Here is a 41,358-nt window from a genome sequence, read left to right as displayed (position 1 = left end):
TGCGCTTCGGTCCCGACCACGTGGTCGGCCGTGGCCAGGATGGCGAGCCCCGGCCGGACCGCCGCGCGTTCCAGCGGCAAGCCCAGCCCGGGCTCGCCGGCGGACCGGTACACGGTCAGCACCGCCCGCCCCATCGCCTCGTTCTGCCCCGCCGCGACGCGGGCCGCGACGGCCCGGCCCATCCCCCGCTCCACCAGCACCGCTGTCCGCGCTTCCACCGTGCCGCCGAAGCGCGCCGCGACGTCGGCCTCGCCGGCGCCGGGCGTCCGCCAGCGGCGGGCGAGTTCGTGCCACTCGTAGCCCGGGTCGTACATCCCCAGCGCGTCGCTGACCCAGCTGCGGACGAGGTCCGGGCGGCTCAGCACGACGTTGACGACGTGCCCGCCGCCGAGGTCGTGGCCCACCAGGTCCACCGGCTCGCCGAGCGCTTCCAGTTCGCCGATCAGCCAGTCGCGGTAGTCGGCGCGGGTGGCACCGAACCCGGCGGGCATCGGTGCGCCGAAACCGGGCGGCGACAGGCAGACCAGATCCGAACGCGACGGCGCGAGCTCCGCCAGCAGCAGATCCCACACCGCCGCCGTCTCCGGGTTGCCGTGGACGAACACCGCGGGCATCAGACCGCCACCGGCGTCGTCGGCTGCAGGACCGCCTCCACCAGTGCCTCGGTGCGCAGGTGGGTGATCGCCTGGTACTCGGGGTCGCGCACCATGGCGGCGAAGGCCCGCCGGTCCGGATAGCGGACCAGCACCACCATGTCCCACGCTTGCCCGTCCTCGGCGACGAGCGCCGGCCCGCCGGTGCCGAGGTACTCGACCTTCAGGCCGTAGCGGGGGTTGAGTTCGCGGCGCAGGGCTTCGGCGTAGCGCTGATAGCTTTCGCGGCCGCCGTCCGGGCGGAACCGCAGCAGGTTGAGCATCACGACCGGGCCGCCCGGGTCGTCGGCGAGCAGGGCGTCGAGGGCGTGTTCTTCGACTTCGATCATCAGTACCTCCTGGGACCCCACTGTACACATACTTGTTGAACAACACGCAAGTTGATTTGCTACGCTCTGCCCATGCCTCCCGCCCGCCGCACCCAGCAGGAACGCCGCGACCAGGCCGAAGCCGCCCTGCTGACCGCCGCCGCCGAACTCGTCGTCGAACAGGGCGTCCGCTCACTGACACTCGCCCGCGTCGGAGAGCGCGCCGGCTACAGCCGCGGCATCGTGACCCACCACTTCGGCGGGAAGCAGGCACTGGTCGAACGGCTGGCGCGGGCCACGCAAACCGGGTTCGTCCCGGGCTTGGAGGACCTGCCACCCGGTCTCGACCGCCTCCTGCGGCTGATCGACGGCTACCTCGGCGAGCTCGGCCGGATCGGCGTGTTCAACCAGGCTTTCCTGCTGCTGTGGGCGGAAGCCGCCACCCAGCCGGACCTGGCCCCGATCTTCCGCGAGCGGGACACCGCCTTCCGCGCGGACCTGCGAGAAGACATCGAGGCCGGCATCGCGGACGGCACCATCGACGCGGATGCGAGCGCGGACGAGGTCGCGACCGCGGTCGTCGGGCAGCTACGCGGGATCGCACTGCAGCGACTGCTCGATCCGGAAAGCGTCGACACCGAGGCGTTGCGCCGAAGCGTCACCGGCCAGTGGCGCCGCGCCCTGACTCCGTAGGCCCGGCACCCTCCACTGCCGCGGGCAAACCAGATGACCTCGTTCCGGCCGGGCGCTAGTCTCCAGTGGACAGTGAAACAGGGGGAAATCGTGTCCAGCCACTTCGAGGCAATCGGAATCCGCGTCACCAGCAAGGAGGACTTCAGGGAGCGGGTGGTCTCCTTGATCGGCGCGGGCACAGCGCGGCAGATCACCGCGAAGACGAGCGAGCAGGTTTGGACCGATCCCTCCGGCGCCCGGCTGGTCGCCCAGATCCGCACCGGCAAGATCGAGTTCCTCCTGCCGAGCCTGGCCGGGGCGACGCCCCCGGTACCGGTGCGCGACGTCCGCCTCGTCGACGACGAGACCGCGATGCTCGACCTCCTCGACGGCGTCGACGGGGAGCTGGTCTGCCCCATCGCGGTGGAACTGGAGGACCGGGCGGTCCTCGCCCACTTCGGCGGGCGGCTCGAGAGCGGCTCCCTGGTGCTGGCGGCTCTGGCCGAAGACGTCACCGTGCACGCCGACGCCGAGGCGTACTTCGCCTCCCAAGACGACGACAAGCCGAAGTTCGCCGCCGACCACTTCATCCCGTCCGGAACGTTCGCGCTCGCAGAGCCCTCCTCCGGCTGGACGCCCTCCGCCCACGCGCTGTTCGCCGGCGAAGTCATCGAGGTCGAGACGCCCGTGAACACCGCGACCGGCACGGCGTTCCACCGGATCCGGGTCCGCACCATCGCCGCGATCGAACTCGGGGTCGCGATCGCGACAACCGACCTCGAGCGGCCACCCGCACGCGGCAACATCGTGGCCGGAACCTTCTTCCTGACCGGAAGACTGGGACTGCGGCCGACCGGCCCCGCGGAAAACCCGAAGCGACGGCGCTGGTTCCGACGATAGTCGCCGCTGTCGCGATCACCCGTCGAAACGGAAGTACACCGTGCGGTGGTAGTCGCCGGTGGCGGCGTTCGGGCGGCTCTCCGGGCCCAGCGGCGGAAAGCCCGAAACGGCGTCTTGCCGCGGCTGCGGCGCGCTGAAAAGCTGCCGGCAGCCGAACGGGAGAGGGTTGCCATGCGCGGGCTTCGGAGCTGGTGGGTCCGGTGGCGGGGGTGGTGGCTGCTGGTCGCGGCGGCCACGGTGGCGGCGGTGCTGGCCGCGCTCGGCAAGGCCTGCCCCGGGACGCTGGCCGCGGCCGCCGTCGCGGCGAGCGGGGTGGTCGCCGCCGTGCTCTCCGACCGCGGAAAGGGGGTCTGCGAGGTCGCGGTGGCCGAAGACGAGGGGTCCTGCGGTCGAGGAGACACTAAACCGTTCCGGCCGGTCGAGCGTGAACCCCTCACCCGAACACGCACCCCGGAGGAACGACCATCAGCACCGATTTCCAGGCCGACCCGGACGCGATCCGGAAGCTCGGCGCGCTCGCCGGGCGGGCGGGCTCCGCGGCCGGCCTCTACGCGGCGGCGGCCACCGACGGCCCGAACGAGCTGGGCGAAGGGCTGCTGGTCAACCTCCTCGCCCAGCCGCTCGACCAGTGGCAGGCGCTCTGCCTCGCCAACGACCGCAAGGCCGAGTCGCTGGCCGACGCCTTCGACACCGCGCTCGTCGCCGTGGCCAAGCTGTACCGCGAGACCGACCACGAGGCCGCGGCGAAGGCCGACCGGTCCTACCCGGACGCGCACTCCGAGCGGATCGCCGCCGACGACGTCGTCTCCCCGGAAACCGCCGCGGCCTTCACCGACTTCGACAACGCGTCCCTCAACCCCCGGACCCTCGAGCCGTACCCGGGGTCGCTCAACCCGGCCGAGGACGCGTTCGGCGGCTGGAACATCGAGCTGCAGCGCATCGCGGACAAGATCGCGGGCGGGGCCTCGATCTCCGGGCCGGTGCGCGGGCTGCTGACGAAGATCGTCGGAACCGACCTGCTGACGCTGGTCGAGAAGCTGGTGGCCGGCGACTGGGACCTGCTGCTGCGCCAAGGCATGGTGTTCGAGGACACCGGGCTCGCGTTCGGCAAGATCAAGCAGAACATCGACCGCGGCCGGCTCGGCATCCAGGACCGCTGGACCGGGCACGCCGGCGAAGCCGCGCGCGCGTGGCTCACCGACTATTCGTACGCGTGCGCCGCGCACGCCAAGTTCTGCACGGCCGCCGGCTGGAAGATCAAGAACTTCGCCCGCGCGGCCTACGACGCCATGCAGGCCCTCGACATCGCCCTCGAGTCCCTGCTGGATTCGGCGCTCAGCAAGGTGCTGAAGATCGGGAAGGCCCTGGAGCTGGCCCTGCTCGGCATCGTCGGCCTCGGCGACGGCGAGTCCGTGCGGCAAGCCATCGCCGGAATCCTGGCCGAGGCCAGCCCGCTGCGCGCCGCCATCGACACGCTCACCACGCTGGCGCACACGGTCGCGTCGGTGTCCGAGCTGGTGGCGGGCAACGGCGAAATCGCCGCCCAGGCCTGGCCCGGCGAACCCTACAAGCACCCGGGGACCTGACGTGGAAACCTCACCGTGGCGCACCGAGCAGGGCCGGCGCGCGAGGCACAACCAGCTGGTCCTGCTGGCTCGCGGCGACGGCGACCTGGCCGACTTCGCCCGCGACGTCCTGGCCGGCCGGGCGAAGCCGGAGGACCTGCTCTACCGGTCCTACCTGAGCGAAACGACCCTCCGCACGGCACACGCGGAGATCGACGCGTGGAACGCCCTCCCCGAAGCCGAACGACAGGCAGCCGTCGACGGGGCCGAAGGCCGCACCCGGGCGGAGATCGCCGCACTCGCGGCGCTCGACCTGTCGCAACCGGCCCCGGACGTCGACGACGATGACGATGATCACGACTTCGGCGCGGAGTTCCTGAACTCGTTGCGGTGAAAGAAGCTCACCGCAACGACAGCCACAGGTCTGGCGATCGGCTGTGTCCTCATCGGACGCTTGGCCGAGGACAGGGGAACTCAAGCCATGGTCAGCAGCATCAGCCCCATGCCCAGCGCCATCACCCCGTTCGCTCCCCCACCCAGCGACCGCAACGCCGGCCGCGAGGCTCGCGCGTCGTCGATCGCCCGGGCCAGGAACCCCAGCCCCGCCACGACGAACACGACGACGAGCACCAGCGCGACGACCGTGACATCGAGCGGGGCGGCGCTCCCCGCCGCCGGCGCGGACATCGACATGCCGGCCATCCCCGGCATCTCCACGGTGCCGCCGGGGCCCGCCACGGCGCCCATCGCCCGGGGCATCACGAAGGAACCAGACGGCGGCCAGCGCGAAGAACACGGTCTGCGGCCACCGGGCGACGCTCGTCGTCGCCGGCCACGCCATCGCGACCATCGCCGCGCACATCACCACGTGCAGCACATCGCCTGCCCGGTCGCGAGCGCTCCCCGCCCGCAGGCAGCGGTAGGCACAGAACGCGCCGGTCAGGAAGAACAGCGCGGTGACGATCCAGCGCAGACCTTCGGCGGTGATCATGCCGGCACCTTTCGCCGACGCAGCTCGAGCAGCCCGTCCAGGATGAGGAAACCCAAGAGCGACAGGCCGAACAGCGGCAGGTAATAGCCGACCACGGCCACGACAACCAGCGCGCGCGCCAGCACGCGGCCCGGGACGCGCCGCCACGTACCGCGTGCCGGCGGCCGGCCGAACTTCGCCTCGCCCCGGGTCGGGCGCCGCAGCCACCACATCCGGTAGCCCCAGCCGATCACGCAGATCAGCGCGACCGCGAGCACCGTCAGCACGATCTGGTTCCAGACACCGAACAGGAAGCCCATGTGGGCGTCGATCCCCCACGTGCTCAGCTTGGCCGCGAGGTGGTAGTCCGCGAACTCCAGCGTGTCGGTGACGGTCCCGGTCGCCGGGTCGACGGCCATCGAATCCGCCCGCACGGGCCAGCTGCGACCGACCTGCGCGACGACGTAGGCCTTGCCGGGGCCGGCCGGCGGCCGGATCTCCACCGGATCGGCCAGCCCCGCCCGGACCGTCGCCTCGCGCACGGCATCGAACCCGACATCACGACCGGCCGATGGCGGAGCGGCGGCCGACACCGACGGGGCGTTGTCGAGCTGCCTGGTCGTGTCCAACAGCCTGCGCCTCACCCGCTTCCGCGGCACCACCGCCCGGGAGGCCCTCGCGGACAAGCCGTGATGGTCGGCATCGTCCTGGCGGCGGAGATCCTCGATCGGTTTGTCGCACCCTGGGCTGTCACAAACCGGGAGCCCGTCCGGTCCTTGCTGGCGAACGACGTCCCGGAGCGGCCGGGACGCGGGAGGAGAGGCACCCCATGAAGATCGTCGTGATCGGCGGCAGCGGGCTGATCGGCTCGAAGCTCGTCCGGAAGCTGGCCGCACACGGCCACGAAGCGGTCCCCGCGTCACCCGATTCGGGTGTGAACACGCTGACCGGCGAAGGACTCCCCGAAGTGCTGGAAGGCGCCCAGGTCCTGGTCGACGTCTCGAACTCGCCCTCCTTCGCCGACGACGCCGTGCTGGACTTCTTCCGCACCTCCACCGGGAACCTGCTCGCCGCCGAGGAGAAGGCCGGGGTGGGGCACCACGTGGCGTTGTCGGTCGTCGGCACCGAGCGGCTCGCCGAAAGCGGTTACTTCCGCGCGAAGATCGTGCAGGAGAAGCTCATCAAGGAGTCCGGGCGGCCGTACTCGATCGTGCACGCCACGCAGTTCTTCGAGTTCGTGGGCAGCATCGCCCAGGCGGCGACCGAGGGGAACACCGTGCGCCTGTCGGACGCCCGCATCCAGCCCATGGCCGCCGAAGACGTGGCCACCGCGGTCGGCCGGGTCGCCGCCGGCACACCGCTGAACGGCACCGTCGAGGTCGCCGGTCCGCAGCAGTTCGGGCTCGACGAGCTGATCCGCACCGGGCTGGCCTTCCGCGGTGACCCCCGCGAGGTCGTCACCGACCCGGACGCGCGCTACTTCGGTGCCCTGCTGGACAAGGACATGCTCCTGCCCGGCCCCGGCGCGCAGCTGGCAGCCACCCGGTTCGCCGACTGGCTCCCGCTCAACCCGCCGCCGGCGAAGTGACCACGACCGAGCAGCAGATCGCCACATCGGTCCTCAGTCGGCGAGCGGTTCATGGCCCGGTACGACCCCGACCCGACTGGAACTGTCCACTCGCGACAGAGTGGCGCCGGCGGCCTACACCGAGATCAACGAGGCCGGGGGACGCGCCTCGCGCGCCGTCTCGGTCGCCGGCGCCGAGACCGCCGGGTCCCGGATCACCACGCTGTGGACCGTGCTCAACCCGGCCAAGCTGACCGCCCTGGCACCGGGGTTGACCGGGCCCGCACCGAGAACCGCGCGGGCCCGGTCTTCCTCACCGCGCCAGCCACTCCCGGTAGGTGGTCTTCGCGATGACAGCGCCGTCCCCGGCGATGAGGGCGTCGCCGGACGCGGCCGCGAAGAGGCCGGCCTGGTCGTCGGTCACGACGGGACGCCGGTCCCCCTGGGCGGCCAGGGTGATCCGGCCCAGCTCGTCGAGGGGGAACACCTCCGGCCCGGCGACGTTCCGCGTCCCCCGCAGCGGAGCACCCATGCTGACGTCGGCGACCGCCTGGGCGACGTCGTCCGCGGCAATGGGCTGGATGCGCGTCGCGGGCAGCCGGACGGTGTGCTCGTCGGAGGTCCAGGACATCGTCGCGGCCATGAACTCGAAGAACTGCGTGGCGCGGACGATCGAGTACGGCACCGGCCCCGCCTTGAGGATGTCCTCCTGCAGCACCTTCGCGCGGTAGTAGACCAGGTCCGGCACCAGGTCGGCGCCCACGATCGACAGGATGACCGCGTGGCCGACCCCGGCCGCGGCCGCCGCCTCCAGCAGGTTGTCCATGGTCGTCCGGAAGAACGCGGGCGAGGCGTCGTCGAACGTCGGCGAGTTCGTCAGGTTGACGACGACGTCGGCGCCGGCCAGTGCCTCGGCCAGGCCCTTCCCGTTGAGCAGGTCGAGCCCGGTGGACGGCGAGTGCGGGACCGCTTCGTGCCCGTTCGCGGTCAGGATCTTGACCACGCGGGAACCGATGAGCCCGGTCCCGCCGATGACGGCGATCTTCACTTCCGCGACCATCCCTTCGCGCGCAGCTCGTCCTCGCTCACGAGGTCGACCATCGGCTTGCCCGGTTCGCAGAGCATGGTGACGGTGAACCGCACCGGGATGTCCTCGCGGTTGTTGCCGTCCTGGTAGTGGATGACGTCGCCGCCCGGCTCCCAGAACGCCTCGCCGGCGCGGACGACCCGCGGCGGCTCGCCTTCCAGCTCGAAGACCATCTCGCCCGCCAGCACGTAGCCGAAGGCCGGTCCGGGGTGGCGGTGCGGCGGGGTGCCGGGGTCGCCCGGCGGGTACTCGATGACGATCGTCATCGCGTGCGCCCCCTCCGGGACGAAAGGCGGTTTCGCCTCCTGGAGCACGGTCAATGACATGGGAAGACCTCCTAGACGGACGGGTACACCCGCTAGGACCGGACAGCCGCGCGATCTGTGACTCGCGGGCCGTCACGCGCCGCGGGACGGCGTCGCCGGGGTGCCTTTGCCGCCGGCCGGCAGGAGGCGCAGTTCGCTGGGACTCAGGGCCTCCAGGGGTGCCGGCACCGACGGGGCGGGCACCCGGCCGCGCACCGCGTCGAGGATGGTCGCCGCATGCCTGGTTTCCCACGGCAGGGCTTCCGGGAGTCGCCACGCGCCGGTCATCGCGAACGGGAGCACCAGCCCAGGCTCGGCGAGGTCGAGCGCCCGTTCGAGGGCGACCGCGGGGGCGTGCTCGGCGGCGACGACGATCGAGCGCGGTGGTGTCACGGGAGCTCCCGCAGCGCGGCGACCGGGCACGAGGTGACGGCCACCCGCGCGGCGGCGAGCTGCTCCGGCGGGATGTCAGTGCCTTCGAAGTGGTGGACGAGTTCGGCGTCGTCGTCCAGTTCGAAGATCGCGGGTGCCTGTTCGGCGCACATGCCGTGGCCTTCGCAGCGGTCGTAGTCGGCGGAGATCTGCACCGCGTGTCCCCTTTCAGGCCGGGATGAGTTCGATCGGGAGCCGCCCGAGGCGGTGGATGATGTTGTTGCGCGCCCACTCCGGTGGTCCGGTGGGCTCGATCTTGTCGACACGGGCGACGAGGGCGCGCAGCATCGCCTGGGTCTCCAGGCGGGCGAGGCCCTGCCCGGCGCAGCCGTGCGTGCCGTGGCCGAAGCCGAGCTGGCGGGCGGCTTCCCGGCGGATGTCGAACGTGTCGGGGTCGTCCCACGCCAACGCGTCACGATTGGCGGAGGCGTAGATGACGAGGACACGGGAACCCGCGGGCAGCGCGGCGCCGGCCACCTCGGCGCCGCGCGCGACCTTGCGGCTGAAGGCGCGCAGCGGGGACTCGAACCGGACGACTTCGTTGACCGCGTTGGGGATCAGGCCCGGGTCGTCCTTGAGGAGCTGCCACTGGCCGGGGTGAGTGGCGAACAGGTGCAGGGCGCTCGCGATCGCGCTGAGCGTGGTGTCCAGGGACGGTGCCAGGTAGTCGATCATCAGCGCCGGGCACTCGGCGTGGGCGAGCTCGCCCGCGTCGGCCGCGCGCAGCAGATCGTCGCCCATGCTGCCGGGCAGGACCTTCCGCCGCTTCGCGACGGTGTGCGCGAACCGCGCCATTCCCAGGCCGGCCGGTACCGCCTGCACCGCCTGGCCGTTCAGCGGACCCAGGATGTCGAAGGTGGCCGCGCCCCACCGCAGCAGGTTCTCCCGCCCCTCCGCGGGCCACCCGACGAGATCGGGGACCACCGCGGCGGGCAGTGCCGCCGCGACCTCGACGCCGTCGACGGTGCGCCGGGCGAGTGCGGCGTCGACGATCTCGGCCGCCTGGCGTTCCACCACGTCCCGCATCGCGCGCAGCGCCCGGGGGGTGAGCCGGTGGGCGACCAGGGCCCGGCGGCGGGCGTGGTCTTCGCCGTCGCTGTTGAGGGTCGTGCCCCGGGAGAGCCGGTTGGCGATCGCGTTGAGTGCCACGCCGTCGCCGGAGACGAACGTCTTGTCGTCCAGCAGCACGGCCTTGCATTCGGCGTAGCGGGGCAGCGCGTAGACCTTGTGTTCGGGCAGCCACACCACCGGACCGAGTTCCCGCAGGTTCGCGTAGTGCGGGTACGGGTCCAGGATCGCCTGCGGCGAATAGATGTCCGGCCGGTACACCGGCACTTGGTGGGATCGGGGCATCATTGCTCCTTGTCAGGGGTACCGGCACCGGGAGAGGCTGTTGCTCGCGCTCAGCACCGTGCCGTCCGGGCGGACGACGGCCGCGCCGGTACGCAGCCAGCGGTGCAGTTCGCCGGAACGCCGGGTGGTGACGAGGACCGCGCCGGATTCCCGGATGGCGGCTCGCTCGCTCTCCGACGGCGTACTCGTGGTGACGACGGCGAAGCGGCCGCCGGCGACGTCGTCGAACCGGGTTCCGTCGTCGAGGAGGGCGTTGGGGCACAGCCGTCCCGCCAAGGACCGCCGGAAGCGGGGCCGCACGACCAGGTCCGAGCGGTGCAGTGCCGGCGTCGCGCTGTCGAGGACGCGGCCGTTCAGGCGCGGCGCGACCACCCGGCGGATGAGGTCGCCGAACCGGCCGCCTTCGGTCATGGCCTTGCCGATCAGCACGGCTCGCCGGATCATCGCGCGGGCGTGCGGCTTGCGTTCCGCCTCGTAGGTGTCGAGCGCGCTGGCGGGCAGGGTCCCGTCGAGGACGCCGGCGAGCTTCCAGGCCAGGTTGGCCGCGTCGCGCAGCCCGGCGCCCATGCCCTGGCCGATGAACGGCGGGGTGAGGTGGGCGGCGTCGCCGAGCAGGAACACCCGGCGGTCGCGCCACCGGTCCGCGATCCGCGCGCGGAAGGTGTACTCGGCGACGCGGACGATCTCCAGGTCACCGGCCGGGATGTCGTGAGTCCACGGCGCGATCAGCGGGTGCAGCCGGTCGAGGTCCCCGAAGCCGTCGCCGGTCTCCCCGGGCAGCAGCCGGAATTCCCAGCGGTAGCGGGTCTTCCCGATCCGCATGTAGGTCGCGGCGCGGCCCGGGTCGCAGACCTGGTGCACACCCTCCCACTGGCCGAGGTCGGCGGTGGTGGCGACGTCCACCACGAGCCAGCGCTGCTCGAACTTCAGGTCGGCCATCGTCGCGCCGATCGCCGTCCGGGTGAGGCTGTTGGCGCCGTCGCAGCCGAGGACGTAGTCCGCGTGGATCGTCTCGCACGCACCGGTGCCGCGGTCGGTCGTCTCGACCCGCACGCCGGTCCCGTCCTGGCGGATACCGGTGACCTCGGTGGTGCCGCGCAGCGTGACGGTGCCGATCGTCTCCAGGTGGGTCCGCAGCAGGTGCTCCAGGTCGGGTTGGTCGAACATGGTCGCCTCCGGGTAGCCGTGCCGGCCGCCGCCCGGGGACCGGCGGAACTCGGCCAGCACCCGCAGGTCCGGGTCGAGCAGCCGCAGCCCGTGGCAGGGCCGGGAGAGGGCGGCGAACTCCCCGGCCAGCCCCAGCCGCCCGAGAATGCGGTGCACCTCGTCGTCCAGGTGCACCGCGCGGGGCTGCGGGTAGACCGAGTCCCACCGCTCGATCACCAGGCACTCGACGCCGTACCGGCCGAGCAGCGCCGCGGCGGTGAGTCCGGTGGGGCCCGCCCCGACGATGACGACGGGCACCTTCACAGCGACACTCCGAGGACCACGAGATAGCCCCCGACGAGCGCCGCGCAGACCAGCGCCGGGACGAGGTCGGAGCCACTGTCCCGGTTGCGCACGTGTGTGACAACGGCGCCGGCGAGCAGGAGGAGCAAGCCGACAGCGGCCAGGGCGCCGAGCACCGGTACGGCCGACCCGAGCAGGAGCCCGGCGGCTCCGGCGATCTCCAGCGCACCGATGCCGCGGTAGGCCGTGACGGAGAACCCGGCGTGCGCGGCGCGTTCCCGCATGGGCGCGAGCGCGAACAGCTTGGCCGCGCCGAAGAGGAAGAAGACGGCCGCCACGAGAACGGACAGGACGATCATGACTTTCCTTCGGATGTCAGGCGGGCCGGGACGGCGTAGCGGGCCAGAGTGGCTGTCACCTCTGCTTCGTCCACTTCGGACGGAAGGGTGACGGCGGCGACCACGGTGCCGTCCTCGATCGCCGCGTCGACGATCACCCCGTCGAACGCCGCCAGCGCCTCGGCGATCGCCCGGCGGGTGGCGTCGGCACGCAGGGCGAGCTTGTAGGGCTTGCCGACGTCGGTCACGGGCAGCGCGTCGAGCACGGTGACGGCCTTCGGCACGGCGGCGCGCTCGGGCACGCGGTCGGCGGCCCAGGCCAGCAGGTCGGCCTCGGTCGCCGTGGCGCCGGGCGTGAGGGTCACGTAGGCGACGGGCACCTCGCCGGCGTGCTCGTCCGGACGGCCGACCGCACCGGCCGCGCTCACGTCCGGGTGGGTCAGCAGGGCGTCCTCGATCAGCGCCGGGTCGATGTTGTGGCCGCCGCGGATGATGAGGTCCTTGGCCCGGCCGGCCAGGTGCACGAACCCGTCGACGTCCAGCCGAGCGAGGTCACCGGTGTTCAGCCAGCCGTCACGGAGTTTGCCGAGCCCGTCCAGGACGTACCCGTTTTCGTCACGCCCGACGACGTAGCCGGGAAAGACGGTGGGGCCGCTGATGGCCAGCACCCCGGTCTCCCCGCACGGCAGCTCCTCCCCCGTTTCCGGGTGCACGACCTTCATCCGCTGGTACGGCAGGCGCTGGCCGACGGTGCCGGGGCGCGGGACGTCGGGGAAGCTGCGTGCGCTGGCGCAGGTGGCTTCGGTCAGCCCGTAGCCCTCGACCAGCGTGACGCCGGTGTGGGCCTGGAAGCCGTCCCGCACCGCCGCGGGCAGCGGCGAAGCGCCGACCATGGCGAAGCGCAGGCTGGCGATGTCCGCGTCGACCGGGCACTGCGCGAGCACCGCGTACACGGTCGGGACCGCGCTCATCGCGGCGATCCGGTGGTGCTCGACGATTTTCCAGAACTGCCCGTACAGGGCGGGTTCCCGGTAGCCGAGCGGCCCCGCCCACACCGCGTGCTGGCCCTTGAACAGCGGCGCGAGCAGCGTGACCACCAGCGCGTTGACGTGGAACAGCGGCAGCGCCGCGAAGACGACCGCGCCGGGGTCGAGCAGCGAGTTCGCCGCGATCATCCACGCGTCGGCGACCTCGTTGGCGTGCGTGTGCGCGGCCAGCTTCGGCGCCCCGGTGGTGCCTCCGGTGTGGAACAACGCGGCCAGATCCGACGCCACCGGGAGTTCACCGTCGAAGCCGGCGGCGTCGTGGGCAGCCGCGAGTTCGGCGAGGTAGCCGACACGCACCCCCTCGATGGCGGGCAACGCGGCCGGTTCGCCGGCCGCGCCGGTCGGGCGCAGCACGAGGACGACGTCCAGCTCGGAGGTGAGCGTTCGTGCGGTGTCCCAGACCTCCGGCGCGAGTTCCGGGCCGGCGGTGATCAGCACGCGGGCGCCGGACAGGCGGAGCAGCTCGGCGAGGTGGTCGCGGGACAGACCGCCGTTCACCGGGGCCGCGACACCGGCGAGCTGCGCGGCCAGGGTCGCCGGAACCAGGTCGGCGCAGTTGGGCGACATCAACGCCACCGCGTCGCCACGCCGGACCCCGAGGTCCCGCAGCAGATTCGCGTAGCGGTGGACGTCGGCGAGCAGCTCGCCGAACGTGCGCCGGACCGGTTCCCGCCACCGCGCCGCCTCCGGCAGCACGGTGGTCGCGGGCTGATCCGGCCACCAGCCGGCGGCCCGCAGGAGCAGGGCGTACGTCGACTCGGGCAGGCCTCGTCCGGCCAGCGGGACGGCCTCGATCGCGGCCAGATCGGCGGGCTCGGCGCAGCGCGGCCACAGGGAAGCTCCGGTCATCGCTGGTACCTCACGACCGTGCGCTGGGTGCCCAGGTCGAGGGCGCCGTCGTCGGTCGCGACCGTCGCCTCGACGACGTCGCCGTCGGCCAGGTACTTCGGGTTCTTCGCCTGGCCCTTGAAGAACAGCTTCCACTTGAGCGCCGGGGGCAGCAGCGCCGCGATCTTCTCGACGAGCTTCGGCGGCGCCGACAGCGCGGTGCCGGCCGGGGTCCCGGTCAGCACCAGGTCGCCGGGATCCAGCCGCTGGAACCGGGTGAGCGCCCGCAGTGCCTCGAGCGGGCGGTGGATCATGTCGGCGCCGACGACCGCGTCCTGGCGCACCGAGCCGTTGACCGACAACCGCAGCCGCAGGTCGGCGAACCGCTTCAGCTCGTCGGCTTCCAGGAGCACGAGTACGGGCCCGGCCGGGGTGAACGTCGGGTACGACTTGGCCTCGTAGAACTGGGTCTGGGGCAGCTGGATGTCCCGGGCGGACACGTCGTTGGTGACCACCAGGCCCGCGACGCACTCGTCCAGCGCGGTGACGTCGCTGCCGACCGGGATCTCCCGGCCGATGACCAGCCCGATCTCCACCTCGTAGTCGAGCAGCCGCACGTGGGCCGGTTTGACGACGTCGTCGAACGGACCGCTGATCGACCCGGACGCCTTGCGGAAGAACGTCAGGGGCACGGTTTTCGGATCCATCCCCGCGTCGATGACGTGCGAAGCGAAGTTGGTCATCTGGGCCACCACGCGGCAGGGCGCGGTCACCGGCGACACGAGTTCGAGGTCCTCGACCCGGTCGGCGAACGGGCCCGCCGCGGCGATCGCCGCGCGGTCGGCGAGCAGTTCGGCGGTGGTCGTCGCCGTCGTGGGGATCTTCGCCGCGCCGGCCGGGGTGGCGACGTACCAGGCGTCGGCGGTGCGCAGGACGGTCAGGCTCATGAACGGGCCACTTTCAGCAGGCCCAGCAGGCGCCGGGCGTCGAATTCGTTGTCTTCGCGCAGCGCGGAGAACACCGCGCGCAGTTCGCGCAGGGATTCCTTGCCCGGCTTGACGCCGAGGAAGTCGGCGGTGGCCGGCGGTCCCCACTGGGCCAGGCCGGAGGCGGTCAGCGGGGCCCAGCCGGGTTCGAGGGTGTTGTCGAACAGGTCGCCGTCGCTGAAGTGCTCGACCATGAACCCGTCCGGGTCACGCCAGTAGTCGAAGAGCTGGCTGCCCTCGATGTGCCGCCCGATGCCCCACGAGTGGTGGTAGCCGTGCTCGCGCAGGTATTCACCGCCGGCGGCCAGCGCGTCGAGGTCGGCGACCTGGTAGGCGGAGTGCACGTAGCGGTCGGCCGGACCGAGCACCATGGCCAGCGTGTGGTGGTCGGCCGGGGTGGCACCCCGGTCACACCGGATGAAGCTCATCACCGGTCCGCGCTCGCGCTGCCCGGGGTGGTACAGGAAGTCGCTGACGATCAGGCCCAGGTGGTTCAGGTACCAGTCCAGCGCCGCGCGGTAGCGGGTCGTCTGCAGCACCACGTGCCCGAGCCGCTGCACCCGGGCCGGCGCGCGGGGCGGGCGTTGCGTGGCGTTGACCCGCCGGACCTCGTGGCCGAGGTTGAGCTGGTGCGGTTCCTGGGGCGGAAGTGCGGGCAGCTCGTAGGTGTCCGAGACGACCCGGACCCGCAGGCCGCTCGGGTCGGGTAGGTCCACGACGACGCCGCCCAGCGTCTCCGGCAGCCGGGCGACCGGCCGCCCGGTGGCTTCGGCCAGCCGCAGGACGTCGCCCGCCGCGGCGGCCAGGAACGCCGGTCCGCGGAACTTCGACCGGGCGCCCTTGCGGATGAGCACGCACGGCGCGCCGGCGTCGGTGCCCCGCAGGTGCAGCTCGTGCCCGGTGCTGAGCGTCGGAGTGAACCCGAACGCCCGGGCGAACACCTCCGCCCGCTCCAGGTCCGGCTTCTCGAACTCCAGCCACGCCAGGTCGCGCACCTTGATCACCGGGTTCGCCGCCCGGCCGGGATGCTCACCCGCGAGCGCACCGTGCTCGCTGTGCAGCCCGCTGTGCGGATCTCCCACGGCTGCTCCCTCCATCCACGTTGCTGACGACATCGTCAGTTGCGAACAAGTCATCAGTCAAGAGGTTCTGACGATTTCCTCACCAGTGACGCAATGCGCTAGGATGCGGCAACGGCCAGGGAAGACGGGAGCACGGATGCCGGAGCACGCTCCGAGCCGGCTGGAACGGCGCAAGGCGCGCACCCGCGCTGCCCTGATCCGCGCGGCCCAGGTACTCATCGCCGAGGGGAAGACCGCGGTGCCGATCCTGGAGATCACTCAGGCCGCGGACGTCGGGATGGGGTCGTTCTACAACCACTTCGAGACGAAGGAACAGCTCTACCAGGCCGCGGTCGAGGACGCCCTCGACGTCCACGGCGCCCTGCTGGACGAGCTGACCACCGACCTCGACGACCCGGCGCAGGTCTTCGCCCAGAGCTTCCGGCTGACCGGGCGCCTGCACCGGCGGCATCCCGAACTCAGCAAGGTGCTGCTGCACCACGGTTTCGAACTCGCCACCTCGAAGACCGGACTGGCTCCCCGTGCCCGCCGCGACATCGACGCCGCCGTGCGAGCCGGCCGCTTCACCGTCCAGGACACCGAACTCGCCATGATCACGGTCGCCGGGACCGCACTCGGCCTGGGCCACCTGCTGCACTCCCGTCCCGAGCGCGACGACGCCGCAACGACCGACCAGGTGACCGAGAACCTGCTGCGCATGCTCGGCCTCACCGCGGCCGAAGCCCACGAGATCTGTGGCCGCCCCCTGCCCGACCTCGACGCCGTCACGCCCCGGCCGGACACCGCCGCCTGAACACCAGCTTCCGCTCGGCCGATTGACGGCCGGCGCACGGCCGGTATCGTGTGGGAGCGCTCCCACACATCGACGTCAGGAGTTCACGATGGCTGCTCAGCGGCGGAATCGCCTACGGTCCGGCATTCCCCTCGCTGTGGGCGGTTGCCTGGTGGCAGCGCTCTTGACCACCGGAGCACCACCGGCTTCCGCCGCCGGGCTGAGCCTGTCGGTGAACCTGTTCGCGGGCCGGCACCCGATCAGCCCCGACATCTACGGCCTCAACGGCGGCGATCCGGCGTTCAACGCCGAAATCGGCCAGACGGTCGCGCGCTGGGGCGGCAACGCCACCAGCCGCTACAACTTCAAGAACCACACCTACAACACCGGCAGCGACTGGTACTTCGAAAACATCGTCGCCGACAGGAACACTCCGTCGAAGGAATGGTCGGGTCGAACCTCGGCCGCGGCATCAAGCCGGTCGTCACCGTGCCCCTCAGCGGGTGGGTGGCCAAGGACTCGCCCTCGTCACACCCGTTCGCCTGCGGGTTCCCCGCAACCAGGTTCCCGCAGCAGGACGGCTTCGACCAGTGGGACCCCAACTGCGGCAACGGAAAGCTGAACCAGCAGAACCTCACCGGCGTCGCCGCCGACACCTCGATACCCGCGGACGCGGCGTTCGACGGCGAGATGGTGTCGCACCTGGTGTCGCAGTTCGGCACGGCGGCCCGGGGCGGCGTGCCGATCTACGAACTCGACAACGAACCGGTGCTCTGGTCCAGCACGCACCGGGACGTGCACCCCGAAGCGGTCTCGAACGACGAACTGGGCAGCAAGGGCACCGCGGCCGCCGCGGCGATCAAGGCCGCCGACCCCAGCGCGGCGGTCCTCGGCCCGTCCGGCTGGGGATACTGCGAATGGGTCGCGTCCGGAGTGGACGGTTGCGGCCCGGGCCCCGATTCGGCCGCACACGGCGGGCTCAACCTGTCCCAGTGGTACCTGAAGAACATGAAGGACTACAGCGACGCCCACGGCGGCAAGCGCTACCTCGACTACTTCGACCAGCACTTCTACCCGCAGATCAGCGGCGACAAGACCCCCGAAGCCAACGCGCTGCGGCTGCGGTCCATCCGGTCGCTGTGGGATCCGACCTACGTCGAGGAGTCCTGGATCGGCCCCAGCGGCGTCAACGCGCCGCCGCTGCAGTTCATCCGCACGATGAAGTCGTGGATCGACCGGTACTACCCCGGGACGAAGACCGCCATCACCGAGTACAACTGGGGCGCGCTGGACGACATCAACGGCGCGCTGGCGGAGGCCGACATCCTGGGCGTCTTCGGCCGGGAAGGCCTCGACCTCGCCACCATGTGGGGTGAACCGAAGCCGACCGACCCGGGCGCGTACGCGTTCCGGATGTACCGCAACTACGACGGCGCCGGGAGCAAGTTCGGCGACATCAGCGTCTCGGCGGCCAGCACCGACCAGGGACAGCTCGCGATCTACGGCGCGCAACGCCGCTGCGACGGGGCCCTGACCCTCATGGTGATCAACAAGACGGGCGCCGATCTCGCCTCGCCACTGTCGATCGCCGGTGTTCCCGGGACGGCCAAGGCGCAGCGGTTCACCTACAGCCCGGGGAACCTCTCGTCGATCGTGCGAGGCGCCGATCTGCCGGTGCGCCACGGCAGTGTCACCACGACGTACCCGGCGAACTCCGTCACCCTGCTCGTCGTGCCGCGCGCAGGCCGGTGACGATCAGCTCCAGACCGAAGGCGAACTCCTCCTCCAACGGCACCGGCAACGAGTCCGCGACCGCGAGGGTCGCCGGGAACTCCCCCGGCGACACGTGGCGGAAATGCGCTCGCGCCTGCTCGGCGTCGTCGCCCGATCCGGCGAGCTGGATCGCGAAGCCGAGGACGTACCGCGCGAGCGTGGCGTAGGCGCGCGCGGCGAGGTCCGGCGCGAATCCGCCGTCGAGCAGGACCGCCAGGCAACGCTCTCGCAGCAGCATCGCGTTCGGCCCGGTCGGCGTCTGCTCGATCAGCAGGGGCGCGAGCCGCCGGTGCCGGCCCAGTGCCTCGAACATCGCCTGCGCGACCGTCCGGCAGGCCTGGTCCCAGCTCAGGCCGGCCGGCGACGCCGCGTCGAGGTCGACCTCGCCGAAGACCCGGTCGATGACGTGCGTGATCAACGTCGCCCGGTTGCCGAAGTGGCGGTACAGCGTCGCCGTGCCCGATTCCAGCCGCTGGGCGAGGGTCCGCATCGACAGGGCTTCGGCGCCTTCCTCGTCGACGAGCTGCAGGGCCGTGGCGAGGATCCGGTCCAGCGGGACGGCGGGACGGCCACGAGACCGACGGGCGGACGTGGCGGGCGAGGGCGAACTGGTCACACCGCAAGTATGACGGCCGGTTGACACCCCACACAATAACGGCAACACTGTTGCCATTATGACGAGCACGCAGTCAATACCGGTCGACGGCCGGTCCATCCACTACGTCCGCGCAGGTCAGGGGCCCACCGTGGTGCTGCTGCACGGCAGCGGGTCGTCGCTGGAGGGCTTCGAACGGGTCGCGGAGCTGTTGTCGGCGTCCCACGACGTGATCCGCCCGGACCTGCCCGGCTTCGGGCGGACGGGCCCGCGCCCCGACCGTGACTACCGCGTCCGGACCTACGCGGGCACGATCGCCCGCTTCATGACCGCGCTGGGCCTGCCGCACTTCGCGGTGGCCGGGAACTCGCTCGGCGGCAACATCGCGTGGAACCTCGCCCTGGACGCCCCCGAGCGGGTGGACGCGCTGGTCCTGATCAACGCCACGGGCTACCCGGAGAAGACGCTGCCCGCCGGGTTGCGGCTGGCCCGGAACCCGCTGCTGCGTCCCCTGCTGCGGCGCTGGCTCCCGCGGGGCGCGACCGAACGCGGGCTGCGCGAAGCCGTCGGCGCGAACTCCGCGATCGTGGACGACGCCATGGTCGACCGGGTACACGCGCTGACCAGCCTGCCGGGGAACCGGTCGGCGTTCGTCGACTTCGCGAACACCGACCAGCCCGACCGCAGCGCCGAAATCCCGAAGGTCTCGGTGCCGACGCTGGTCCTGCGCAGCGCCGGCGTCGACGGGCAGCACTTCGCCCGCGACATCCCGGGCGCTGTCGAGCGGGTCCACGCCGACGGTGGCCACCTGCTGCCGGAAGAGGACCCGGACTGGGTGGCCGCGGCGATCGAGGAGTTCCTGCGATGAAGTACTTCGTCGCCTCGGACGAGGATCGCCGGCTCGACCCGGCCACCCGCCGGACCCTGCGCGGCAGCTTCGTCACCCTGTCCGACGGGGTGACGCACTACGAGCTGACCGGTCCCGAGGGCGGGGAACTCGTCGTCCTCGTCGGCGGTCTCACGATCCCGCTGTCCTATTGGGACGGTCTTGCGGCCCGGTTACACAGCCACGGCCTGCGCACTCTCGCCTACAGCGCCTACGGCCGCGGCTACTCCGACCGCATCCGGGGCCGCTACGACGAAGCGTTGTTCGTCCGGCAGCTCGCCGAGCTGACCTCGGCACTGGACCCCACACCGCCGCGGCACGTCGTCGGCACCTCGATGGGCGCCCTGGTCGCGATGGCTCATGCGAACCTGCAGCCCGAATCGGTCACCACGCTCACCGTCGTCGGACCGGCCGGGCTGGGCGAACGTCCCCGCGCGCAACGGTTGCTGCGCAGCGATCTCCTCGCCGGATTCGTCGCCCGCCGCTTCGGCCGCAAGCTCCTGGAAGGCCACCTCGGGCACAACGTCCGCGACCCCGGGCTCTCCGCCCGGCTGGTCGCCATGGTGCGGGACGCCTACCGGTACGAAGGCTCCCTCTACGCGTTCTTCCAGACCCTGCAGCGCTTTCCGCTGTACGAGCGGCAGGACCTGTTCCGCAGCACCGGCGAGCTGGGCCTTCCGGTCCTGCTGGTGTGGGGCGACGACGACCAGGTCACCCCGATCACCCACCTCGACACCGTGCAGGAGCTGCTGCGCCCGCGGCAGACCCACGTCATCACCGAATGCGGCCACATGGCCCCCTTCGAACGGCCGGACGACGTCGGCGACCTGCTCGCGTCGTTCGCCGTTCCCCACCCGGATCGGCTCGAACCATGAACGCACCCCTCGACGTCCTGATCGCCGGCGCCGGCCCGGCCGGCACCACCCTGGCCATCGACCTGCTCCGCCGCGGGCTAGCGGTCCGGATCATCGACAAGGCCCCGAACTCCTTCGAAGGCTCCCGCGCCAAAGGGCTCCAGCCGCGCACCCTGGAGGTCTTCGACGACCTCGGCGCGCTCGACGACGTCCTCGCCGGCAGCAGCGACTACCCCCGCCTCGGTATTCACCTGGGACCGGTCACCGTGCCGTGGCGGATGTTCCGCAACCGCGACCGCACCGCCGAGGTCCCCTACCCGAACACCCGGCTGATGCCGCAGTACCGCACCGACGCCGTGCTGCACGACCGGCTCGAGCAGCTGGGCGGCAAGGTCGAATACGGCCGCGAACTCACCGGGTTCGCCCAGGACGCCAGGACAGTCACCGCGACCGTGCTCGGCGACGACGGCCCCGAGCGGATCACCGCCCGCTACCTCGCCGGCGCCGACGGCGGTTCCAGCGCCGTCCGCAAGCAGCTCGGACTGGGGTTCCTCGGCGAGACCCGCGAGGGAGACCGGATGCTCATCGTCGACGCCGTCACCACCGGCCTGTCCGGTAACCGCTGGCACGTGTGGCCGGGCGCGCGGGGCCGGTTCGTCGGCGCGTGCCCGCTGCCCCACACGGACCTGTTCCAGTGGATGATCCGCCTGTCCCCGGACGAGGAGCCGCCCGAGGACGCGGAGGCGATCACCCGGCGGATCCGGGCCCACACCCGCAACCGGCACATCGCCGTGCGCGACATCCGCTGGCGGTCGGTGTTCCGGCCCAACATCCGGCTCGCGGAGGCCTACGGGCGCGGGCGGGTGTTCCTCGCCGGTGACGCCGCCCACGTGCACACGCCGGCCGGCGCGCAGGGCCTCAACACCGGCATCCAGGATGCCTACAACCTCGGCTGGAAGCTCGGCCAGGTCCTCGCCGGAGCCGACCCGCGGCTGCTGGACAGCTACGAAGCCGAACGCCTGCCGATCGCCGCGGGCGTGCTCGGCCTGTCCACGAAGAAGTACGAAGGCCTCGCCAAGCTCGACCCGTCGAGCCTGCGCCGCGGCAAGGACGAACAACAGCTCTCGCTGACCTACCACGGCGGTCCCCTCGCCCCGGCCGGAACCGACCGCACGACGACACTGCGGGTCGGCGACCGCGCACCGGACGCCGACCTGCCCGGCTCGCGGCTGTTCGACACCTACCGGGGGCCGCACTTCACCCTCGTCGCGTACGGCCCGAAGGCCGCGGCGGCGAGCGGCGAACTCGACTGGCCCGCCGCGGGAGCGCCGCTGCGGCGGATCACCACCAAGGTGCCCGGCGTCCGCCGGATCTACGGGATCGAGGGCGACACCCTGCTGCTCGTCCGGCCCGACGGCTACCTCGGGCACATCGCGACCCACGACTTCCTCGCCTCGACCCGCGCCGCCGTCCGGACCATGACCCCGGAGGCGGCCGCGTGAACCGCGTCCTGCTGCGCGGCGCACGCGTGATCACCATGGCACCGCACCGGCCCGACGCCGAACGCGCCGACATCCTGATCGCCGGCGACACCATCACCGCCGTCGGCGAAGGACTCGGCGAAACCGGCGCGGAGATCATCGACGTCACCGGCCGGATCATCATGCCCGGCCTGGTCAACGCCCACCTGCACACCTGGCAGACCGCCCTGCGCGGCGTCGGCACCGACTGGACGCTGGCGGACTACCTCGGCCGCATGCACGGCGCCGTGGCCCGGCACTACCGCCCCGAAGACATGCGGATCGGCACTCTCGCCGGCGCACTGGACCAGCTCGACCGCGGCACCACCACCCTCGGCGACTGGTGCCACAACACGCCCACTCCCGACCACACCGACGCCGCACTCGACGGCCTCCGCGCGTCCGGCGTCCGCGGGGTGTTCCTGCACGGCACCCCGTACTCCGCGCCCGACGCGTCCCACCCCGTCGGTGAGATCGACCGGCTGACCGCCGGCCCGCTGGTCAGCATCGGCATGGCCGTCCGCGGACCGCAACTGTCCACTCCGGACACCGCGATCGCCGACTTCCGCGCCGCCGCCGAACGCGGCCTCGTGGTGTCGATGCACCAGAGCGGCGGCGAACCCGGGCCCGGGTGGACCGCGGTGCGGGACGCCGGGCTGCTGAGCTCCCGCACCAACGTCGTGCACGGCGCCGGGCTCACCGACGACTGGCTCAAAACCCTCGTCGACGCGGACGCAAGCCTCACCAGCACGCCCGAAAACGAACTCGGCCAAGGCCACGGCTTCCCCGTCACCGGGCACCTGCTCCGGCTGGGCGCCGCACCGTCGCTGGGCACCGACACCGACGCCGTCACCCCCGCCGACGTGCTCTCCGCCGCCCGCATCGCCCTGGCGCACCAGCGCGGCCACGACCACGACCACCACCGGCGGGCCACCGGCTCCTTCTCCCTGACCGCCACGATCACCGCCAAGCAAGCACTCGCCTGGGCCACGGTCGAAGGCGCCCGGGCACTCGGCCTCGCCGACCGCGTCGGCCGGCTCGACGCCGGTATGCAGGCCGACCTCGTCGTCATCGACGCCCCGGCGCCGAACCCGGTCGCCACCGCCCTGCACGCCACCGCCGCCGACATCGAGGCGGTCATGATCGCCGGACGCTGGCGCAAACGCGACCACCGCCTCCTCGACGTCGACCTCGGCACCGTGCGAGCCCGGCTCCACGAATCCGCCGATCGCCTCCTCCCCCACCTGACAGGCTGATGGGCAAGCGGGCCGAACTCGCGAGCCGCACCCGGGCCGACCTGCTGGCCGCGGCGAAACGGTTGTTCGGCGAACACGGTTACCTCGACACCAAGATCACCGACATCGCCGCCGCGGCCGACCGCGCCGTGGGCTCCTTCTACACCCACTTCGACGACAAGGAGCAGCTGCTGGCCGTGCTGCGCAGCGAACTCACCGAGACAGCGGCCCCCGGCCCCGTGGGCGACGACCCGATTCGCGACCACGTCACGGCCTGCTGGACGGCACTGCGCACCCATCGCCCCACCGCCATCGGCGTGCTGCAGCAGGCGACCGCCGCCGCCCCCGCCTCCGGCAGATTGCGGGACGAGCTGACTGCCTGGACGGCCCGGCTGCGCAAGCACCTGGAGGACCGGCGTGACCGCGGTGAGCGGCTCCCGGGCGACCCCGAGCTGCTGGCGACGGCCGTGGGCGTCATGCTCGCCGGCCTCAACCACGCCCTGCCCCCCGACGACCCCGACGACAGCCGCCTGGCCGACACCGTCACGAACCTCGTCCTCCACGGCCTGACCGGCCCTGAACAGTGAATGACAGCAGGGCATCGGCCTCGCGGTCCGCAAGCTCGCCCGGAAGAGCTCAGGGAGAAGCTTCCCCGCCGCTCTCGAAGCCGGAGCCCACGTCCGGCTCGTCACCGAGCTGACCCATCTCGAGTCGATCTCGGACCAAGCCGATTCGCCCGCCCATTCCTCCACCGCCAAGCCGCCACTCGGCATACGGCGAGGAGAATCCCGCTTCGACGAACAACCCCGCCTCCTCGAACGGCGCGAGCGCGGCCCGGACATCGACCGGCGTACCCAGCTGCGCTTTCCGTCGGTGAACACCGGCTGGCCCTTCATCTTCGCCTTGACCTCTTTGAGCCCGCAGAAATTCGCGATGTTGAGACGCCAGGACCGTCTCCGATCGCTGGTGCCGCACGACGAACCCGCTCCGGCGGCCAACCGGCCCGAGCGCCGCTTTAACAGTCGTTTCAGGTTCGCTCGATATGAAGATGGCATCGCCGGGCGACGCGGGTCCCGGCATGGCCGAACGCGCCGGCCCCGCGTCGGACGGCGGCTGGACCGTCTACGCGACCCTGAAAGGCAGCCGTTCATGATCTCTGTGCTCGTGGTGGACACCCAGCCGCTGCAGCGCTTCGGGTTTCGCATGCTGCTGGAGAGCACCCCCGACACCGAGATCGTCGGCGAGGCCGAGAACAGCGCCGAGGCCGTTCGGTGGACCACCCGGCTGCATCCCGACGTGGTGCTGATGGGCATCCGCATGCCGGGCGCCGACGGGATCGAGGCCACCCGGCGCATCGTCGCCGCCGGTGGGCGTTCGCGGATCCTGGTGCTGACGACGTCCGACGTGGACCGGTACGCGCTCGCGGCTCTGCGGGCCGGGGCGAGCGGTTTCCTGCTGAAGGACACCCGCCCGGAGGAGCTGCTCGCCGGCATCCGGGCCGTCGCCGCCGGGGACGCGGTGATCGCGCCGGCGCTGACTCGGCGGCTGCTCGACGCGTTCGCCGACCGGCTCGGCGATGACCTCTGCGGGCCCGCGCGGGAGGATCCCCGGTTGGGCTCCCTGACCGGCCGCGAGCGCGAGATCTTCGTCGCCATCGGCCACGGCCTCACCAACAGCGAGATCGCGCAACGGTTCACACTCTCGGAGTCGACGGTGAAGTCCCACGTCGGGCGGGTCCTCGCCAAGATCGGCGCCCGGGACCGGATCCAGGCCGTCATCCTCGCCTACGACCTGAGACTCACCCGGCCGGTTTAGCGCGGCCTGGTCATGCGGTGGTGATCTGCCCATCGACGACTCGCACTGGCACCTCGGTCAGCGGTTTTGTCGCCGGCCCGCCGGTGACTTGGCCGTTGCCGTCGAAAGTGGAGCCGTGGCACGGGCAGCGGAAGCCGGAACCGGCAAGCGTGATGGGGCAACCCTGGTGTGTGCAGGTGGCGAGGAAGGCCATGAAGGTGTCGGTCGAGGGGCGCAACAGGTATGCGGCGGAACCGTTCGGTGTGGTGAAGCTGGTCGACGAACCGACGGCGACGGCGGAGACCGCGGCGATCACCGTCTGGGAATTCGTTCCCGGGTCTGCGGGCCGGCTTGGTTTCGGGTTGGTGGTGGTACGACGGGAAAGGGCGATGACGCCGCCGCTGATGGCAGCGGCCGTCGCGGTGATCAGGCCACCCCAGAGCAGAATGCGTCGCTCGGCGTCGTCCGGGGCGTGGTTCGGCGGGCGACGACGGCGTATCGCGGCGCGCAGGCGGGCCGTCGTGGAGAACAGGCCTGCGTCGCCGGCGACCAGCAGCGGGGTCCAGGCGGCCGCGAAGACGATGTCGGCGCCGAAGTAGTACGGGCGGGTCGTCCAGCTCACGGTGAGGAAGAAGCTCAGCGCAAGGAGAAACCCGCCGGTTGCGGCGATGCGGGTGAACAGCCCGAGCAGGGTACCCAGCCCGGCAGCGACCTCGCCGACGGCGATGACCAGGCCGATGACGGTCGCGTGTTCGGCCGCGAATGACACCAGCGGGCCGATCGGGGAGGTCGTCGCGGCGTGCAGCATCTGCGCGTGGACGCCGAGGGGTGAGGTGGGGTCCAGGTAGTGGGGGTCGAGGATTTTCGAGAGGCCCGCGTAGAGGAATGTGCCGCCGAGGAAGACGCGTAGCGGCAGGAGTGCCCAGATCAGTGTCGGTGGTGGCACATCTCCCCGTAGCGTTGTATCGCCGGGGGAAGGCATGGGAGGCAAGAGAAGTCGCCTTTCCTTTCGTTCGACGCTTCGTCAGGACTTGCGGGGCGACACCGTCATGATGCCCGCGCACATCTCGTCGCTGGTGCCGTCCCCCCACACCACGTAGCGCGGCGGCAGCTTGCTCAGCTGTGGCAGCCGTTTGCGCAGCCCCGCGTCGTGCGTGCACGTCACCCGCAGCGTGTCCCCCGGACCGATGTCCACCGGAGACGGCAGCTGCACCAGCCGCTGGTTGTCGAAGTCGAACTGCGGCACGTCCAGCACGACCTTGGCGTTCGCCTTGCCGGGGTTGAGTTCGACCTTGATGGCCCGCCCGAGCAGGTGCATGTGGCCGAACCCGGCGAACAGCGTCATCGGCGACGGCACCGCGTGGTCGCAGGTCTGGGTGTTCCCGGGCTTCGGCGCGCTCTGGCCGCACTCCGCCACCTGACGATCCGCGGTTTCGCCGACCTCCGATCCGAACCGCTTCGTCACATCCGCGATCGAGGCCGCCCGGTCACAGAGCGGACCCGACTCGTCGGCGGTGCAGGGCAGCTCGGTCGGCGCGTCGAGCGGGAATGTGTCGAGTTCCCGGGTCTGCGGCGTGCCGTCGGTCAGCCGCAGCCGCACCGCGGAGCGGTCCGACCCGGCCGGCTTGCCGTCGGTCGCCAACAGGTTGTAGTGCATCTGGAGGATGAGCAGGCTGCCCGGCTCCAGCTTGAAGCCGACGTCCTGGGTGAACAGTGTCTCCGTGGCGCCCGGCGCCCAGGTTTCCACCCATGTCGCGCCCGGGTCGGCGCTTTCGTCCTCGCTCTCCACGTCGGCGCCGACCACGCCGGTCCCGCCGAAACACTGCCAGCCGGCGCCGGGGGTCTTCGCGTCCTGCGCGCGCACGAGGGCAGCGCCGCCCGGCGGCACCGCGTACACGATGGCGTGATGCGCGAGGGCGACGTTCTCCGGCATGACCTGAGTCCCGGTCAGGAACGCCGCCTCCGTCAGGCCCGGATCGATCACCTGGCACCGGTACTCGTCCGTGCCGCCGCCCTCCGGCGGCGCGGGCGTGTAGGCCTCGGCCATCTTCAGGTCGAGGAACCGCTCGCCGGCGCGCAGCGGCTGCGGTGCGGCCGGCGGCTGGCCCGCGTGCCCGTTGTGCGAGCCGGCCGCGGGGGGCGCCGCACTGTTGCCGGCGGTCGACCCGCAGGCGACGACAGCGAACGCCGTCGCCAGCGCCATGGCGGCCGCCCCGAGCGTCCGCAGTGGACTATCAGATTTCGTCATACCTGAACGCTAGGCCCGATTCCGTCCCGTTTCATCGTACCGCGGTCGTCATTCTCGGAAGAAATGCGGTACGACGGTACTACTGGGCCCGAAATCACGCTCGTTTTAACGGTCGTCTCAGATTCGCTCGATACGAAGTGGGCGTCAGACAATCTGATGTAGCACGTATGTAGGGGGCCAGTGAATGGCAATCAACGCAACGCCGTCCGGGGAAGGGCCGCCCAGTCGGCCGGCAGGCCGCTGGGTGCCGTGGTTGGTGCTCGGCTTGTGGGTGATGCTGGCGGTGGTCATGGTGCCCCTGAGCGGAAAGCTGAGTTCGGTCACCACCGACAGCGCCGCGGTCACCCTGCCGGCCAGTGCCGAGTCCACGAAGGTCGCGGTGCTGGAGGACAGTCTCCCCGGCGGGGACGAAAACACGTTCGTCTTCGTGTACCACCGCGCGGGCGGCCTGACCGACGCCGACCGCGCGACGGTCGAGCGCCACTACGACACCCTGGTCAAGCGGTACCCGCCGAAGGTGGCGGCCCCGGCCGGCGAGGGCGACGAGGGCCCGCCGACGAGACCCTCCACCGACGGCAAGGCGATGATGTTCACCCTCGATGTGAACACGACCTACGGCGCACCGGAGGCCATCGTCGGCCCGTTGCGTGACGCCGCGAAGGACCGCCCCGCCGGCCTGGAACTCGACGTGACCGGCCCCGCCGCGATCGACGGCGACATGGAGGGCGTCTTCGACGGCATCGACCTGCAGGTCCTGCTCATCACCGTCCTCGTCGTCACGCTCCTGCTCATCATCACCTACCGCAGCCCGGTGTTGTGGTTCATCCCGCTCGTGGCCGTCGGCGCTGCCGCACTGACCGCGATGGCGACCGTCTACCTGCTCGTCAAGGGCTTCGGCATCGTGGTCAACGACCAGAACTCGGCGCTGCTGACCATCCTGGTGTTCGGCGTCGGCACGGACTACGCGCTGTTGCTCATCGCCCGATATCGGGAAGCACTGCACCACCACGAGAACGTCCGGGTCGCGATGGTCCACGCGCTACGCGGTGCGGCGCCGGCGATCGTCGCGTCCGCGGCCACCGTGGTCGCCGGCCTGCTCTGCCTGCTCGTCGCGGATCTGAACAGCACCAGCGGGCTGGGCCCGATCGGCGCGGCCGGCATCCTGTGCGCGCTGGTGGCCATGCTGACGCTGTTCCCGGCGATGCTCGTGGTGCTCGGCAGGCGGATCTTCTGGCCGGCCATCCCGCGGTTCGGCACGGCCGTGGCGGAGAAACCGGGGCTGTGGGGACGGCTCGGCACCGCCATCGGCCGCCGCCGGTGGGTGGCGGCGCTCGCCTCGCTCGGAGTCCTCGGCGTGCTCGCCATCGGCCTGGCGGGCAACACCGGCGCCCTGCGTGAGCAGGACCAGTTCCCGGACGCGCCGGAGTCGGTCACCGGCTTCACCGTTCTCCGCCAGCACTTCCCGGAGCTCGGCGGTCAGCCGATGACGGTCTTCACGCGGCCGGCGTACCAGGAGCGGGTGCTCGACATCGTCAAGGGCACTCCCGGCGTGGCCCAGGCGATGCCGGGCCGGACCAGCGGTGGCTGGGCCGACATCTCCGTGTTCCCGACGGACGCGCCGGACACCGTCGCCGAGTACGACACGATCAAGCGGGTGCGCACCGCGGTGCACGCGGTGACCGGGGCGGAGGCGATCGTCGGCGGCCCGAGTGCGGAGAACCTCGACACGGAGGTGACCGCCGGCCGCGACGAGAAACTGGTGATCCCGTTGGTGCTCGCCGTCGTCCTGTTCGTCCTCGGGCTGCTGCTGCGCGCGATCGCGGCCCCGCTGATCCTGATGGCGACCGTGATCGTCTCGTTCGCCGCAGCCTTCGGCGGCAGCGTGTTCGTCTTCGACACGATTCTCGGGTTCAAGGGGATCGACAATTCGGTGCCGCTGCTGGCGTTCCTTTTCCTGGTGGCGCTCGGCGTCGACTACAACATCTTCCTGGCCAGCCGGGCCCGTGAGGAGACCGTGCGTCTCGGAACCAGAGCGGGCATGCTCAAAGCCCTTTCCGCCACCGGTGGCGTCATCACCTCGGCAGGCCTGGTCCTGGCGGCCACGTTCGCGGTCCTCACCTCGCTTCCGCTGGTGATGCTGGTCGAGGTCGGGTTCCTGGTCGCCTTCGGCGTGCTGCTCGACGCCCTGCTGGTGCGGTCGGTCCTGGTGCCCGCCCTCACCCTGCTGATCGGACGGCGGATGTGGTGGCCGAGCCGGCTGTCCCGGCCGGTGGAGCCGCCGGACGGTCGACGGCCGCTCGTGGACGATGAGGAGCCTGCGCTGCGACGGTGAGCGCGGCGGCACGGACGAGATCCGGGACGGGACCCCAGGCCCGTCCCGGATCTCGTCCCGGGCCCGACGGCCGCCGCCCGTTGGTCCCGCGCCCCGCCGCCGGGGCGGGTCAGCGCACCGCGGTGTCCTCCCCGGCAGTGCGCCGCGCGATCGGGGCGGGCGGCGTCGCGGCCGGAAGGTCGACCCGAAGCAGCGCGCCACCGCGTGCGGAGCGGGCGACGGTGGCCCGGCCGCCGTGGGCGTCGACGACCCGCTGCACGATCGACAGCCCCAGACCGGATCCCGGCAACGCCCGGGCGCTGTCGGCGCGGTAGAACCGGTCGAACACCCGCGGTACGTCGGCGGCGTCGATGCCCGGCCCGGCGTCGTCGACCTCGAGCACCGCCGACGCGCCCTCGGCACGGAGCCGGACCTGGACCGGCTGGTCCGCGGGAGACCATTTGCCCGCGTTGTCGATGAGGTTGAGCACCGCCCGCTGGAGCGCGGCGGGACGCCCGCTCACCCACACGGAGGTCACGTCGAGCGCGACCTCGATGTCGGGCACCCGGGAACGCGCCCGGGTCGCGGCGGCCACCACCACGTCGGCGAAGTCGAGCACCTCGGTGTTCTCGTCGCTGACGTCACCGCGCGCCAGGTCGGTCAACTCGGCGGCAAGGGTGCTCAACTCGGCCACCTGGGCGCCGAGGTCGTTGAGCAGCCGGGTCCGGCTCTCCGGCGGCAGCGCGCTGTCCAGGGTGCCGCGCCGATCGAGCCGGATCAGCAGCTCGGCGTTGAGGCGCAGGCTGGTTAGCGGGGTCTTGAGCTCGTGGGCGGCGTCCTCGGCGAGCAGCCGCTGGGCCCGGCGGGATTCCCGGAGCGCGGCGAGCATGTCGTTGATCGACTGGATCAGCCGCCGGATCTCCCCACCGCCCTCGTCCGGGATGTCGGCGTCGAGATCCCGGGTGTGCGCGACACGGACCGCGGCGGCGGTCAGCCGGTCGATCGGTGCCAGCCCGGTCCGCGCCACGGTCCGCCCGGCCAGGGCGCCGCCGGCCACGCAGAACAGCCCGATCAGCAGCATGCCCCACCCGAACCGGTTGTTCGAGCTGCCATCGGCGACGCGGGCCGCCTGGACCGCGCCGCCGCCCGCCCGCAGCGTGTAGACGAGGTAGCCGTCGTCGTCGGTCTCGGTCGATTCCATCAGGTCGGCCGACGCGCCCTGCGCCACGCGCACGGCGTGCTCGCTGACGGGGGGCAGCGCGGGTTGACCGGCCGGCGTCCGGGTCGAGCCGTCGGGCAGGATGACCCGTACGAGTCCACCGGTCCCGGGATACGGCGGTAGCTGGACCTGCGCCAGACCGGCGCGCTCGGCGTTCGTCGCCAGGACGCGGGAGTCGGCGCGCAGCTGGTTCTGGGCGGTGTCCTGCAGTTCCCGGTCCAGGAGCTCGATGGCCACTTGGAAGGCCAGGAACACGCTGACCGCGATGGCCGTCGCCGCGATCACCGTCATCCTGGTCCGCAGGGACCGCCGGCGCCACCACCGGGTCAGCCGGCGCGGTTCCCGGCCGGCGGGCCTGCTCACGGAGGAGTCTCCCGCAACGTGTACCCCAGGCCGCGCCGCGTGTAGATCAATCGCGGCTCACCCCCGGCCTCCATCTTGCGGCGCAGGTAGCTCACGTACACCTGGAGGTTGTTGGCGGTGGTGCTCATGTCGAAGCCCCAGATCGCCTCGAACAGCGCGTCGCGGGTCAAGACCCGGGTCGCGTTGCGGACGAGGACCTGCAGCAGGGAGAACTCGGTCCGGGTCAGGTGCAGCGGACGCTCGCCCCGCCACGCCTCGAACCTGTCGGGATCGAGCCGGACGTCGGCGAACGACAGGATCTGCGACTCCCCGTCGGCCGGCGTGCGCCGGCGCAGCAGGGCCCGCACCCGGGCCAGCAACTCCTCGGTGGCGAACGGCTTGGGCAGGTAGTCGTCGGCGCCCGCGTCCAGCCCCGTGACCCGATCGGAGACCTGGTCACGGGCGGTCAGCATCAGCACCGGCAGATCCCGGCCCGCACCCCGCAACCGCCGGCAAGTCTCCAGCCCGCCGAGGCGGGGCATCATCACGTCGAGGATCAGCAGATCCGGCGCGTCATCACCGACCCCGTCGAGCACGGCGAGACCGTCGGCGACGGTGCTGGTGTCGTAACCCTCCACCTGGAGCACCCGCTCCAGCGACTCACGGATGGCCGCCTCGTCATCCGCGATCATGATCCGCACGCCGGCCCGCCCCTCCCATCGATGCTTTGCCGCTCAGTCTCCTCGATCAACCTGAAGCCAGGATTAGAGCGTCGCCGCTCGAGTGCCCGGCGCAGCATCCACAGACCTTCAAGGCGACGGCCCGCCGTTCGTCTCCTACGGCTGCACCCGGCACGGCATCCAGGAAACAGGGGCACCGTCGATCTCGCCAACCGCGACCACCGGGCACTGCTGTCGCTTCTCGCCACCCAGCGAGCCGTTCGAGGCTTCCCAGTAAATCGTGGACCGAACGAAGACACTGCCGTGCTCCGTACGCAGCGGTTTCAGCCCCATGCGTGGCGGGCCAGCAGCGCCGCCTGCGCCCGGCTCTGGCAGCCGGTCTTGGTGAGCATGCGGCTGACGTGCGTCTTCACCGTGTGCAGGCTGACCACGAGCCGGTCGGCGATCTCCGCGTTGCTCAGGCCTTCGCCCACCAGGCGCAGCACGTCGCGTTCTCGCTGGGTGAGGTCGGCCAAGCGGGCCAGCTCGGCGTTGTCCGGTTGCCGCCGGGTGGTGAGGTGGCTCGCGATGATCCGCTGGGTGACCACCGGGCTCAACGTGCTGTGCCCGGCGGCCGCGGCACGCACGGCGGCGGCCAGTTCCTCGTACGAGCTGTTCTTCAGCAGGAAGCCCGTTGCGCCGCCGGCGAGCGCCTGGTCGACGTACTCGTCGACGTCGAACGTGGTCAACATGAGCACCCGGGTGCGGCCCGGTCCCAGCAGGCCTCGCCGGCCCAGCTCGGCCAAGGCCCACAGCCCGTCCCGGCGAGGCATCCGGATGTCCAGCAGCACGACATCGGGTCTCCGCCGGCCGCACACCTCGACGGCTTCTTCTCCGTCATCGGCCGTGCCGGTCACGGTGATTCCCTCCTGCGTGCCGAGGATCGCGGCCAGACCGTCGCGAATGATGCGTTCGTCGTCCACGACGAGCACGGTGATCGGCTCAGGCACCGGCGGTGTCCCATGCGACCGGTGCCACGGCGCTCGAGGGCAGTGTGGCCACCACCCGGAAGCCGCCGGCGGCGGTGGGCCCGGTGCGCAGCTCGCCGTCCAGGACGTCCACGCGCTCGCGCATGCTGACCAGCCCGAGCCCGGTGCCCCAGCTCGGCGCACTGGGCTTCGCCGGTCGCGCGTTGACGACCTCGCAGCGCAGCCGCCCGCGCTCCTCGGCGATGGTGACGTGTACCGGCGCTCCCGGCGAGTGGCGGCGGGCGTTGGTGAGCGATTCCTGCACGATGCGGTAGACGGCGAGCTGCGTCGGACGGGGAAGTACGTCCACTTCGGCCTCGATCCGCGCGTCGACGCGCGTGCCGGCGGCTCGGCTGCGGTCCAGCAGGCCGGGCAGTTCGGCGAGGCCGGGCACGGGGTTCAGGGGCGCCGGGTCGTCGGGGTCCCGCAGGATCCGCAGCAAGTCGCGCAGTTCGCCGCCGGCTTGCCTGCCGGCGCCGGCGAGGCCGTCCACCGGGGCGCGGGCCCAGTCCGGCAGCTCGCCACGGCGAGCGCGCAGGGTCTCCGCCTGCACCACCAGGAGCGTCAGCGAATGCGCGACCACGTCGTGCATCTCACCGGCGATTCGCACGCGTTCCCCTTGCGCGGCCTGCTGTTCGCGCAACCGCTGCTCCCGCACCACGTTTTCGACACGCTGCTCGGTGGCGGCGAGGTGCGCGCGGTGGTTGCGCGCGGCGAACCCGGTGGCCCAGGCCAGCGGCATGGGGGCCAGGACGGCGACCACGTCCGCGCCACCGCGGAAGGCACCGGCGGTCGTGGTCACGTGGTCGATCCACACTCCGGCGGCGACCAGCGCGCTGCCTCCGCAAGCCGCCAACGCCGCGCGCCACCAGCTTTCGCACAGGCTGCCGACCCCGTAGAGCGCGACCGCGAGCGACAAGCAGACCAGCGGGGTCAGCTTCACGCCCGCGGCCGCACCCCCGGTGACCGCGGCCACCAGTGCGCCGGTGAGCACCAGGAACGCGGCCAGCGGCCACCGGCGCCGCACCAGCAGCGCCACCGCCGCCACCACCTCGAAAGCGGCCAGCAGCCACCAGGCCCGCGCCGAGCTGTCCGCGCTGGGTTGCAGCAGCAGCGGAGGGCAAAGGGTCAGGACGACGAGGCCGGCGTCGGCGGCCCGCGGGTGCCACCCGGTACGCCGGTGGCTCGTATCTTGCGTCACTCCGCCGACTGTAACGAGATCAGATCCGGGCATCGTCATTCCTTGGAGCGACATCGGGGTGCACCCTTCGCGGGGGCCGCGGTCAGCGGGAGCCTGCCGGGACGGGCTTGCCCAGCATCGTGCAGATCGCGGCGTCGACGACCTCCTGGTCCGCGGCGCCGGTGGCCGGGGCGTGCAGCCCGAACAGCGTCGTGGTCACCACGCTGACCGCGCGCTCGCCGGTCGCGTCGGTGTAGTTCTGGCTGGAGTAGCCCGCCATCCCGCCGGTGTGCCCCCAGACCGGTCCGCACGGGCTGCGGTACTCCTCGATGCCGAGCCCGTACCGCGAGCTGTGCGGGTCGCCGGGGTTCTCGGTCACCGTCTTCCTCATCTCGGCCAGCTGCGCCGGGGGCAGCAGGGCACCGGAGGCCAGCGCCCGCAGAAACCGCTGTTCGTCGGCCGGGGTCGACACGACGGCCGCGGCCGCCCAGCTCCAAGCCGGGTTGACCGAGGTCACCAGCACGTGCTCCCCCCGCGCCGGGCCGGCGAACGCAGTGCCTTCGGGCGCGCCGGGCGGCAGCAGCGGCGCCAGGTGCTCGGCGTCCGGCTCGTAGGCGTCGGCCGGCTTCGCGCCGTCGCGGGACCGGCCGTCGGCGGCCAAGTAGGTGTCGTGCAGGCGCAGCGGCCCGATGATGCGCTGCTGCAGCAGGTCGGCCAGGTGCCGGCGGGTCGCCTTCTCCAGCACCATCCCCAGCGCCACGTAGTTGGTGTTGCTGTAGCCGTACTGCGCGCCCGGCGCGGACACCGGCGGGTACTGCGCCGCGACGGCCAGCAGCTCTCGCGGCGTCACGGCCGACGGGTCCGCGCCGGTCTCCCGGGCCAGGACGGTCGGGTCGTTGATGTAGTCGAACAGGCCGCTGGTGTGGTTCAGCAGCATCTTCAGCGTGATGCGCCGTCCGCCCGGTACCAAGCCCGGCAGCCACTTCTCCACCGAATCCTGCAGTGCCAACCGGTGCTCGGCGACCAGCTGAAGCACCAGGACACCGACCATGGTCTTGGTGTTCGAGCCCATCCGGAACTGGTCGTCGGCGGAGAGCCGGTGGTCGGCCCGGGTCCACGCGGCCTGCTTCGCCAGGGAGATCGTCCGGCCGTCTCCGGTGCGCACTCGCACCACCACGCCCGGCACGCCCGCGTCGAGGTCCTGTTGCATCAGCGCGGCCAGCTGCCGCGTCGCCGGGTCACCGCCGAATTCCAGAGGGCTGCGGTCGGCGGCGTTGACGATCCGCGGCGCGGCGTCGCCGGGAGCCGCGCAGGCTGTCAGGGCGGCGGCCGCGGCGAGCGTGGTGGCCACGGCCATGGCCGCCCGCCGGGTGGGCAGGTGCGGTCCGGCGAATCGGTGACCCATGGTTGTCCTCTCGAGCTGGTTCCCGTTGCGGGGCAACGGCTTGTCCTGACTCATTCAGCCAGGGACGCCGCGGGGAATCGTCAACCGTTGTCGCCCTGTTTGCGCGTCGTCGGTCGCTCTTCCGGCGGAGGCGATCCAGCCGCGGGTCACACCAAGGAGTGACGCGCGAACTCACGCCGCCGGCGTGAGCACGGTGCGGTCGAACGGTCCGTTGTGGACGGCGGCGTGGGCGATCGCGTCGTTGACCTGCTCCAGGGCGAATCGCGTGATCTGCTCCGGGGCGAGGTCGAGGGCACCCGAGGCGATCAGGCGGATCATCCCGACGGAGGCATATTCCCCGGGATCGGACGAAGCGGTCTTCAGTGCACCTGGATCGTCAGATTGTTGACCAGCTGGTGGTGAACGGCCGCGCCAGCCTGACCGACATCGCCCGCGTGGTCGCGCTGTCGGTCCCGGCGGTGAAACGCCGGATCAGCCGCCTGGAGCGCGACGACGCCATCCGGATCTTCGAGTCCCAGCCCGAGGTGCTGCCGGCGCGTTGCTCCTGACCTTGCGCCGCCACCCGGTCGTGGACCGTGCTCCGGCGAGCCGGCCACGGTGAAAGACCGATGAGCGCGGCAGCGATGCCGCGGGCGGGTCGAGCTGGGCCAGCAAGCTCACGAGCACCAATGGTCAGCCGCGAGACCTGGTCCCGGCAGACCGCGTCGACCAGCGCCTCGATACCGGCCCTAGTGGTTTCGCAGTAGCGGCAGGAAGAGCTCGTCGACGATCGACCGGATACGGGCGGGCTTCACCGGTCCCGAATCCATCAGCATGTCGTGCCGCACCAAATCGAAAGGCATGGCGAGCACCGCGGCGGGGACGCGCTCGAGGTCGAGCTCACCGCGGTCGTGAGCGCGCCGGTAGACGGTCCGGGCCTGCGCGAGCCGAGCGCCCATCACCTTCTCGCGGACCTGCGACGGAGTCAGACCCGCGTCGGCGAGCAGTCCGGAGAACGCGGCGGCCACGGCGATGGCGTAGAAGCCGGCGAGGGTTTCGCTGACGGCCGTCAGGTGGGCGATCAGGTCACCGCGCAGGGTCCCGGTGTCCGGCTCCGCGACCGGATCGGCGTCTCGGTGGTGCTCGAGCGCGGCGAGGACGAGCTGGTCCTTGTTGGCCCACCGACGGTAGAGCACGGGTTCGCTGGTCCGGGCACGCACGGCGACCGACCCCATGGTGAGGCGGCCGTACCCGACCTCGACCAGCTCTTCCCAGGCCGCGGTGAGCAGCGCGGATTCGAGCTCTTCACCGCGTCGACGGCGGCGGACGGATTCGGTCACCTCTGCGGCCACCCCACCACGTTAGAAAGGTTTGCCTTTCTTGGCAAGCATCCGTACGCTGACAGGAAAGAGATTGCTTTCTTATTTGGAGGACGTGGCCATGGTCGACAAGGCGCTGCCGCCGGAGCGGACCGCTCCGGCGGTCTTGATCGTCGGAGCCGGCCCGACCGGGCTGACGCTGGCCTGCGAACTCGCCCGGCGCGGCGTCGCCGCCCGGATCGTCGAAGCCTCGCCCGGGCCACAGCCCGGCTCGCGCGGCAAGGGCCTCCAGCCGCGCTCCCTCGAAGTGTTCGACGATCTCGGCATCGTCGAGCGCGTGCTCGCCCACGGCCGGATGGCGATGCCGATGCGTTCCGTCGCGCCCGACGGTCAGGTGACCGTGGGCGGCGCCGAGCCCGAGACGCTCAGGAACCGACCCGACATCCCGTACACGACCAGCTTGATCACTCCGGAATGGCGCACCGAGGAGGCGCTCAGGCTGCTGCTCGCGGACCTCGGCGGCACCGTCGAGTTCGGCACCACGCTGGTCGGCTTCGAGCAGTCGGACGAGGGCGTGTCGGCGGTGGTGGTCAAGGATGGCGTCGCCGAGACGATCACCGCGCGGTGGCTGGTCGGCTGCGACGGCGGCCACAGCACCGTCCGCAAGCAGGCCGGGATCTCTTTCGAGGGCGAGACCCGCGAGGAAGTGCGGATGATCGTCGCCGACGTCGAGGTCGACGGCCTCGACCGCGAGGCTTGGCACATGTGGCGGCACGCCGACGGCTTCCTCGCCCTGTGCCCGCTGCCCTCGACCGACGTCTTCCAGTACCAGGCCGGCCTCGCGCCGGGACAGAGTCCTGAACTCGGCCTCGCGAACATGCAGGCGATCCTCGAACAGCGCAGCGGCCGCACCGATATCCGCCTCCGCGAACCGGCGTGGTCGTCCTTGTGGCGCGCGAACATCCGACTCGCCGACCGTTACCGGGCGGGAAGCGTTTTCCTGGCCGGCGACGCGGCGCACATCCAGTCCCCCGCCGGCGGCCAAGGGATGAACACCGGAATCCAGGACGCGCACAACCTCGGCTGGAAGCTCGCCGCCGTCGCGAAGGGTGCTTCACCGGCACTGCTTGACAGCTACGAAGCCGAGCGGCGACCGGTCGCCGCCGGGGTACTCGCATCCTCGACCGCACGTCTCGAACGAACGCTCGAACAGCACGGCGTCTCCACCCGCCGCGACGCGAGCACACTGCAACTCGACGTCACCTACCGCGGCTCCGCCCTGGCCCGCGACGACCGCGACGAAACGGCCGCGCTCCGCGCCGGTGACCGCGCCCCCGACGCGACCGGGCTGAGGACGGTGGACGGCGAACGCCGGCTGTTCGACCTGACTCGCGGCGGGCGGTTCACCTTGCTGGACTTCGGGTCCGCGGCCAAGCCCCTTCCGCCCGGCCTCGAAGCTCTCCGCGTCGTCGATCAGCCGGCCGGCCCGGGTGAGATCGTCGACACCGGAGGTCACCTCGCCGACGCGTACGGCGCGACCGACCGCAGCCTCGTGGTGATCCGGCCCGACGGGTACATCGGGCTGATCTCCGACGCAGGGGAAATCACCGCGGTAGCGCAGTACCTCGCCTCCATCGGCTGAGCCGCGGGCACGCGTTTCCGGCTACCCCAAGCCCGGACCGCCGGCACGGCTTGTTGTCAAGATTTCGAAAGCGAGCTGGGCCGCCGTCCCGGTCGTGGACCGTCGGCCGGCCGGTGGCGGGCACCCGTGGCGAGTCCGGTCAGCTCTCGATGGGTTCGAGCAGGAACAGCGGCACCTGGCGGTTGCCGGCCTCGGCGGCCTGGGCGCGAAGGCCGGCGAAGAACGGGTAGAGCTCGTCGGTGTAGGCCAGCCAGCTCTCCCGCTCGGCGCCTTCGGCCACCCGGGCGGTCATCAGCCGGCGATCGGGACCGTCCTGCAGCTGCACCGTCGGGTGCGCCACGAGGTTGTGGAACCAGCTCGGATTGCGAGCCTGGCCGCCGGCCGCCGCGCCGATCGCGTAGACGCCGTCACGCTCGATGCGCATCAGGGCGACCTTGCGCAGCTTGCCCGAACGGGCGCCACGCATGGTCACCACGACCACCGGGCCGCCCCCCATCGTCGCGCCCTCCCGGCCGTCCGTGCGCTCGTAGAGCCCGACCTGGTCGCGGGTCGCCGCGTCTGCGCTGGGGACGTATTCACCGTCGAGCAGATCCGTTGTCATCAGGGAAGTTCCTTTCATCGAGGGTGGGGTTCAAAGACGTTCACTCGGCTATCCGGATCACGGTCTTCCCGATGGTCCGGCCGCTCTCGGCGAGGGTGTGCGCCGCCTTCATGGTCTCGGCGCTCAGGCCCTCGAGCGTGGTGGTCACGATCGGGTGCAGCCGGCCCGCCGCGACCTCGTCCACCGTCCGGGCGAGGATCCGGCCCTGGCTGCCGACGTCACCGCCGGCCACGATCCTGCTGAACACCATCTCGCTGTGCAGTGACAGCGATTTGCCCGTCAAGGCCCCCGGGTCGAAGGGGCCGGCGAGGTCGGTGGCGGCCAGGTGACCGAAGGGGCGCAGCACCTCGGCGATCGCCCCCAGGTGGCCGCTGGTGCCCGAGGTCGAGAGCACCAGGTCGACGTGGTCGACCCCCACCGCGCGGAGCTGTCCGGCCAGGTCGCCGCGGTGGTCGACGACCAGGTCGGCGCCCATCGCCGTCGCCCACTCCCGCGACTCGGGCCGGGAGGCGGTGCTGATCACGAACGCCGGCGTCGTCGTCTTGAGCAGCTGCGTCGCCATCGACCCGACGCCGCCGGCTCCGCCGACGACGAGCACGCGGCCGACACCGGGCGGCAGTGCGTCCTGGTCGCGGAACAGCGATTCCCAGGCCGTGAGGACGCCGATGGGCAGCGACGCGGCGTCGGTGAACGCGAGCCGGTCCGGGATCTTGGCCACCACCCGGTGGTCGACCGCGACGCGCTCGGCCCAGCTGCCGTCGCGGGTGAAGTCGCCGGTGCCCAGCACCCGGTCCCCGGCCGCGAACCCGGTGGCCGCGGGCCCGGCCGCGGCGACGACCCCGGCGAACTCCCAGCCGAGGACGACCCTCCCACCGGGCTCGGCGCTGCGCGTCCGCCGGATCGCGGCTTCGCCCGGGTTGATGCCGATCGCCCGGACTTCGACCAGCAGGTCCCCGTCCCGCAGCCGAGGTTCGGCGACTTCGGTCAGCTCGATGGCGAACGCGTCGAGCGCGTGTGCCTTCTCATAGGCCAAGGCTTTCATGGCCTCAGTCCTGCTTCAGGGCGTGCAGAGCCGAAAGCGGGCCGCCGATCTGCATCAGGCGGCCGCCCTCGCGCAGCGTCCCGGCGTCGACCGGCGCGAATCCGACGGCGTCGGCGACGGTGCGGAAATCCGCTTTGGCCGCCTCGTCGTCACCGGCGTAGAACAGCAGCTGCCGCCCTTCCGCGTGCCGGGGATCGGCGGCGATGTACTGGGCGTAGAGGGTGTTGAAGGCCTTGACCACGCGCGCGCCCGGCGCACGGTCGGCGACGAACTCGCTCGCCGTCTCCACCCCGAGATCGGCGACGGCCGGCCGCATCGACTCCAGGTTGTTGGTGGTGTCGACCAGGATGCGGCCGTCCCACTCGGGCAGTCCGGCCAGCGCGTCGCCGACCCGCGGCCACGGCACGGCGAGGAAGACCATGTCGGCGGCGGCCGCTTCGCCGGCCGTGCCCGCGCTCGCGAGCGGCCCCAGCCGGGTCACGACGTCGGACAGCGTGTCCGGGCCGCGGCTGTTGCCGAGTGTCACCTTGTGGCCGGCCTTCACGAGGTGCCCGGCGATCGCCTGCGCGACCGTCCCGGCGCCGATGGTTCCGAAGTTCATGACCGTCCCCTCACTCTTCGATGACGTTCATCATCATAGTTAAAGATTGCAGTCGTCATCATTAACTGTCAAGCTGGGTAGTGGCAGCGAGCTCGCCAGGAAGGTGGTCGACGTGCCCCGCATCACGCAAGAGCAGAAACGGCTCAACCACGAGAAGATCGTCAACGCGGCCGGCGCGGGATTCCGGCTGCGCGGCATCGACGGCATCGGCATCGAGGAGCTGATGAAGTCGGCCGGCATGACGCACGGCGGGTTCTACAACCACTTCACCTCGAAGGACGACCTCGCTCTCGAAGTCCTCCACCAGGGCTTCACCGACTCACTCGAGGCGCTCGACGCGATCCGCGAAGCGCATCCCCGCTCGGCGCGCGCGGCCTTGCACGACATGGTCGACGAGTACCTCAACGCCGAGCACCGCGACCACCCCGAGAACGGCTGCGCCTCGGCCGCCCTCGTCTCCGACGCCGGCCGCCACGGCGCCGCCGCCCAGGCCGAATACCGGCGCGGGCTCGACGGCTACTTCGCCACCATCACCGACATGCTGCTCGACCGCGCCCGTCAGTCCGGCACCGAGCTCACTCCCGCCGAAGCCCGCGAGCGCGCGGTGGCGCTGTTCAGCCAGATGGTCGGCGCGCTGCTCCTCTCCCGGGCGATCGCCGATGCCGCACCGGACCTGTCGAACGAGGTGCTGACGGTCAACCGGCGGCAGCTCAAAAAGCTGTGACCGCTGTCGTTCCGGCCACGGAACACACGCCGGAGGGGCCCGGGCCGGTGGGCGCCGGCTCGGTTGCCGGCGAGCCGGGCGCTGTAGT

General features: G+C 71.7%; 43 protein-coding genes and 1 pseudogene. 17 read left to right on the top strand and 27 right to left on the bottom strand.

All coding sequences use genetic code 11. From position 1 onward, the window contains the following. Window positions 1–614: alpha/beta fold hydrolase (locus ABFJ78_RS46920; protein ID WP_436393956.1), on the bottom strand; the 614-nt coding region annotated here is incomplete at its 3' end. Beyond that, window positions 614–982, bottom strand: coding sequence for a DUF1330 domain-containing protein (locus ABFJ78_RS46915; protein ID WP_436393955.1), 369 nt, complete (start codon window positions 980–982; stop codon window positions 614–616). The genes ABFJ78_RS46920 and ABFJ78_RS46915, both read right to left, overlap by 1 nt. Window positions 983–1,054: 72 nt before the next feature. On the opposite strand from ABFJ78_RS46915, the gene ABFJ78_RS46910 reads away from it, so the two are divergent. The 4 genes from ABFJ78_RS46910 to ABFJ78_RS46895 all read left to right on the top strand — a co-directional run bounded on the left by ABFJ78_RS46910 (window position 1,055) and on the right by ABFJ78_RS46895 (window position 4,492). Continuing rightward, window positions 1,055–1,654, top strand: a complete 600-nt coding sequence (locus ABFJ78_RS46910) for a TetR/AcrR family transcriptional regulator (protein WP_436393954.1) — start codon at window positions 1,055–1,057, stop codon at window positions 1,652–1,654. A gap of 90 nt (window positions 1,655–1,744) precedes the next feature. Next, on the top strand, window positions 1,745–2,533 hold the full coding sequence (locus ABFJ78_RS46905) for a hypothetical protein (RefSeq protein WP_436393953.1): 789 nt from the start codon (window positions 1,745–1,747) through the stop codon (window positions 2,531–2,533). A 704-nt stretch (window positions 2,534–3,237) separates the two neighbouring features. Next, complete coding sequence (locus ABFJ78_RS46900) at window positions 3,238–4,119, top strand: hypothetical protein (RefSeq protein WP_436393952.1); 882 nt, start codon at window positions 3,238–3,240, stop codon at window positions 4,117–4,119. A gap of 1 nt (window position 4,120) precedes the next feature. Then, window positions 4,121–4,492, top strand: coding sequence for a hypothetical protein (locus tag ABFJ78_RS46895; protein WP_436393950.1), 372 nt, complete (start codon window positions 4,121–4,123; stop codon window positions 4,490–4,492). 80 nt (window positions 4,493–4,572) lie between these two features. Here ABFJ78_RS46895 and ABFJ78_RS46890 read toward each other — a convergent pair. Together ABFJ78_RS46890 and ABFJ78_RS46885 are read right to left on the bottom strand one after the other, a co-directional pair. Next, a pseudogene (locus ABFJ78_RS46890) lies at window positions 4,573–4,939 on the bottom strand (DUF5134 domain-containing protein). 146 nt (window positions 4,940–5,085) lie between these two features. After that, on the bottom strand, window positions 5,086–5,697 hold the full coding sequence (locus ABFJ78_RS46885) for a PepSY domain-containing protein (RefSeq protein WP_436393949.1): 612 nt from the start codon (window positions 5,695–5,697) through the stop codon (window positions 5,086–5,088). A gap of 200 nt (window positions 5,698–5,897) precedes the next feature. On the opposite strand from ABFJ78_RS46885, the gene ABFJ78_RS46880 reads away from it, so the two are divergent. Beyond that, window positions 5,898–6,656 carry an SDR family oxidoreductase gene (locus ABFJ78_RS46880; protein WP_436393948.1) on the top strand — a complete coding sequence of 253 codons (759 nt, stop codon included), beginning with the start codon at window positions 5,898–5,900 and terminating at the stop codon, window positions 6,654–6,656. 292 nt (window positions 6,657–6,948) lie between these two features. On the opposite strand, the gene ABFJ78_RS46875 is transcribed toward ABFJ78_RS46880, so the two are convergent. The 10 genes from ABFJ78_RS46875 to ABFJ78_RS46830 form a co-directional block, all read right to left on the bottom strand. Next, complete coding sequence (locus ABFJ78_RS46875; protein ID WP_436393947.1) at window positions 6,949–7,683, bottom strand: SDR family oxidoreductase; 735 nt, start codon at window positions 7,681–7,683, stop codon at window positions 6,949–6,951. Beyond that, window positions 7,680–8,048, bottom strand: a complete 369-nt coding sequence (locus tag ABFJ78_RS46870) for a cupin domain-containing protein (protein WP_436393946.1) — start codon at window positions 8,046–8,048, stop codon at window positions 7,680–7,682. The genes ABFJ78_RS46875 and ABFJ78_RS46870 overlap by 4 nt, the downstream gene beginning before the upstream one ends. A gap of 72 nt (window positions 8,049–8,120) precedes the next feature. Next, window positions 8,121–8,420: a hypothetical protein gene (locus ABFJ78_RS46865; protein ID WP_436393944.1), complete on the bottom strand. Its 300-nt coding sequence runs from the start codon at window positions 8,418–8,420 to the stop codon at window positions 8,121–8,123. Next, a complete protein-coding gene (locus ABFJ78_RS46860; RefSeq protein WP_436393943.1) occupies window positions 8,417–8,614 on the bottom strand; it encodes a ferredoxin in 198 nt (65 codons plus the stop codon). The genes ABFJ78_RS46865 and ABFJ78_RS46860 overlap by 4 nt, the downstream gene beginning before the upstream one ends. 13 nt (window positions 8,615–8,627) lie before the next feature. Further along, window positions 8,628–9,812: a cytochrome P450 gene (locus tag ABFJ78_RS46855; protein ID WP_436393942.1), complete on the bottom strand. Its 1,185-nt coding sequence runs from the start codon at window positions 9,810–9,812 to the stop codon at window positions 8,628–8,630. 12 nt (window positions 9,813–9,824) lie between these two features. Beyond that, window positions 9,825–11,276 (bottom strand): bifunctional 3-(3-hydroxy-phenyl)propionate/3-hydroxycinnamic acid hydroxylase, encoded by a 1,452-nt coding sequence (locus tag ABFJ78_RS46850; protein WP_436393960.1) that lies wholly within the window; start codon window positions 11,274–11,276, stop codon window positions 9,825–9,827. A 2-nt stretch (window positions 11,277–11,278) separates the two neighbouring features. After that, on the bottom strand, window positions 11,279–11,620 hold the full coding sequence (locus tag ABFJ78_RS46845) for a DoxX family protein (protein WP_436393941.1): 342 nt from the start codon (window positions 11,618–11,620) through the stop codon (window positions 11,279–11,281). Further along, a complete protein-coding gene (locus ABFJ78_RS46840; protein WP_436393940.1) occupies window positions 11,617–13,494 on the bottom strand; it encodes an acyl-CoA synthetase in 1,878 nt (625 codons plus the stop codon). The genes ABFJ78_RS46845 and ABFJ78_RS46840 overlap by 4 nt, the downstream gene beginning before the upstream one ends. Further along, window positions 13,491–14,420, bottom strand: coding sequence for a fumarylacetoacetate hydrolase family protein (locus ABFJ78_RS46835; protein ID WP_436393939.1), 930 nt, complete (start codon window positions 14,418–14,420; stop codon window positions 13,491–13,493). Before ABFJ78_RS46835 ends, ABFJ78_RS46840 begins: the two co-directional genes overlap by 4 nt. After that, the gene (locus tag ABFJ78_RS46830; RefSeq protein WP_436393937.1) at window positions 14,417–15,541 is read right to left on the bottom strand and encodes a VOC family protein; all 1,125 of its coding nucleotides are present in this window, start codon (window positions 15,539–15,541) and stop codon (window positions 14,417–14,419) included. Before ABFJ78_RS46830 ends, ABFJ78_RS46835 begins: the two co-directional genes overlap by 4 nt. Window positions 15,542–15,677: 136 nt before the next feature. Between ABFJ78_RS46830 and ABFJ78_RS46825 the strand changes: the two genes are divergently transcribed. Beyond that, on the top strand, window positions 15,678–16,334 hold the full coding sequence (locus ABFJ78_RS46825) for a TetR/AcrR family transcriptional regulator (RefSeq protein ID WP_436393936.1): 657 nt from the start codon (window positions 15,678–15,680) through the stop codon (window positions 16,332–16,334). A gap of 423 nt (window positions 16,335–16,757) precedes the next feature. Beyond that, window positions 16,758–18,065 carry a glycoside hydrolase family 44 protein gene (locus ABFJ78_RS46820; protein WP_436393935.1) on the top strand — a complete coding sequence of 436 codons (1,308 nt, stop codon included), beginning with the start codon at window positions 16,758–16,760 and terminating at the stop codon, window positions 18,063–18,065. Here the strand turns inward: ABFJ78_RS46820 and ABFJ78_RS46815 are convergent. Continuing rightward, entirely contained in the window at window positions 18,031–18,702 is a 672-nt protein-coding gene (locus ABFJ78_RS46815) for a TetR/AcrR family transcriptional regulator (RefSeq protein WP_436393934.1), read from the bottom strand. The two genes, ABFJ78_RS46820 and ABFJ78_RS46815, sit on opposite strands and share 35 nt — an antisense overlap. 58 nt (window positions 18,703–18,760) lie before the next feature. Here ABFJ78_RS46815 and ABFJ78_RS46810 point away from each other — a divergent pair, with 58 nt between their 5' ends. From ABFJ78_RS46810 to ABFJ78_RS46785, 6 genes are all read left to right on the top strand, one after another. Further along, complete coding sequence (locus ABFJ78_RS46810; RefSeq protein WP_436393933.1) at window positions 18,761–19,549, top strand: alpha/beta fold hydrolase; 789 nt, start codon at window positions 18,761–18,763, stop codon at window positions 19,547–19,549. After that, window positions 19,546–20,442, top strand: coding sequence for an alpha/beta fold hydrolase (locus tag ABFJ78_RS46805; RefSeq protein WP_436393932.1), 897 nt, complete (start codon window positions 19,546–19,548; stop codon window positions 20,440–20,442). The genes ABFJ78_RS46810 and ABFJ78_RS46805 overlap by 4 nt, the downstream gene beginning before the upstream one ends. Next, entirely contained in the window at window positions 20,439–21,923 is a 1,485-nt protein-coding gene (locus tag ABFJ78_RS46800; RefSeq protein WP_436393931.1) for an FAD-dependent oxidoreductase, read from the top strand. Before ABFJ78_RS46805 ends, ABFJ78_RS46800 begins: the two co-directional genes overlap by 4 nt. After that, entirely contained in the window at window positions 21,920–23,197 is a 1,278-nt protein-coding gene (locus ABFJ78_RS46795; RefSeq protein WP_436393930.1) for an amidohydrolase family protein, read from the top strand. The genes ABFJ78_RS46800 and ABFJ78_RS46795 overlap by 4 nt, the downstream gene beginning before the upstream one ends. Further along, window positions 23,197–23,763, top strand: a complete 567-nt coding sequence (locus ABFJ78_RS46790) for a TetR/AcrR family transcriptional regulator (RefSeq protein ID WP_436393929.1) — start codon at window positions 23,197–23,199, stop codon at window positions 23,761–23,763. The genes ABFJ78_RS46795 and ABFJ78_RS46790 overlap by 1 nt, the downstream gene beginning before the upstream one ends. A gap of 562 nt (window positions 23,764–24,325) precedes the next feature. Beyond that, the gene (locus ABFJ78_RS46785; protein ID WP_436393928.1) at window positions 24,326–24,991 is read left to right on the top strand and encodes a response regulator; all 666 of its coding nucleotides are present in this window, start codon (window positions 24,326–24,328) and stop codon (window positions 24,989–24,991) included. Between the two features lie 10 nt (window positions 24,992–25,001). Here ABFJ78_RS46785 and ABFJ78_RS46780 read toward each other — a convergent pair whose 3' ends face one another. Together ABFJ78_RS46780 and ABFJ78_RS46775 are read right to left on the bottom strand one after the other, a co-directional pair. Then, window positions 25,002–25,916 carry a TQO small subunit DoxD gene (locus tag ABFJ78_RS46780; protein ID WP_436393926.1) on the bottom strand — a complete coding sequence of 305 codons (915 nt, stop codon included), beginning with the start codon at window positions 25,914–25,916 and terminating at the stop codon, window positions 25,002–25,004. A gap of 78 nt (window positions 25,917–25,994) precedes the next feature. Then, a complete protein-coding gene (locus ABFJ78_RS46775; RefSeq protein WP_436393924.1) occupies window positions 25,995–27,218 on the bottom strand; it encodes a hypothetical protein in 1,224 nt (407 codons plus the stop codon). 244 nt (window positions 27,219–27,462) lie between these two features. On the opposite strand from ABFJ78_RS46775, the gene ABFJ78_RS46770 reads away from it, so the two are divergent. Beyond that, window positions 27,463–29,550, top strand: a complete 2,088-nt coding sequence (locus ABFJ78_RS46770; protein ID WP_436393923.1) for an MMPL family transporter — start codon at window positions 27,463–27,465, stop codon at window positions 29,548–29,550. Between the two features lie 109 nt (window positions 29,551–29,659). Here the strand turns inward: ABFJ78_RS46770 and ABFJ78_RS46765 are convergent, their stop codons facing one another. From ABFJ78_RS46765 to ABFJ78_RS46740, 6 genes are all read right to left on the bottom strand, one after another. Continuing rightward, window positions 29,660–31,111: a HAMP domain-containing sensor histidine kinase gene (locus ABFJ78_RS46765; RefSeq protein WP_436393922.1), complete on the bottom strand. Its 1,452-nt coding sequence runs from the start codon at window positions 31,109–31,111 to the stop codon at window positions 29,660–29,662. Next, on the bottom strand, window positions 31,108–31,791 hold the full coding sequence (locus ABFJ78_RS46760; protein ID WP_436393921.1) for a response regulator transcription factor: 684 nt from the start codon (window positions 31,789–31,791) through the stop codon (window positions 31,108–31,110). Before ABFJ78_RS46760 ends, ABFJ78_RS46765 begins: the two co-directional genes overlap by 4 nt. A gap of 302 nt (window positions 31,792–32,093) precedes the next feature. Then, window positions 32,094–32,759, bottom strand: a complete 666-nt coding sequence (locus ABFJ78_RS46755) for a response regulator (protein ID WP_436393920.1) — start codon at window positions 32,757–32,759, stop codon at window positions 32,094–32,096. After that, window positions 32,752–33,978 (bottom strand): sensor histidine kinase, encoded by a 1,227-nt coding sequence (locus tag ABFJ78_RS46750; RefSeq protein WP_436393919.1) that lies wholly within the window; start codon window positions 33,976–33,978, stop codon window positions 32,752–32,754. The genes ABFJ78_RS46755 and ABFJ78_RS46750 overlap by 8 nt, the downstream gene beginning before the upstream one ends. An 82-nt stretch (window positions 33,979–34,060) precedes the next feature. Further along, the gene (locus ABFJ78_RS46745; protein WP_436393917.1) at window positions 34,061–35,362 is read right to left on the bottom strand and encodes a serine hydrolase domain-containing protein; all 1,302 of its coding nucleotides are present in this window, start codon (window positions 35,360–35,362) and stop codon (window positions 34,061–34,063) included. 171 nt (window positions 35,363–35,533) lie between these two features. Next, entirely contained in the window at window positions 35,534–35,680 is a 147-nt protein-coding gene (locus tag ABFJ78_RS46740; protein ID WP_436393916.1) for a hypothetical protein, read from the bottom strand. Between the two features lie 44 nt (window positions 35,681–35,724). On the opposite strand from ABFJ78_RS46740, the gene ABFJ78_RS46735 reads away from it, so the two are divergent. Next, on the top strand, window positions 35,725–35,910 hold the full coding sequence (locus ABFJ78_RS46735; RefSeq protein ID WP_436393915.1) for an AsnC family transcriptional regulator: 186 nt from the start codon (window positions 35,725–35,727) through the stop codon (window positions 35,908–35,910). Window positions 35,911–36,090: 180 nt separating this feature from the next. On the opposite strand, the gene ABFJ78_RS46730 is transcribed toward ABFJ78_RS46735, so the two are convergent. Further along, window positions 36,091–36,693: a TetR/AcrR family transcriptional regulator gene (locus tag ABFJ78_RS46730; protein WP_436393914.1), complete on the bottom strand. Its 603-nt coding sequence runs from the start codon at window positions 36,691–36,693 to the stop codon at window positions 36,091–36,093. A gap of 88 nt (window positions 36,694–36,781) precedes the next feature. Here ABFJ78_RS46730 and ABFJ78_RS46725 point away from each other — a divergent pair, with 88 nt between their 5' ends. Then, window positions 36,782–38,302 carry an FAD-dependent oxidoreductase gene (locus tag ABFJ78_RS46725; protein WP_436393913.1) on the top strand — a complete coding sequence of 507 codons (1,521 nt, stop codon included), beginning with the start codon at window positions 36,782–36,784 and terminating at the stop codon, window positions 38,300–38,302. A gap of 139 nt (window positions 38,303–38,441) precedes the next feature. Here ABFJ78_RS46725 and ABFJ78_RS46720 read toward each other — a convergent pair whose 3' ends face one another. The 3 genes from ABFJ78_RS46720 to ABFJ78_RS46710 are packed head-to-tail and all read right to left on the bottom strand — an operon-like array spanning window position 38,442 to window position 40,546. Continuing rightward, window positions 38,442–38,903 (bottom strand): nitroreductase/quinone reductase family protein, encoded by a 462-nt coding sequence (locus ABFJ78_RS46720; protein ID WP_436393912.1) that lies wholly within the window; start codon window positions 38,901–38,903, stop codon window positions 38,442–38,444. A gap of 40 nt (window positions 38,904–38,943) precedes the next feature. After that, on the bottom strand, window positions 38,944–39,945 hold the full coding sequence (locus tag ABFJ78_RS46715; RefSeq protein WP_436393911.1) for an alcohol dehydrogenase catalytic domain-containing protein: 1,002 nt from the start codon (window positions 39,943–39,945) through the stop codon (window positions 38,944–38,946). A gap of 4 nt (window positions 39,946–39,949) precedes the next feature. Continuing rightward, complete coding sequence (locus ABFJ78_RS46710) at window positions 39,950–40,546, bottom strand: NADPH-dependent F420 reductase (RefSeq protein WP_436393910.1); 597 nt, start codon at window positions 40,544–40,546, stop codon at window positions 39,950–39,952. Between the two features lie 112 nt (window positions 40,547–40,658). Here ABFJ78_RS46710 and ABFJ78_RS46705 point away from each other — a divergent pair, with 112 nt between their 5' ends. After that, window positions 40,659–41,270 (top strand): TetR/AcrR family transcriptional regulator, encoded by a 612-nt coding sequence (locus ABFJ78_RS46705; RefSeq protein ID WP_436393908.1) that lies wholly within the window; start codon window positions 40,659–40,661, stop codon window positions 41,268–41,270. Window positions 41,271–41,358 lie beyond the last annotated feature (88 nt).

It is taken from the genome of Amycolatopsis sp. MEPSY49, from assembly GCF_051337345.1.
Lineage (GTDB): Bacteria > Actinomycetota > Actinomycetes > Mycobacteriales > Pseudonocardiaceae > Amycolatopsis.
Note: the sequence above shows the minus strand (reverse complement) of the source record. Positions and strands in the feature narration are given on the sequence as shown.

Bases quoted from the DNA above. Each gene is read 5' to 3' on its own strand.
- ABFJ78_RS46915 (WP_436393955.1), bottom strand. From the start codon at position 982: ATGATCGAAGTCGAAGAACACGCCCTCGACGCCCTGCTCGCCGACGAC.
- ABFJ78_RS46910 (WP_436393954.1), top strand. From the start codon at position 1,055: ATGCCTCCCGCCCGCCGCACCCAGCAGGAACGCCGCGACCAGGCCGAA.
- ABFJ78_RS46880 (WP_436393948.1), top strand. From the start codon at position 5,898: ATGAAGATCGTCGTGATCGGCGGCAGCGGGCTGATCGGCTCGAAGCTC.
- ABFJ78_RS46870 (WP_436393946.1), bottom strand. From the start codon at position 8,048: ATGTCATTGACCGTGCTCCAGGAGGCGAAACCGCCTTTCGTCCCGGAG.
- ABFJ78_RS46855 (WP_436393942.1), bottom strand. From the start codon at position 9,812: ATGCCCCGATCCCACCAAGTGCCGGTGTACCGGCCGGACATCTATTCG.
- ABFJ78_RS46845 (WP_436393941.1), bottom strand. From the start codon at position 11,620: ATGATCGTCCTGTCCGTTCTCGTGGCGGCCGTCTTCTTCCTCTTCGGC.
- ABFJ78_RS46840 (WP_436393940.1), bottom strand. From the start codon at position 13,494: ATGACCGGAGCTTCCCTGTGGCCGCGCTGCGCCGAGCCCGCCGATCTG.
- ABFJ78_RS46835 (WP_436393939.1), bottom strand. From the start codon at position 14,420: ATGAGCCTGACCGTCCTGCGCACCGCCGACGCCTGGTACGTCGCCACC.
- ABFJ78_RS46825 (WP_436393936.1), top strand. From the start codon at position 15,678: ATGCCGGAGCACGCTCCGAGCCGGCTGGAACGGCGCAAGGCGCGCACC.
- ABFJ78_RS46820 (WP_436393935.1), top strand. From the start codon at position 16,758: ATGGTCGGGTCGAACCTCGGCCGCGGCATCAAGCCGGTCGTCACCGTG.
- ABFJ78_RS46810 (WP_436393933.1), top strand. From the start codon at position 18,761: ATGACGAGCACGCAGTCAATACCGGTCGACGGCCGGTCCATCCACTAC.
- ABFJ78_RS46805 (WP_436393932.1), top strand. From the start codon at position 19,546: ATGAAGTACTTCGTCGCCTCGGACGAGGATCGCCGGCTCGACCCGGCC.
- ABFJ78_RS46800 (WP_436393931.1), top strand. From the start codon at position 20,439: ATGAACGCACCCCTCGACGTCCTGATCGCCGGCGCCGGCCCGGCCGGC.
- ABFJ78_RS46790 (WP_436393929.1), top strand. From the start codon at position 23,197: ATGGGCAAGCGGGCCGAACTCGCGAGCCGCACCCGGGCCGACCTGCTG.
- ABFJ78_RS46785 (WP_436393928.1), top strand. From the start codon at position 24,326: ATGATCTCTGTGCTCGTGGTGGACACCCAGCCGCTGCAGCGCTTCGGG.
- ABFJ78_RS46775 (WP_436393924.1), bottom strand. From the start codon at position 27,218: ATGACGAAATCTGATAGTCCACTGCGGACGCTCGGGGCGGCCGCCATG.
- ABFJ78_RS46745 (WP_436393917.1), bottom strand. From the start codon at position 35,362: ATGGGTCACCGATTCGCCGGACCGCACCTGCCCACCCGGCGGGCGGCC.
- ABFJ78_RS46740 (WP_436393916.1), bottom strand. From the start codon at position 35,680: ATGATCCGCCTGATCGCCTCGGGTGCCCTCGACCTCGCCCCGGAGCAG.
- ABFJ78_RS46725 (WP_436393913.1), top strand. From the start codon at position 36,782: ATGGTCGACAAGGCGCTGCCGCCGGAGCGGACCGCTCCGGCGGTCTTG.
- ABFJ78_RS46720 (WP_436393912.1), bottom strand. From the start codon at position 38,903: ATGACAACGGATCTGCTCGACGGTGAATACGTCCCCAGCGCAGACGCG.
- ABFJ78_RS46715 (WP_436393911.1), bottom strand. From the start codon at position 39,945: ATGAAAGCCTTGGCCTATGAGAAGGCACACGCGCTCGACGCGTTCGCC.
- ABFJ78_RS46710 (WP_436393910.1), bottom strand. From the start codon at position 40,546: ATGAACTTCGGAACCATCGGCGCCGGGACGGTCGCGCAGGCGATCGCC.